At 64.9% G+C, this 55,490-nt stretch carries 59 protein-coding genes, 1 rRNA gene and 1 other RNA gene (1 of these 61 running past the window's edge); 19 read left to right on the forward strand and 42 right to left on the reverse strand.

Going from position 1 to position 55,490, the window contains the following annotated elements; genetic code table 11:
- Positions 1-59 (reverse strand): 16S ribosomal RNA (locus NQ036_RS03325); the annotation flags it as partial.
- Positions 60-468: 409 nt separating this feature from the next.
- Between NQ036_RS03325 and mmuM the strand changes: the two genes are divergently transcribed.
- Entirely contained in the window at positions 469-1,443 is a 975-nt protein-coding gene (gene mmuM, locus NQ036_RS03330; protein WP_257057105.1) for a homocysteine S-methyltransferase, read from the forward strand.
- On the opposite strand, the gene NQ036_RS03335 is transcribed toward mmuM, so the two are convergent.
- Positions 1,404-2,180: an SOS response-associated peptidase gene (locus tag NQ036_RS03335; RefSeq protein WP_257057106.1), complete on the reverse strand. Its 777-nt coding sequence runs from the start codon at positions 2,178-2,180 to the stop codon at positions 1,404-1,406. The two genes, mmuM and NQ036_RS03335, sit on opposite strands and share 40 nt — an antisense overlap.
- A 131-nt stretch (positions 2,181-2,311) precedes the next feature.
- On the opposite strand from NQ036_RS03335, the gene NQ036_RS03340 reads away from it, so the two are divergent.
- The 5 genes from NQ036_RS03340 (at position 2,312) to NQ036_RS03360 (ending at position 7,060) form a co-directional block, all read left to right on the forward strand.
- Positions 2,312-2,812 carry a MarR family winged helix-turn-helix transcriptional regulator gene (locus tag NQ036_RS03340; RefSeq protein WP_257057108.1) on the forward strand — a complete coding sequence of 167 codons (501 nt, stop codon included), beginning with the start codon at positions 2,312-2,314 and terminating at the stop codon, positions 2,810-2,812.
- Between the two features lie 116 nt (positions 2,813-2,928).
- The gene (locus NQ036_RS03345) at positions 2,929-4,095 is read left to right on the forward strand and encodes an acyl-CoA dehydrogenase family protein (protein ID WP_257057109.1); all 1,167 of its coding nucleotides are present in this window, start codon (positions 2,929-2,931) and stop codon (positions 4,093-4,095) included.
- The gene (locus NQ036_RS03350; RefSeq protein ID WP_257057110.1) at positions 4,095-5,147 is read left to right on the forward strand and encodes an enoyl-CoA hydratase/isomerase family protein; all 1,053 of its coding nucleotides are present in this window, start codon (positions 4,095-4,097) and stop codon (positions 5,145-5,147) included. The genes NQ036_RS03345 and NQ036_RS03350 overlap by 1 nt, the downstream gene beginning before the upstream one ends.
- On the forward strand, positions 5,144-5,920 hold the full coding sequence (locus NQ036_RS03355; protein WP_257057112.1) for an enoyl-CoA hydratase: 777 nt from the start codon (positions 5,144-5,146) through the stop codon (positions 5,918-5,920). The genes NQ036_RS03350 and NQ036_RS03355 overlap by 4 nt, the downstream gene beginning before the upstream one ends.
- Before the next feature lie 156 nt (positions 5,921-6,076).
- Entirely contained in the window at positions 6,077-7,060 is a 984-nt protein-coding gene (locus NQ036_RS03360) for a nitronate monooxygenase family protein (protein ID WP_257057114.1), read from the forward strand.
- Between the two features lie 37 nt (positions 7,061-7,097).
- On the opposite strand, the gene NQ036_RS03365 is transcribed toward NQ036_RS03360, so the two are convergent.
- On the reverse strand, positions 7,098-7,976 hold the full coding sequence (locus tag NQ036_RS03365) for a serine hydrolase (RefSeq protein ID WP_257057116.1): 879 nt from the start codon (positions 7,974-7,976) through the stop codon (positions 7,098-7,100).
- A 76-nt stretch (positions 7,977-8,052) separates the two neighbouring features.
- On the opposite strand from NQ036_RS03365, the gene NQ036_RS03370 reads away from it, so the two are divergent.
- Positions 8,053-8,634: a GNAT family N-acetyltransferase gene (locus tag NQ036_RS03370; RefSeq protein ID WP_257057117.1), complete on the forward strand. Its 582-nt coding sequence runs from the start codon at positions 8,053-8,055 to the stop codon at positions 8,632-8,634.
- 20 nt (positions 8,635-8,654) lie between these two features.
- Here NQ036_RS03370 and NQ036_RS03375 read toward each other — a convergent pair whose 3' ends face one another.
- Positions 8,655-9,248 (reverse strand): TetR/AcrR family transcriptional regulator C-terminal domain-containing protein, encoded by a 594-nt coding sequence (locus NQ036_RS03375; RefSeq protein ID WP_257057118.1) that lies wholly within the window; start codon positions 9,246-9,248, stop codon positions 8,655-8,657.
- Between the two features lie 68 nt (positions 9,249-9,316).
- On the opposite strand from NQ036_RS03375, the gene tet reads away from it, so the two are divergent.
- From tet to NQ036_RS03390, 3 genes are read left to right on the forward strand one after another with little or no spacing between them, the layout of a single operon-like run.
- On the forward strand, positions 9,317-10,468 hold the full coding sequence (gene tet, locus NQ036_RS03380; RefSeq protein ID WP_306439922.1) for a Tet(A)/Tet(B)/Tet(C) family tetracycline efflux MFS transporter: 1,152 nt from the start codon (positions 9,317-9,319) through the stop codon (positions 10,466-10,468).
- 34 nt (positions 10,469-10,502) lie between these two features.
- Positions 10,503-11,393 carry a hypothetical protein gene (locus NQ036_RS03385; RefSeq protein ID WP_257057119.1) on the forward strand — a complete coding sequence of 297 codons (891 nt, stop codon included), beginning with the start codon at positions 10,503-10,505 and terminating at the stop codon, positions 11,391-11,393.
- A gap of 20 nt (positions 11,394-11,413) precedes the next feature.
- Positions 11,414-11,935 carry a hypothetical protein gene (locus tag NQ036_RS03390; protein WP_257057121.1) on the forward strand — a complete coding sequence of 174 codons (522 nt, stop codon included), beginning with the start codon at positions 11,414-11,416 and terminating at the stop codon, positions 11,933-11,935.
- A 6-nt stretch (positions 11,936-11,941) separates the two neighbouring features.
- Here the strand turns inward: NQ036_RS03390 and NQ036_RS03395 are convergent, their stop codons facing one another.
- The 10 genes from NQ036_RS03395 to NQ036_RS03440 all read right to left on the reverse strand — a co-directional run bounded on the left by NQ036_RS03395 (position 11,942) and on the right by NQ036_RS03440 (position 22,651).
- Complete coding sequence (locus tag NQ036_RS03395; protein WP_257057122.1) at positions 11,942-12,862, reverse strand: hypothetical protein; 921 nt, start codon at positions 12,860-12,862, stop codon at positions 11,942-11,944.
- A gap of 285 nt (positions 12,863-13,147) precedes the next feature.
- Positions 13,148-14,128 carry a class 1b ribonucleoside-diphosphate reductase subunit beta gene (gene nrdF, locus NQ036_RS03400; RefSeq protein ID WP_257047109.1) on the reverse strand — a complete coding sequence of 327 codons (981 nt, stop codon included), beginning with the start codon at positions 14,126-14,128 and terminating at the stop codon, positions 13,148-13,150.
- Positions 14,129-14,174: 46 nt separating this feature from the next.
- Positions 14,175-16,337 carry a class 1b ribonucleoside-diphosphate reductase subunit alpha gene (nrdE, locus tag NQ036_RS03405; protein WP_257057123.1) on the reverse strand — a complete coding sequence of 721 codons (2,163 nt, stop codon included), beginning with the start codon at positions 16,335-16,337 and terminating at the stop codon, positions 14,175-14,177.
- A complete protein-coding gene (gene nrdI / locus NQ036_RS03410) occupies positions 16,307-16,723 on the reverse strand; it encodes a class Ib ribonucleoside-diphosphate reductase assembly flavoprotein NrdI (RefSeq protein WP_257047107.1) in 417 nt (138 codons plus the stop codon). Before nrdI ends, nrdE begins: the two co-directional genes overlap by 31 nt.
- Before the next feature lies 1 nt (position 16,724).
- Positions 16,725-16,973 (reverse strand): glutaredoxin-like protein NrdH, encoded by a 249-nt coding sequence (gene nrdH / locus NQ036_RS03415; RefSeq protein WP_257047133.1) that lies wholly within the window; start codon positions 16,971-16,973, stop codon positions 16,725-16,727.
- 462 nt (positions 16,974-17,435) lie between these two features.
- Positions 17,436-18,215, reverse strand: coding sequence for a type 1 glutamine amidotransferase (locus tag NQ036_RS03420; protein WP_257057124.1), 780 nt, complete (start codon positions 18,213-18,215; stop codon positions 17,436-17,438).
- Positions 18,208-19,251: a dipeptidase gene (locus tag NQ036_RS03425; protein WP_257057125.1), complete on the reverse strand. Its 1,044-nt coding sequence runs from the start codon at positions 19,249-19,251 to the stop codon at positions 18,208-18,210. Before NQ036_RS03425 ends, NQ036_RS03420 begins: the two co-directional genes overlap by 8 nt.
- Positions 19,252-19,354: 103 nt before the next feature.
- A complete protein-coding gene (locus tag NQ036_RS03430; protein WP_257057126.1) occupies positions 19,355-21,004 on the reverse strand; it encodes a glycoside hydrolase family 3 N-terminal domain-containing protein in 1,650 nt (549 codons plus the stop codon).
- A complete protein-coding gene (locus tag NQ036_RS03435; protein WP_306439918.1) occupies positions 20,977-22,029 on the reverse strand; it encodes an arsenic resistance protein in 1,053 nt (350 codons plus the stop codon). The genes NQ036_RS03430 and NQ036_RS03435 overlap by 28 nt, the downstream gene beginning before the upstream one ends.
- On the reverse strand, positions 22,022-22,651 hold the full coding sequence (locus tag NQ036_RS03440) for an FMN-dependent NADH-azoreductase (protein WP_257047103.1): 630 nt from the start codon (positions 22,649-22,651) through the stop codon (positions 22,022-22,024). The genes NQ036_RS03435 and NQ036_RS03440 overlap by 8 nt, the downstream gene beginning before the upstream one ends.
- Before the next feature lie 139 nt (positions 22,652-22,790).
- On the opposite strand from NQ036_RS03440, the gene NQ036_RS03445 reads away from it, so the two are divergent.
- Entirely contained in the window at positions 22,791-23,543 is a 753-nt protein-coding gene (locus tag NQ036_RS03445) for a hypothetical protein (RefSeq protein WP_257057127.1), read from the forward strand.
- Positions 23,544-23,935: 392 nt separating this feature from the next.
- On the opposite strand, the gene NQ036_RS03450 is transcribed toward NQ036_RS03445, so the two are convergent.
- The 3 genes from NQ036_RS03450 to NQ036_RS03460 all read right to left on the reverse strand — a co-directional run bounded on the left by NQ036_RS03450 (position 23,936) and on the right by NQ036_RS03460 (position 25,455).
- Positions 23,936-24,817: a recombinase family protein gene (locus NQ036_RS03450; protein ID WP_257057128.1), complete on the reverse strand. Its 882-nt coding sequence runs from the start codon at positions 24,815-24,817 to the stop codon at positions 23,936-23,938.
- A gap of 78 nt (positions 24,818-24,895) precedes the next feature.
- Positions 24,896-25,225 (reverse strand): hypothetical protein, encoded by a 330-nt coding sequence (locus NQ036_RS03455; RefSeq protein WP_257057129.1) that lies wholly within the window; start codon positions 25,223-25,225, stop codon positions 24,896-24,898.
- A gap of 53 nt (positions 25,226-25,278) precedes the next feature.
- The gene (locus NQ036_RS03460) at positions 25,279-25,455 is read right to left on the reverse strand and encodes a helix-turn-helix domain-containing protein (protein ID WP_257057130.1); all 177 of its coding nucleotides are present in this window, start codon (positions 25,453-25,455) and stop codon (positions 25,279-25,281) included.
- Between the two features lie 324 nt (positions 25,456-25,779).
- Between NQ036_RS03460 and NQ036_RS03465 the strand changes: the two genes are divergently transcribed.
- Both NQ036_RS03465 and NQ036_RS03470 read left to right on the forward strand, forming a co-directional pair.
- On the forward strand, positions 25,780-26,058 hold the full coding sequence (locus NQ036_RS03465; RefSeq protein ID WP_257057131.1) for a hypothetical protein: 279 nt from the start codon (positions 25,780-25,782) through the stop codon (positions 26,056-26,058).
- A 167-nt stretch (positions 26,059-26,225) separates the two neighbouring features.
- Positions 26,226-26,555, forward strand: coding sequence for a hypothetical protein (locus NQ036_RS03470; RefSeq protein WP_257057132.1), 330 nt, complete (start codon positions 26,226-26,228; stop codon positions 26,553-26,555).
- On the opposite strand, the gene NQ036_RS03475 is transcribed toward NQ036_RS03470, so the two are convergent.
- From NQ036_RS03475 to NQ036_RS03500, 6 genes are all read right to left on the reverse strand, one after another.
- On the reverse strand, positions 26,552-26,896 hold the full coding sequence (locus tag NQ036_RS03475) for a hypothetical protein (protein ID WP_257057133.1): 345 nt from the start codon (positions 26,894-26,896) through the stop codon (positions 26,552-26,554). The genes NQ036_RS03470 and NQ036_RS03475 overlap by 4 nt on opposite strands.
- Entirely contained in the window at positions 26,893-27,045 is a 153-nt protein-coding gene (locus tag NQ036_RS03480; RefSeq protein WP_257057134.1) for a hypothetical protein, read from the reverse strand. The genes NQ036_RS03475 and NQ036_RS03480 overlap by 4 nt, the downstream gene beginning before the upstream one ends.
- Positions 27,046-27,143: 98 nt before the next feature.
- Complete coding sequence (locus NQ036_RS03485) at positions 27,144-27,626, reverse strand: hypothetical protein (RefSeq protein ID WP_257057136.1); 483 nt, start codon at positions 27,624-27,626, stop codon at positions 27,144-27,146.
- Between the two features lie 819 nt (positions 27,627-28,445).
- Positions 28,446-28,721 (reverse strand): hypothetical protein, encoded by a 276-nt coding sequence (locus tag NQ036_RS03490; protein ID WP_257057138.1) that lies wholly within the window; start codon positions 28,719-28,721, stop codon positions 28,446-28,448.
- Positions 28,722-28,937: 216 nt separating this feature from the next.
- Positions 28,938-29,105, reverse strand: a complete 168-nt coding sequence (locus NQ036_RS03495) for a hypothetical protein (protein ID WP_257057139.1) — start codon at positions 29,103-29,105, stop codon at positions 28,938-28,940.
- Between the two features lie 17 nt (positions 29,106-29,122).
- Positions 29,123-29,278 (reverse strand): hypothetical protein, encoded by a 156-nt coding sequence (locus NQ036_RS03500; RefSeq protein WP_257057140.1) that lies wholly within the window; start codon positions 29,276-29,278, stop codon positions 29,123-29,125.
- Positions 29,279-29,502: 224 nt separating this feature from the next.
- Here NQ036_RS03500 and NQ036_RS03505 point away from each other — a divergent pair, with 224 nt between their 5' ends.
- Complete coding sequence (locus NQ036_RS03505; RefSeq protein ID WP_257057141.1) at positions 29,503-33,378, forward strand: tape measure protein; 3,876 nt, start codon at positions 29,503-29,505, stop codon at positions 33,376-33,378.
- A gap of 92 nt (positions 33,379-33,470) precedes the next feature.
- On the opposite strand, the gene NQ036_RS03510 is transcribed toward NQ036_RS03505, so the two are convergent.
- From NQ036_RS03510 to prfB, 9 genes are all read right to left on the reverse strand, one after another.
- Entirely contained in the window at positions 33,471-34,085 is a 615-nt protein-coding gene (locus tag NQ036_RS03510; protein ID WP_257057142.1) for a hypothetical protein, read from the reverse strand.
- A 417-nt stretch (positions 34,086-34,502) separates the two neighbouring features.
- A complete protein-coding gene (locus NQ036_RS03515; protein WP_257057143.1) occupies positions 34,503-35,048 on the reverse strand; it encodes a hypothetical protein in 546 nt (181 codons plus the stop codon).
- Between the two features lie 99 nt (positions 35,049-35,147).
- Entirely contained in the window at positions 35,148-35,813 is a 666-nt protein-coding gene (locus tag NQ036_RS03520) for a hypothetical protein (protein ID WP_257057144.1), read from the reverse strand.
- A gap of 97 nt (positions 35,814-35,910) precedes the next feature.
- Complete coding sequence (locus NQ036_RS03525; protein WP_257057145.1) at positions 35,911-36,384, reverse strand: hypothetical protein; 474 nt, start codon at positions 36,382-36,384, stop codon at positions 35,911-35,913.
- Positions 36,381-36,596: a helix-turn-helix domain-containing protein gene (locus NQ036_RS03530; protein ID WP_257057146.1), complete on the reverse strand. Its 216-nt coding sequence runs from the start codon at positions 36,594-36,596 to the stop codon at positions 36,381-36,383. The genes NQ036_RS03525 and NQ036_RS03530 overlap by 4 nt, the downstream gene beginning before the upstream one ends.
- A gap of 407 nt (positions 36,597-37,003) precedes the next feature.
- Positions 37,004-38,218, reverse strand: coding sequence for a site-specific integrase (locus tag NQ036_RS03535; protein WP_257057148.1), 1,215 nt, complete (start codon positions 38,216-38,218; stop codon positions 37,004-37,006).
- Between the two features lie 239 nt (positions 38,219-38,457).
- Positions 38,458-38,829, reverse strand: a transfer-messenger RNA (tmRNA) gene (ssrA, locus tag NQ036_RS03540).
- Between the two features lie 157 nt (positions 38,830-38,986).
- The gene (gene smpB / locus NQ036_RS03545; RefSeq protein WP_257057150.1) at positions 38,987-39,508 is read right to left on the reverse strand and encodes an SsrA-binding protein SmpB; all 522 of its coding nucleotides are present in this window, start codon (positions 39,506-39,508) and stop codon (positions 38,987-38,989) included.
- A 2-nt stretch (positions 39,509-39,510) separates the two neighbouring features.
- Entirely contained in the window at positions 39,511-40,632 is a 1,122-nt protein-coding gene (gene prfB, locus NQ036_RS03550) for a peptide chain release factor 2 (RefSeq protein ID WP_257047100.1), read from the reverse strand.
- Positions 40,633-40,826: 194 nt separating this feature from the next.
- On the opposite strand from prfB, the gene NQ036_RS03555 reads away from it, so the two are divergent.
- From NQ036_RS03555 to NQ036_RS03575, 5 genes are all read left to right on the forward strand, one after another.
- Positions 40,827-42,056, forward strand: coding sequence for a CpaF family protein (locus NQ036_RS03555; RefSeq protein WP_257057295.1), 1,230 nt, complete (start codon positions 40,827-40,829; stop codon positions 42,054-42,056).
- The gene (locus tag NQ036_RS03560) at positions 42,053-42,925 is read left to right on the forward strand and encodes a type II secretion system F family protein (protein ID WP_257047099.1); all 873 of its coding nucleotides are present in this window, start codon (positions 42,053-42,055) and stop codon (positions 42,923-42,925) included. The genes NQ036_RS03555 and NQ036_RS03560 overlap by 4 nt, the downstream gene beginning before the upstream one ends.
- Before the next feature lie 10 nt (positions 42,926-42,935).
- A complete protein-coding gene (locus NQ036_RS03565) occupies positions 42,936-43,877 on the forward strand; it encodes a type II secretion system F family protein (RefSeq protein WP_257057152.1) in 942 nt (313 codons plus the stop codon).
- Positions 43,878-43,942: 65 nt separating this feature from the next.
- Positions 43,943-44,131, forward strand: a complete 189-nt coding sequence (locus NQ036_RS03570; protein WP_257047097.1) for a hypothetical protein — start codon at positions 43,943-43,945, stop codon at positions 44,129-44,131.
- Between the two features lie 88 nt (positions 44,132-44,219).
- On the forward strand, positions 44,220-44,669 hold the full coding sequence (locus NQ036_RS03575; RefSeq protein WP_257047096.1) for a hypothetical protein: 450 nt from the start codon (positions 44,220-44,222) through the stop codon (positions 44,667-44,669).
- 86 nt (positions 44,670-44,755) lie between these two features.
- Here NQ036_RS03575 and NQ036_RS03580 read toward each other — a convergent pair whose 3' ends face one another.
- The 10 genes from NQ036_RS03580 to NQ036_RS03625 all read right to left on the reverse strand — a co-directional run.
- Positions 44,756-45,034, reverse strand: a complete 279-nt coding sequence (locus NQ036_RS03580) for a hypothetical protein (RefSeq protein WP_257047095.1) — start codon at positions 45,032-45,034, stop codon at positions 44,756-44,758.
- The gene (locus tag NQ036_RS03585; RefSeq protein ID WP_257047094.1) at positions 45,034-45,579 is read right to left on the reverse strand and encodes a hypothetical protein; all 546 of its coding nucleotides are present in this window, start codon (positions 45,577-45,579) and stop codon (positions 45,034-45,036) included. The genes NQ036_RS03580 and NQ036_RS03585 overlap by 1 nt, the downstream gene beginning before the upstream one ends.
- Position 45,580: 1 nt before the next feature.
- A complete protein-coding gene (locus NQ036_RS03590) occupies positions 45,581-46,486 on the reverse strand; it encodes a M15 family metallopeptidase (protein ID WP_257047093.1) in 906 nt (301 codons plus the stop codon).
- A 64-nt stretch (positions 46,487-46,550) separates the two neighbouring features.
- The gene (locus tag NQ036_RS03595; RefSeq protein WP_257047092.1) at positions 46,551-47,225 is read right to left on the reverse strand and encodes a collagen-like protein; all 675 of its coding nucleotides are present in this window, start codon (positions 47,223-47,225) and stop codon (positions 46,551-46,553) included.
- Positions 47,222-47,437 carry a hypothetical protein gene (locus NQ036_RS03600; protein WP_257047091.1) on the reverse strand — a complete coding sequence of 72 codons (216 nt, stop codon included), beginning with the start codon at positions 47,435-47,437 and terminating at the stop codon, positions 47,222-47,224. The genes NQ036_RS03595 and NQ036_RS03600 overlap by 4 nt, the downstream gene beginning before the upstream one ends.
- 69 nt (positions 47,438-47,506) lie before the next feature.
- Positions 47,507-48,571, reverse strand: coding sequence for a hypothetical protein (locus NQ036_RS03605; RefSeq protein WP_257057155.1), 1,065 nt, complete (start codon positions 48,569-48,571; stop codon positions 47,507-47,509).
- A gap of 81 nt (positions 48,572-48,652) precedes the next feature.
- Positions 48,653-49,759: a siphovirus ReqiPepy6 Gp37-like family protein gene (locus NQ036_RS03610; RefSeq protein ID WP_257057296.1), complete on the reverse strand. Its 1,107-nt coding sequence runs from the start codon at positions 49,757-49,759 to the stop codon at positions 48,653-48,655.
- Positions 49,759-51,246, reverse strand: a complete 1,488-nt coding sequence (locus tag NQ036_RS03615) for a hypothetical protein (RefSeq protein ID WP_257047088.1) — start codon at positions 51,244-51,246, stop codon at positions 49,759-49,761. The genes NQ036_RS03610 and NQ036_RS03615 overlap by 1 nt, the downstream gene beginning before the upstream one ends.
- A gap of 16 nt (positions 51,247-51,262) precedes the next feature.
- Positions 51,263-55,255, reverse strand: a complete 3,993-nt coding sequence (locus NQ036_RS03620; RefSeq protein ID WP_257047086.1) for a tape measure protein — start codon at positions 55,253-55,255, stop codon at positions 51,263-51,265.
- A 24-nt stretch (positions 55,256-55,279) separates the two neighbouring features.
- On the reverse strand, positions 55,280-55,490 hold the 3' portion of the coding sequence (locus NQ036_RS03625; RefSeq protein ID WP_257047085.1) for a DUF5361 domain-containing protein. Its footprint extends 71 nt past the window's final position; 211 of the gene's 282 nt are visible here — the last part of the coding sequence; its start codon lies beyond the right edge, outside the window; it ends in the stop codon at positions 55,280-55,282.

The raw sequence follows: 55,490 nt of genomic DNA on the forward strand, positions 1-55,490 counted from the left end.
TGCATGTGTTAAGCACGCCGCCAGCGTTCGTCCTGAGCCAGGATCAAACTCTCCACAAAAAAATTTGCTTAAAAGCGATCCCGACCGAAAAGAACAGACTGACGAGAAAAAGAACAACACCCACCATAAAGAAAGGCATTGTTCTTCGTATCATCCATCATTATTATTTTCAGCCAGAAAATATGTACTACTTAGTTCTGGCATCACGAAAAAAACTATTCAAGTACGCTATTGAGTTCTCAAACAACAGGCACACACCCACACTGGCCAACCCCGACAACCACCCGTGAAACACAGGCAATCACAAGAGGAGTCACCGCGAAGGGATGCTCGATTATGTTCACTGCCGCCGGGATTTCCGGCCCCGCGAACCCGCTGGGCTGTCCTGGCGACAAGAGAAAACATTACACGACCCGCAACCCGGCCGCAAACCGGCTAAGCATGACGCTGCTCACATACTCTGTCCTTATGCCGAAGACCCACCTCAATCCCCCGACACCACTGCGAGAAGCCCTCGCCACCGCTTCGCGCCCGCTTGTCCTCGACGGAGCATCGGGGACCTATCTACAGGACCTGGGGGTCGATGTCTCCAGCGATCTGTGGTCGGCAGCCGTCCTGGACACTGATCCAGAGTTGATCGCCACTATGCACCGCGACTACCTGCGGGCCGGCGCCCGGATCGTGGAGTCTTTGGCCTACCAGGCCTCGGTCCCGGCGTTCGTGAGGGCCGGCTACACCACTTCGCGCGCCGAGGAACTCATGGCCACCTCCTGGCATCTGGCTCAGAACTCGACCCAGGACTATACGCGCAGCACCGGCATCCAGACCTTGGCGGCTTCCGCACTGGGGCCCTATGGCGTCCATCTGGCTGATGGTTCGGAATACACCGGCGCATATTCCATCGCCCGGGAAGCGCTCCACGCATACCATCGGGATCGCGTCGGCCTCCTATACGAAGCCGGCTGCAGACTGTTCGCCTGGGAGACCATCCCCCGTTATGACGAGGCCCTCGTCATAGGCGATGTCATGTCCAACTACCCGGCAGCCGAATGGTGGCTCAGCTGCAGTGGTGGGCCCAACCTGCCCGATGGCGGGAGCCTGGCCTCGCTCACCGGTCGGCTGCTCCACGCCGCCAACCCGCCGGTGGCCGTGGGAGTCAACTGTTGCAGTGCAGCGGTCGTGGCACCGGCCCTGGCCACTGTTCACACCACAGGGCTACCCGGCATCTGCTACCCCAACTCGGGCCATGTCTATTCCGCCGCAACCCAGACGTGGAGTGGCGATGGCTCCGACGATGTCGATCTGGCCGTCCATGCCAGGGCCTGGACGGAGGCGGGAGCCCGCATCATCGGCGGCTGCTGCCGCACCACTCCCGAGGACATCCGGGCGCTGGCGACGGCGATTCAGACCGGTTCCGGCAGCGGTGCGGTCAACGACTCGTAGTCATTGCGAACATTGCCGACGGCCGGATCCACCCGATACCGCAGGATCCGCTCCGGATCGAAACCGTCCATCAACCCTGCGAGCACACCGGGAAGCTCGGCCGCTGAGAGGCTGGGATCGGTCCAGGTGTCCACCTGTCCCCGATCCACCATAATGGGCATACGATCGTGAACATCTGCCAGATGGCCGCGGGCCGGGCAGGTGATGATGCTCGTCGAGACGAGCCAATCCCCGTACACGGCAGGGTCGCCCCGATCCACGGTGTCACTCTCCGTCAGCCGCTTGAACTCGTAGAGACCCGCCATGAACAGCCAGCCGTCGTCGGCTGCATGCATCAACCACGGCTGCTTGCCCGCCAGGGCCTTGCCCACAGGGGCTTCAGCGCCTCCCCGATCTGCGAGAGCCTGCCATTCGTAATAGCCGTTGACGGCGACCACACAGCGCCGGGCGGCAAAGGCCGCGCGGAACATCGGCTTGCTCGCCACGGTCTCCACCCGGGCGTTGAAGGCGCGGAAGCCGATTTTGACGTCCTTGGCCCAGCCGGGCACCAGACCCCAGCGGGCCGAGCGGATCTGGGTGGACAGTTCACCGTCCTCATTCGGTCGGCTGACGATGATCGGCAGGACGGCGCCGGGCGGAACGTTGTACCGCGGGCCGAAGGCATAGGCCTCGTAGACCGCGCCGAGGTCGGCTGCGAGGTCCGCCGGGTCCACCTGCATGTTCAAACGTCCGCACATGCTCCAATCGTGCCACGCCCACCGCAGCCCGTCACTCCACGGCATACAGAACATACAGATCCGTCCCGCACCCGGGTTCTCACCGACCGGCACCGTCGGATCCAATACTCGGATTTAATACACTGAGGCCCATGGCAGAGGATATGGATCCGATTGCGGAATCCCGCAGGCAATGGCTGACCCACGGCTGGGACGAGGCCGCAGACGGAATGACGCTGGTCATTTCCATCATGCGCGTACAGCAACTGTTCCAGGCCCGCATCGATGCTGTTCTCAAACCCCTGCGGCTGACCTTCGCCAGGTTCGAAGTGCTGGCCCTGTTGTCGTTTACACGCAGGGGCAGCCTGCCGATGAACAAAATCACCCAGCGCCTACAGGTCCATGCCACCTCGACGACGAATTCGGTGGACCGTCTGGAGGCCGCCGCCCTGGCCCGCCGGCAGCCGCATCCCACGGATGGACGCACCACGCTAGTCGAGATCACCCCGGCCGGACGCGAACTGGTCGCCCGTGCCGCCGCTGTGCTGAACGCCGAGGTCTTCGCGCACCCGGGTGCCGCACCGCAGGACATCACCACCCTGCTCGATTCGCTCGCGCTCCTGCGCTCCGGGCTCGAGGCCGACCGCGCCTGAGGTCAAGCCCCGACCGGCACGCGCTCGTGCAACCTGTTACTTGGACGTCCTAGTGTTCTGTTAGTCTGTAGTCCAGACCACAGCGGTGTGGTCGGCCAGATGATCGGAGGACCTCCATGGCACACAGCAGCGCGGCATCCCGCCCGTTCGGTTTGGACGAGGACCAACTCGAGCTCGCGGCGATGTGCCGTCAATTCGCAGACGAACAGCTCGCGCCCCATGCACTGGACTGGGACGCCGCCCACCACTTCCCCATCGACGCCATCAAGGCCACGGCGGACCTGGGCATGGGCGGGATCTACGCGGACGAGGAATACGGTGGCTCGGGCCTGGGCCGGATGGACGCGGTCGTCGTATTCGAAGCCCTGTCGACCGCTGACCCGGCGGTCGCCTCGTACATCTCCATCCACAATATGGCCACCTGGATGGTCTCCCGCTACGGTTCCCCCGAACAGAAGGAGAAGTGGCTGACGCGCCTGACATCCTTCGAAGCGCTGGCCAGCTACTGCCTGACCGAACCGAATGCGGGCTCGGACGCCGCCGCGATCGCCTCGACCGCCCGGCGCGACGGTGAGTACTACGTGCTCAACGGCACCAAGCAGTTCATCTCCGGGGCGGGCGAGACCGATGTCTACCTCCTCATGGCGCGCACCGGACAGGCCGGGGCACGCGGCATCTCCAGCTTCCTGATCGACCGCGACACCCCCGGGCTGTCCTTCGGCGCCAATGAGAAGAAGATGGGCTGGCGGGCCCAACCGACCCGCCAGGTCTACCTGGAGAACGTGCGCGTACCGGTGGCCAATCGGCTGGGCGAGGAGGGCCAGGGCTTCAAGATCGCGATGAGCGGGTTGGACGGCGGCCGGCTCAACATCGGCGCGTGCTCCCTGGGCGGAGCGCAGGCCGCGCTCGAACAGGCTGTGGCATATTTGGGCGAGCGCCAGGCCTTCGGACAGGATCTGACGCAGTTCCAGGCCCTGCGCTTCGAGGTCGCCCAGCTGCAGGCCGACCTCGAGGCCGCCAGGTCCCTGCTGTGGCGGGCTGCCAGGGCCTATGACGCAGGGGATCCCGACACCTCCCTGCTGTCGGCCATGGCCAAGCTCAAGGCGACGGATACGGGCTTCGACGTGGCCAACCGGGCGCTGCAGCTGTTGGGCGGTTACGGGTACCTCCAGGAGTACGGGATCGAGAAGATCGTCCGCGATCTGAGAGTGCACCAGATCCTCGAGGGCACCAATGAAATCATGAAGGTGATCATTTCCCGCAAGAGCACAGGAGTAGGTTGATGAGCAACGAAGCCACAACACCGGTCGATCCCACCGTCATCACAACGGTACGGGGCAGACTGGGCCACATCGAACTCAATCGTCCGCGCGCGATCAACGCGCTGAACGAGGAGATGGTCCACCTGGTGGACGAGGCCCTGCGCGCCTGGGCGACCGATGCCGCAATCGATGCCGTGCTGATCACCGGCGCGGGCGAACGCGGACTGTGCGCCGGTGGCGACATCAAGGCCGTCCACGCGGCCATCACGCAGGGCACGAGCGGCGCACTGGACTTCTTCTCCAAGGAGTACCGGATGAACGACCTGATCGCGACCTATCCCAAGCCCTTCATCGCGATCATGGACGGCATCACGATGGGCGGCGGCGTGGGCATCTCGGCCCACGGCAGTGTGCGCATCGTCAGCGATTCGACGAAGATCGCGATGCCGGAGACGGGCATCGGGCTGTTCCCCGATGTGGGCGCGACCTACCTGCTGGCCCGCATGCCCCACCGCGTGGGCCTCTACATGGGCCTGTCGAGCGAGTCGATCGGCGCCGCCGACGCCGTGGCCTACGGCCTGGCCGACTACTATGTGCCGGCCGACCGCCTGGCCGAACTCCAGCAGGCCCTGGCCGCAGACCCCTCCGAGGCGACGGTGCGCCGTTTCGCCGCCGAACCGGGCGCCCCTACCCTGGCCGGCGACCTCGAATGGATCGAGTCCGCGTTCGCGCACGATACCGCCGCCGAGGTCGTGGCCGCCCTGCGCGCCCGCCCCGAGCCCCGCGCACAGGAGGCGGCCGAGGCGATCGCAGCAAAGTCCCCGCGTTCGGTCGAATTGACCCTGCGGATGATCCGGAGTGCTGCCGACATGGACCTGCGCGATGTGCTGGAGCGCGATCTGCGGGTCGCGCTGAACCTGGGCGAGCACCCCGACCTGGTCGAGGGCATCCGCGCGCAGGTCATCGACAAGGACCGCAACCCCTCCTGGAACCCCGCGACCCTGGAGGCCGTGGATCCCGCCGAGATCGAATCCATCCTGACCGACGAACACGAACAGAAGGTCTTCGCATGAGCAGCTATGAAACCATCCTGACCGAATCGGGCGACGGCATCGCGACCATCACGCTGAACCGTCCGGAGGCGCTCAACGCGCTGAACAACCAGATCCTGACCGAGGTCACCTCGGCCGCTGCGGCCTTCGACGCCGATCCGGAGGTCTCAGCGATCATCATCACCGGCGCGGGCCGCGCCTTCGCAGCCGGTGCGGACATCAAGGAGATGGCGGACCTGGGCTTCTCCAAGGCGTTCGTCAACGACTGGTTCGCCGGCTGGCAGCGCCTGACCGATGTGCGCAAGCCCGTGATCGCCGCGGTCAACGGGTTCGCCCTGGGCGGCGGGTGCGAGCTGGCGATGATGTGCGACATCCTCATCGCCAGCACCAAGGCGAAGTTCGGCCAGCCGGAGATCAACCTGGGCGTACTGCCGGGGATGGGCGGCTCGCAGCGCCTGACCCGCGCGATCGGCAAGGCCAAGGCGATGGACCTGTGCCTGACCGGGCGGATGATCGACGCGGCCGAGGCCGAGCGCTCCGGCCTGGCGGCCCGGGTGACGGAACCCGATGACCTGCTGGCGACGGCCAGGGAGGTCGCCGCGACAATCGCCGCCAAGTCGCAGATCGCCTCGGCGATGGTCAAGGAGGCCGTCAACGTGGCCTTCGAGACCAGCCTGCAGGTGGGCCTGGACTATGAACGCCGGCTGTTCCACTCCTCGCTGGCCACGGCTGACCAGACCGAGGGCATGGCCGCGTTCGTCGAGAAGCGCGAAGCGCACTTCACGAACAACTGACACGGTTCCGTTTCGGCGGACCGGCTGGGGCGGGTCCGGATGCGCATCCGGACCCGCCCTTCCTTCACACGAAAAACAGTCAGACTGGACTGTAAACCCATACGGTGCACTACAGTAGGACTGAACGAACGATCATGCAGCCCAAAGGAGACGCTCATGGCCCTACCCGAAATCCTCGACGGCAGACTTTCCCTCCCAGTGATCTGCTCCCCCATGTTCATCGCCTCAGGACCCGAACTGGTCAAGGCCCAGTGCCAGGCCGGACTCGTCGGCTCCTTCCCCACCCTCAATGCCCGCCCGCAGGAGGCCCTGGCCGACTGGCTCGACGACATCTCGGAGTCGAATGCCGCATACGCCGCGACCAATCCGGGAGCTCCCGTGGCACCCTTCGCCACGAACCTCATCGTGCACAGGACCAATAACCGGCTCGAACACGACCTGGGCGTCGTCGTCGACCACAAGGTGCCGATCGTCATCACCTCCCTGGGTGCCAGGGAGGACGTCAACGCGGCCGTCCACTCCTATGGCGGCATCGTCCTGCACGACGTCATCAACAACCGCTTCGCCCACAAGGCCGTCGAGAAGGGCGCCGACGGCCTCATCGCCGTGGCCGCCGGCGCCGGCGGCCACGCGGGCGCCCAGTCCCCCTTCGCCCTGCTGCAGGAGATCCGCAGCTGGTTCGACGGGACCATCGCCCTGTCCGGCGCGATCGGCCACGGCCGCTCCATCCTGGCAGCCCTGGCCGCCGGCGCGGACGCCGCCTATATGGGCTCGGCATTCCTCTCCACCCCCGAGGCGAACGTCGTCGAGGGCTACCGCGACATGGTCGTGTCCTCGGGTGCCGAGGACATCGTCTACTCCAATCTGTTCACCGGGGTGCACGGGAACTACCTGCGCGGGTCGATCAGCCAGGCGGGTCTGAACCCGGACGACCTGCCGCAGTCCGATCCCACCAAGATGACGTTTGCCACCGGGGCCGATGGCAAGACCGCACCCAAGGCCTGGAAGGAGATCTGGGGCTCGGGACAGGGCATCGGCGCGATCACCGAATCGCGTCCGGTGGCCGAACTGGCAGCCGAGCTGAGCGGTCAGTTCGCAGCCGCCCGCGCCGAGCTGGAGACGAAGCTTAACCGCTGGTGAGGCTCCGAGCTCGTTCCACGGGGCCGGGGCCCTGGCCTCAGCCGAGGACCAGGGCCCTTATGACCTCTCCCAGGGACCGCATATAGTCCTCGACCCCGACGCGGTGATCGACCGCTGAGGCATGCCAGTTCGCCCCCACCGCATAGCTCACGGTGCGGGCCGGTCCCACCACCAGGCCGACGTCGACCCTGATCTGGGAGTCGCTGCCCGTCTTGTGGCGGACCAGCAGGGAGCCGTCCGCCTCGAAATGGGCCAAGGGGTCGATGTGGAATCCCCCGGCGACCATCGACACGTCCGTATCGGCCGCCAGATAGTGCAGGACGCGCGCGGACACCTCCGGGGCGACCACAGTGCCTTCCCGCAGCAGCCGCATGAGCCGTGAGAGTTCCCCCGCGGCGCCATAGGACGGGGTCCACGGCAGCTCGGGGGTCCTGGCGTCGCGGATGAAGTCCAACAGCGAGGTCTGTTCCAGTCCCAGCGCCGGCGCCACCGCCCGCACCGCTTCGAGTCCGCAGCGGGCCAGCAGCCCATTGGTCGCCAGATTGTCACTCACCGCACCCACCAGCAGGCAGGCGTCGTCGAGCGTGATCGCCCGGTCGCGGAACAGGTAGAGCAGGCCGGAATCCGCGACCTCGTGTTCGGCGGGCACGTGGAGTCGGTCGGCGGGGTCCAGGCGGCCGTCATGGAACCGGGTGCAGACCTCGATGAGCAGGAAGATCTTGCCCACGCTGGCGGTGCGCAGTGTCCGGTGCTGGTCGTGGGCGAACAGATTGCGGTCCGGCTGCGGGCGAGCGGGTGAAGGCCGGTCGGGTGCGGGCCGATCGGGTGTGGTCCGATCTGCGATCTGGTCGATGCTGATGGACCACTCCAGACCCGAAGCGGCCGGTGGGATGGGGAAGATCGGATGCGAGGGCATATCTGCATGCTATTCGGTTCGCCGCAGCCGCGTCGTGGCCATCCGCGACACTGCGAGGGTGGGTAGGGTAAAGACCATGACACGCCCGGTCATCACCACCCAACGGCTCGAACTGCGGCCGATGACGCCGGCACACCTGCCCTTGCACCGGCAGCTGGACACGGATCCCAAGGTGATGCGGTTTCTGCTGGGCCGTGCGCGGAGCCTTGCGGAGACCGATGAGTTCTGGACGCCGAGGTGCGCCGACACCAGCGCGGATGCCGTAGGCCTCGGCTGGTGGGTCGGGTATGCAGGCGACCGGTTCGTCGGCTGGTGGGACTTGGGCCGCAGCGACTCCGAACCCGGCACGATGCTGGAACCCGAGGCGGTATTGCAACCCGACGAGGCCGAGATCGGCTGGCGAGTGCTGCGCTCGCAATGGGGCCAGGGGTATGCGCCGGAGGGGGCTAGAGCGCTCCTGCAGTACGCCTTCGAAACAGTCGGGCTGCAACGCGTGTGGGCCGAGACGATGGCGGTCAACACCCCGTCGCGGCGGGTCATGGAGAAGATCGGGATGCGCCACATCAAGACCGAGGTCCGGCACTGGGACGATCCGCTACCGGGGGCAGAACTGGGCGAGGTCGTGTATGAGGTCACCCGGGGCGAGCGGGAACCATAGGCGCAACAACGCCGAGGTCTTTACGCGGCACGGGGGCTCGCCTGTAGGTGTGCAGAGATGCCGGCGATCAGAGCGCTCAGACCGAATTCGAACCGCCTATCGTTTTCCGGGTCCCGGTCTCTACGACGGCTATCAGCCTGTTCTTCCAGTACGACTCCGACGGTGTATCGGCTGATCGCGACGAGCGCACTGACTGCGGTCCCCTCGTCGAAGCCCTGCGATACCAGAAGTGCAACCTGCCGGCCCGGCGCATCGTCCGAGGATTCATCGATTGTGTCGCCAGGTCGCCGATGGTGTTCCGCATGCAGCCGTGCGCCATCACGCACCGCGTGCAGTGCGCTTCGGAAGCTCCGCGCATTGCGTTGCAGGAAGGCATCCCATTTCTCCCCTGGTTCCGGAAGCGAACCGTGGTGCTCACGTGCGAGTACGTCCTCGGCGAGCGCTGCAAGGAGCTCTCCCTTGGTGCGGAAGTGCCAGTAGAGTGCGGGCTGCTGCACTTGCAGGTGGCCGGCCAGGGCGCGGGTCGTGAAACCGTCGAGGCCCTTCTCATCGAGCACCAGTTGGGCCCCGTGCAGCACCGCTGTGCTGTCCAAGCGTGTCCGACGTTGTGTCATGTTTGCACTTTATCATTAATAAATTTATCTTAGATAAGGTGACTCATAGCCGATCCCATCGGGGAACCCTGACGACTGTACTCACCACCGCGACTCTGGATGCAGCAGGCGTGGGCCTAGTCATGCCGATCCTTCCCACCCTCTTGGCCCGGATCGGCACGGCCGACGCTGCGGTGCCGTTGCACGTTGGATTACTGACCGCGCTCTATGCCGTCATGCAGTTCATCTGTGCTCCCCTACTAGGCAGACTCTCGGATCGTTACGGACGACGGCCAGTCCTCCTGATCTCACTGGCGGGCGCGACCATCGACTACCTCGTCCTCGCGCTGGCTTCCAGCCTCTGGATTCTCTACCCGGCCCGCGCGATCGCCGGAATCACCGGTGCCACGAATGCAGTCACCGCCACGGTGATCACCGACATCACGCCCACCCATGAACGCGCGAAGCGCTATGGCTGGCTTGGCGCCTGTTACGGCGGGGGCATGATCGCCGGTCCCGCAATCGGCGGTTTCTTCGGCGCGCTCTCACCCCATCTGCCCTTCCTCATCGCAGCGATCCTGACCACCGTCAATCTGCTCCTGAGCCTGACCCTCCTGCAGGAGACACGGCCACAGCCCGGCGACGAAACACAAAACTTTACACCCGCAGCCTCCACACTCACAGCAATACCCGGCATGGCGCTCCTACTCACGGCCTTCGGACTGGTGCAGTTCATCGGTCAGGCCCCAGGATCCACCTGGGTACTGTTCACCCAGCACCGCCTCGCCTGGAATCCCGGCGCGGTCGGCATCTCTTTGTCGGTGTTCGGACTGATACAGGTCATCGTGCAGGCTATGTTGACCGGACCCATCGTCAAGCGAGTCGGTGAAGTGAAAGCCGTCCTCCTCGGAATCGTCACCGATGCCGCAGGCCTGATCGGACTTGTATTCGTAGTCGACGATTGGGCGATGGTACCGATCCTCATGGCCCTTGGCCTGGGCAGCATCACCGTTCCGGCGTTGCAGACGCTGCTCTCCCAGCGCGCCCCAGGACATCGTCAAGGGCGCTTGCAGGGAACCCTGGCGGGGCTCAACAGCCTCTCCTCGATCGTCGGTCCGCTTATCTTCACCAGCATCTTCGCTCTCACCCGCACAGGAGCAGACGGCGGCCTCTGGCTCTGCGCAGTCGTATTTTACCTTCCGTGCACAATCCTCTTCCTGTGCGCTGCGAGGCGGCAGTGAGCACGATCGGGCGAACACCCGGGAGAATGGAGTGATGACCAGACGTACAGTGCCCCTCAACACAGTTCAGCTAGAAGTGCTGAGGTGGGTGAAAAACGGCTGTCCAGGCGATACCTACAACAATAGGTCGCATCGTGTTTCGGCACGTGCTCTACACAACCGGGGTCTGATCGAAGTGCATGGCTCCGGAGCGAACTGGTCGGCCAGGCTAACCGATGACGGCCGCTACTACCTTGAACATGGTCTTTATCCGGACCAGACCTCAGACAACGCAGCCGACACCCCTCAGCAGGCTCCAGCCGCGGAGCCCCAAAGCCTGGAGCCGTCCCCTACACCTCAAGGACCGCCGCCGCGAAAGACCAGAAAGGGCACACCCCGAGCGAAGCAACCGAACAAGACCGAGCAGTTCATGCTCGCGCTCAACGCGGCCGAGGAACATCGGCTTGTTACTGAAAGGAGCGAAGAGGCCCGCTACAGACGTCTCATCACGTTGGCCAAGCACCGAGGTCTGATCCCGGACGGCATGCAGATCACGCTCTCCTGGCCTTCCCCCAATCAGTTGGCCGTGACTCTTGAGCCCCTCCCAGAGTGGCAGACCAGAGTACTTGAGGCCATCACAGTGCCCAGCAGCCTTCACACTCCGAGCGATGTCACTACCACGCTTTCCGAGAGTGACACGTTCCAGGTCGCTGGAGGTCCACGTAAACGCGCGCTGCGTCTGACTGAGGCTTTGGTCATTGCGGCGAGGGAGAGGGATATGTCCGTCAAGGCTGTCCTGAATCAGCCGAGAAATCCGAACAATACCTACCACGATTCGCCACGACGGGACGAGATCGGGTTTTCTATCGACCGTGATAGCTTTAGGCTTTGGTTCACGCAGGAGACGCTCAAAGAGCCCCACGAACCGACGCAGAGAGAGAGATAGTGCGGGTACAGAAAGGGTTCTTGTTCCCCGACTACGATGACGTCCCCGCTGAACAGCTTGGCCTCGTGCTCAGCGGTGACGGTGGGACATTCTGGGCCAGTAGCTGGCGCGACACGGAAGACCACGCGCTGGAAGATGACCTGGCACAAATATTGGAAGAGATCCGCCTGCGCCACGAACGCCAGACCAAGAATCGCAAAGCCGAGCAAGAACGTGCACTCGTTCGCCGTCAGCAGGAGGACGAGGATCGGGTCGTAGCAACAGAGCAGTACCGGGCACAGTTCGTGGTGAATACTATGAAGAGCCAAGCGAAGAAATGGGAAGAAGCAGGCCTCTTACGTCGATACGCGGCGGCAATTCGCGAGGCTGCAGCGCCTTTTGAAGGCCAGCAGCGAGAAGAAGCACTGGCGTGGGCGGAGCAAGTCGAGGCTGAGGCATCCCGGATCGACCCGCTCCCACGCGCAGCGAAGGTCCCAGAGATTCCCGGGCCTTCGTACAGTGACCTTTCACCGTTTATGAAGTCCAGATCGCTCTATAGCTAGTAGCGTTCAGTAACCCCAGCGTCGTGGTCTCGTGACGTACTGAACCGGGATCTCGGAGGGTTTGAGCGGGCGATCAACGACGGGCCGGTAGTTTGCGGGCGTGATTCGTTCTTCCTCATAGGCGCGTATGAGGTAGTCAGTTGCCTGGGAGTGTCCGAGTCGTTTGAGTTCCTCGAAGATGCGGCTGATGAGTTCGTTCAGGCGCCGGTTCTCCGCCTCGGCAGCGCCAAGGCGTTCTTGCAACGTTGCCGCGCGCTGACCGCACCAAGAGCGGAGCAACTCATGAACGGGCCGGCTGTGCTCCAGGTACCACTGGTACTCCCACTCCGGTGACGTCGTGTAGGCGTGCTTGTCGTAGCTGACAGCAGCACATCCGTTTGCGCTCTTCTCCCGGCAATCTTTCTCGTCCTCCAGCACCCAGTCGAGGATAGGCATCGGGTTTATCCGGCAAGCGCACTCAGCGATCGCGAGCGTTCCGTCGGCCGAGAGCATAACGTCTCCGTCCAGATCGAAGCCCTCGTTCTGAGCGAGCAAATCGTCAACCGTGATCCCTATCAGCTCGTGCAACGCGTCCCGCTGGTGAATACGGGTGGCGTACCGGACAGGCGACCACTCGCATTCCGCGACTTCTTCGGGGATCAGAAGGTCGAAAACTTGATCAGCTGCCGCCTGCTCAGAGTCGGTGAGCTCCCCATGGTCGATACGTTCCCAGTTCGCCATGAGTTCGTCATAAGCCGCGACGTCGGACCAGTCGCCGCGGAGGCGGCCACCGGGCACGTTCTCTTGGGTGCCAGCTTTATCGTTGTCAAGGAATTCGACTACATAGCGAGGCGTCCTCTTGCGCGTATCGATTTCAATGACCTTGACGTGCTCCGAGGCGGAGTAGTCACGCAGGCGATAGATTAGCTCATCTCCGACATCTGGCACGGCCACTCCTCGCTCTCGACCCTCTCCATTGTCTTGCACCTCGAAAGTCGGCTATCTGCCCACTCAAACTAGAATCCACGTAACAACAGTTCCACCGTTTTCTTGACAGTCCCTGGGCAAGGTGCGTTTGCGCCCCCGACGTGCCCCACTGAACGGCTACTTGTAGTCATCACTGTCCTCCTCTGGCTGTTGAGAGAAGGCACGAAAAGAGGCCCGGACCGCACAGATTCCTGCGGGTCCGGGCCTCCGACCAGCCCTGAAGGGCTTCGGGCTAGATCCGGGACTCTAGAAGTCCCAGTCCTCGTCTTCGGTGTTGACGGCCTTGCCGATGACGTAGCTGGAGCCGGAACCAGAGAAGAAGTCGTGGTTCTCATCCGCGTTGGGGCTCAGCGCCGACAGGATCGCCGGGTTCACATCGGTCACCGCCGCCGGGAACATGGCCTCGTAGCCCAGGTTCATCAGCGCCTTGTTCGCGTTGTAGTGCAGGAACTTCTTGACGTCCTCGCTCAGGCCCACGCCGTCGTACAGGTCGTGGGTGTACTGGACCTCGTTCTCGTACAGCTCGAACAGCAGGTTGAACGTGTAGTCCTTCAGTTCCTGCTTGCGCGCCTCCGACTCCAGTTCCAGGCCCCGCTGGTACTTGTAGCCGATGTAGTAGCCGTGCACGGCCTCGTCGCGGATGATCAGGCGGATCAGATCCGCCGTGTTCGTCAGCTTCGCGTGGCTCGACCAGTACATGGGCAGGTAGAAGCCGGAGTAGAACAGGAAGGACTCCAACAGGGTCGAGGCGACCTTGCGCTTGAGCGGATCGTCGCCCCGGTAGTAGTCCAGCACGATCTTCGCCTTGCGCTGCAGGTTCTGGTTCTCCGTCGACCAGCGGAAGGCCTCGTCGATCTGCTTCGTGTTCGACAGGGTGGAGAAGATCGAGGAGTACGACTTCGCGTGCACGCTCTCCATGAACGCGATGTTCGTGTAGACGGCCTCCTCGTGCGGGGTCAGGGCGTCGGGGATCAGAGAGACCGCGCCCACGGTGCCCTGGATCGTGTCCAGCAACGTCAGGCCGGTGAAGACGCGCATCGTCAGCGTCTTCTCATCTTCCGTCAGCGTCGCCCAGGACTGCACGTCATTGCTCAGCGGCACCTTCTCCGGCAGCCAGAAGTTGGCCGTCAGCCGATCCCACACCTCGGAGTCGACATCGTCCTGGATCCGGTTCCAGTTGATCGCGTCGACGTGCGACACGAGAGTGAGCTTCTCGCCCGAAATCATTTATCCACCCAGTTATTCGTAACAGACAGTTGTGTGATGTGTACGGTCACAGCATGCAGGATACGCAGCCATCGACCTCCGTGCCGGCCAGGGCCAGCTGGCGGATGCGGATGTAGTAGATCGTCTTGATGCCCTTGCGCCACGCGTAGATCTGCGCCTTGTTGATGTCACGGGTTGTGGCGGTGTCCTTGAAGAACAGCGTCAGCGACAGGCCCTGGTCGACGTGCTGCGTCGCCTCGGCGTAGGTGTCGATGATCTTCTCGTAGCCGATCTCGTAAGCGTCCTGGTAGTACTCCAGGTTGTCGTTGTCCATGAACGGCGCGGGGTAGTACACGCGGCCGATCTTGCCCTCCTTGCGGATCTCGATCCGGCTGGCGACCGGGTGGATCGAGGAGGTGGAGTTGTTGATGTAGGAGATCGAGCCCGTCGGCGGCACAGCCTGCAGGTTCTGGTTGTAGATGCCGTGTTCGGCGACCTGCGCCTTGAGTTCGCGCCAGTCGTCCTGGGTCGGGATGTGGATCCCGGCCTCGGCGAAGATGCCGGCGACCTTGTCGGTGCGCGGCTCCCACACCCCGTCGATGTACTTGTCGAAGTATTCCCCGCTGGCGTACTTCGAGCGCTCGAAGCCGTCGAAGGTCCGGCCGCGTTCCTTCGCGATCTCCATGGACGCCCGCACCGCGTGGAAGGCCACGGTGTAGAAGTACATGTTCGTGAAGTCCAGGCCCTCATCGGAGCCGTAGTGGATCCGTTCGCGGGCCAGGTAGCCGTGCAGGTTCATCTGCCCCAGGCCGATCGCGTGCGACATGTCGTTGCCGCGTTCGATCGACGGCACCGAGGTGATGTGCGAGGCTTCGGAGACCGCGGTGAGTCCGCGGATCGCCGTTTCGACGGTCCGTCCGAAGTCATCGGAGTCCATCGTCAGGGCGATGTTGAGCGAACCCAGGTTGCAGGAGATGTCCTTGCCGATCTGGGCGTAGCTCAGGTCGTCGTTGTAGGTGCTGGGATCGGAGACCTGCAGGATCTCCGAGCACAGGTTCGACATGGTGATCTTGCCGTCGATCGGATTGGCCCGGTTCACGGTGTCCTCGAACATGATGTACGGGTAGCCGGACTCGAACTGGATCTCCGCCAGAGTCTGGAAGAATTCGCGCGCGTTGATCTTCTTCTTGTGGATCGCCGCGTTGTCGACCATCTTGTAGTACTCGTCGGTCACGCAGACTTCCGTGAACGGCTTGCCGTAGACCTGCTGCACGTCGTACGGGCTGAACAGGTACATGTCCTCATTGCGCTTGGCCAGCTGGAAGGTGATGTCGGGGATGACCACGCCCAGGCTCAGTGTCTTGATCCGGATCTTCTCATCCGCGTTCTCCCGCTTGGTGTCGAGGAACTTGTAGATGTCCGGGTGGTGCGCGTTGAGGTACACGGCACCTGCGCCCTGCCTGGCGCCCAGCTGGTTGGCGTAGGAGAACGAGTCCTCCAGCAGCTTCATGATCGGGATGACGCCGGAGGACTGGTTCTCGATCTTCTTGATCGGGGCACCGGATTCGCGGATGTTCGTCAGGCTGAAGGCCACGCCGCCACCGCGCTTGGACAGCTGCAGGGCGGAGTTGATCGAGCGGCCGATCGACTCCATATTGTCCTCGATGCGCAGCAGGAAGCAGGAGACGAGTTCGCCGCGCTGCTTCTTGCCCGCGTTGAGGAAGGTCGGGGTGGCCGGCTGGAAGCGCCCGGAGATGATCTCCTCGACCAGCTGGCTTGCCAGCACCTCGTCGCCGGCGGCCAGGAACAGCGCGACCATGACCACGCGGTCCTCGAAGCGCTCCAGGTAGCGCTTGCCGTCGAAGGTCTTCAGCGTATAGGAGGTGTAGAACTTGAAGGCGCCCAGGAAGGTCTGGAAGCGGAACTTCTTCTTGTACGCCTGCTTGGACAGCCGGGAGATGAACTCGAAGGAGTACTGGTCGAGCACTTCGCGCTCGTAGTAGTCGTGTTCGACCAGGTACTTCAGCTTCTCCTCGAGGTCGTGGAAGAAGACGGTGTTGTTGTTGACGTGCTGCAGGAAGTACTGGCGGGCAGCCTGCTTATCGCGTTCGAACTGGATCCGTCCGTCGGCGTCGTAGAGGTTGAGCATGGCATTGAGCGCATGGTAGTCGAGATCCGTGTCCTCGCGGATGACGGCCTCTAGATCTCGCTTCTCTGCTGTCGTTGACACAGTTCTTCCAACCCTTCGTCGACTTTAGCCACGTCCTCCGGGGTGCCCAGGAGTTCGAACCGGTAGAGCACGGGGACGTTGCACTTGGCTGCCACCAGGTCGGCGGCGCGGCAATAATTCTGGCCGAAATTCGTGTTCCCAGCCCCGATCACACCGAGCAGATTGGTGCGATTGGCCTTCGCGGTGGCGAGGAACTTCTTGACCTGTTTCGGAACGGATCCCCGGTTGGGCCCGGCCCCGTAGGTCGGGGTGATGAGCACGTACGGTTCGTCGATCTCCGGCATCTCATCACGCGTCAGCAAGGGCAAACGCTGCGTGGGGTGCCGGAGTTTGCGGGCGAACTTGTGCGTGTACTCGGAGCTACTGGAGTAGTAGACGACGAGCATCTCAGGCCACGCTGGGCGCTTCCGTCTCGGACGCCAGGGCCGAGATCTTATCGGGACGGAAGCCCGACCAGTGATCGTCGTCGGTGACGACGACTGGTGCCTGCATGTAGCCCATGGCCTTGACGATGTCCAGGGCCTGCGCATCCTGGCTCAGGTCGACCGAACGGTATTCGATTCCACGCGCATCCAGCGCCCGGTACGTCGCATTGCACTGGACGCAGGACGGCTTGGTGTAGACGGTGACCATAATCGGGTTTCCTCCAACATTCGGGCGTGTATCTGCAGGTCACAGGATCCGCGTCCCCGCAAGTTCCCAGCCCCTGGGATAACGGAGCCGGTGCGGAATTCGGGTAGTAGGGGCTTCACCCCGACAACCACTAGATCTTGTGTTCAAGAGAAGACGATACCCCTACATAGGCCGATTTTCCAGTGCGATTTCAACCGGCCAGGCCCTATCACACCACCCCCTGTGCATAGCTGTGCACAGGGGGTGGACAGCAGGATTCACAGGGTGGCTTGAGCCCTCCCCCGCGTCCCAGAAGCCGCCTTCCGCGGTTTCTCGCGGATCGCTCAACACACGTCTTCCGGTACCGATTCGCGGGAATGAATCACATATCGAACGAATGCGGAGTTTTCCACAGGATGCGTACACCGTTCCGGGTCCACGTCGCTCTTCTCACAGCGTCTGAATTTGCATTCAGAGCGGGCTGGGTTATGGCTCCGACTGCGCGCCTTCGGTACCCCGCCTGGCCCGCGCCCGAGCCTCGGCCAGCGCTGTGAAGGCCAGCACCAGGGTGCGTGCGGCCGCTTCGGTGGCAGGCTGCTCCACCTGGGCCCTGGCGATGAGTGCGTCCTTGTCGAAGCCCAAGGCCGCCAGGGACTCGGCATTCCACCGCCCCATCGCGTCCGGGCCCTCGTGTTCCGGATGGAACTGCACACCCCATGCCCTCTCGCCGATGCGGAAGGCCTGAAAGTCCAGCACCGCACTGCCGGCGAGCACCACCGCGTCCTGCGGCAGGGAGGTGATCCGGTCGACATGACTCTCGATGAACCGGGTGGTGCGCGGCAGGTCCCGAAACAGCGGGTCGGATGCTGCGGCCTCGGTCATGGTGATGGGCGTGGAGCCCTTCTCCGGAGCACCGGTGGCAGCTGCGACCCTGCCGCCTGCGACCTGGGCCAGCAACTGGCAGCCCAGGCAGATGCCCAGCAACGGGATGCCGTCGGCCAGGCAGCGGTCCACCAGGCCGGCCTCGTGGACCAGCCAGGGTGCGCGAGCCGTGTCATCGGGCATGAAACCGCCGCCCAGGGCGATCATGCCGTCGTAGGCGTCCAGTTCGTCCACCGCGGGAAGAGTTCCGTGCGCGCCGAAGCGCACATCGAACTCGACCCCGGCGGCCACCAGCCAGCCGGCCAGGTGCCCGGGACCCGACTCGGGGTCGTTGACCACGACGAGCAGGCGCGCAGCCGGGCTCGGAACCGGGGAATCAGGCATCCGCGGCCTCGTCCCGGGCCCCGAACTCGGCCAGATACGCCGGATCGTGGGCTTCGAGGACGCGCAGCAGGTTCAGTCCGCCGATCCCGTCGAGTTCGGCCTCGCTCCAGCCCCGCGAGCGCAGCTCGGTGAACAGGGCCTGGTACTTCCCCGCGTTCTCCAAGCCGGTGGGCATGGAGTCGGTGCCGCACAGATCGGCGCCGAGTGCCAGGTACTGCGCGCCGATCCGGTTGCGCACCCAGTCGCAGTGGTCTGCGACCTGGGCGACGGTCACCTCGGGTTCGGGCCCGGTGGAGCCGCCCTGTGCCCAGGCGTGGCGTTCGGCGGACACGAAGGCCGGCACGAAGGTGATGCCCAGGACCCCGCCGTTGGCCGGCAGGCGGTCGATGACGTCGGTGGGGACGTTGCGCGGGTGCGGGTTGATGTCCGCGACGCAGGAGTGGGTGAAGACCACGGGCAGCTGCGTCTGATCGAGCACCTGGTGCATGACGTCGGCGGAGACGTGGGACAGGTCGGGGATCATCCCGATCCGGTCCATCTCCGCCACGACCTGCTTGCCGAACTCGCTGAGTCCGTGGTGGATGGGTTCGTCGGTGGCCGAATCGGCCCAGCTGTGGGTGGTCGACCAGGCCAGGGTCATATAGCGCACACCCAGGCGGGCGTAGGCGCGCAGCACGCCCAGGGATTCGTCGATCTGCTGTCCGCCCTCGGCACCCATCAGCGAGGCGGTGCGGCCGCTGCCCCAGACCGCGCGGATGTCAGCGGCGGTGGGTGTGTAGACCAGCCGGTCGGGGTGGGCGGCGATGATCCGGTGGACCATGTCGATCTGTTCGAGCGTGGCGGTCACGGCGGCGGGCCCGGAGATCGCGGAGTCGACGTAGACCGACCAGAATTGGGCGGCCACTTCGCCTTCGCGCAGCTGGTCCAGGGTGGTCATCGGCACGGCCTGCGGGTCGTTGACCGGGGCGATATCGCTATCGCATTCCTCCCGCAGATACCAGGCCAGATCGTTGTGTCCGTCGAATACCAGGGTCATGGGTCTCCTGTCAGAGGGTCTATCGGTGCAGAGGGTCTATCGGCGCGGGCGCGGCTCGCGGTGCCGGACGGCCGCGAGGCGGCCAGGACACCGGGAGTCCAGCCTAGTCCCTGGCGCATTTCGGCTGTGTTCCGGGCCACGCGGCGGGTACCCGGCCGGTGGCCTCGAGCTCTCCGGCCAGGTACTTCGCGACGGCCGCCATGGCGTGTGGGTTGTCCGAATACGTGGCCAGCACGGTGCGTGCCCCGGCCGGGGCCTTCTTCCACGGCGCACCGGTGTTGACGACCACCCGCGCCGAGGTCCCCGTCCCCAGGGCAACGCTCGTCGTGCCGGACCCGGCGGATTCGCGCACGCTCAGGCCTACGGCCCTGGCGGCCCTGGTCAGGGCTTTGCGCGCGGGTTCCTCTCCCCCGACGATGTGGATCGCCTTGGCGGGCTTCGCCACGGTGCACGCACCCTTGAGGACGCTCAGGGATTTCTCCGACAGTCCTGTCAGCGCGGTGTCCGCCGCTTTGGTCGCGGCCCTGGCATCGCCGTGGTCGGGTGCCTGGGCGGCGGCACGGTCCTGCCACAGCTGCATGGCGACGACCCGCCCGGCGGCTTCGGTGATGCGTTTCTTCGAGATGTCACCGGAGTCGATCGCCTGGGTCAGGGCCTTGATCGCCGCGGTCGTGTCGGCCGGCATGAGCGCCAGGTCGGCACCTGCGCGGATGGCCTTGACGGTCTCCTGTCCCGCCGGCTCCTTGATCGCGCCCATGTTCAGGGCATCGGTCACCGCGACCCCGTCGAAGCCCTGGGCGCGCAGGGCCTTGTACACGGCGGGGCTAAGCGAGGCGGGCACGTCCGTGTTGCCCGGCAGGCCGATGTGGCCGACCATCGTCATCGGCACGCCCGCTTCATCGGCCGCGGTGAAGGGCACCAGGTCCAGCTTCTTCATCTGCTTGATGGATTTCTTCGACACGGGCAGTTCCGAGTGGGAGTCGACGGTCAGGGCGCCGTGGCCCGGGAAGTGCTTGGCGCTCGAGGCCACGCCCGCGGTGTTGTAGCCGGTGATCGCGGCTGCCACCGTCTTTCCCACCGCCTTCGGGTCGTCGCCGGCCGAGCGGATGTTGATCGTGGGGTCCGCCGCGCCGATCGTGACGTCCGCGTCGGGGGCGAAGTCGGCGGTGAAGCCGAGTTCGCGCAGTTCGCCACCCTGGCCGGAGTAGGCCGCCGTGATGGTCTTCGCGTCCCGCGCGGCCCCTGCGGCCATGAGCGGCGGGTAGCCGGTCGCGGCGTCCTTCAGCCGGGCGACCGGACCGCCCTCCTGATCGACGCCGATGAATACCGGCCAGGCGCGGTCTCCGCGGGCCTCGCCGATCGTTCTCGTGGTCGTGCGCACGGCATCCGCAGTGGGGGTCTGGGGCAGGTTGTAGCCCATCACGATGGCCCCGGCCAGGTGGTTCTTCTCCACCAGATCCTGCGCGGTCTGCGGATCGGTGCCGTCGTATTGGGCGATGACGACGGAGCCGGCGAGCTCTGCCGTGTCCATGTCCGCGACGATCTGTTGGGCCCGGTTCCGGTCCTTCGCGGATACTCCGGCGGCGGCCGGCGCCCCGGGCTTGGCCGAGGCGGCGGTTTCCGCCCCTCCGCCGGCCCGTGTGGACTGCTGTGCAGGGGCCGAGGTCTCAGCCGGTTGGGGTGCACCACCCGAGCCGGAGCACCCAGCAAGGGCCAGAAGGGATGTCAGGGCGAGGATCGCGGTCTTTCGCATCCCTTAATGCTAACGATCTTCGGTACGGCCCACACCAGGGTGACCATGACGAACAGCTCCACCAGCGTCTGAGTAACCACGACGACCGGTGTCAGGGCGTGGCCGGTGGCCAGCGCCAGTGGCAGCACGACCAGGGAGTTCCGCGTCACTCCACTGAACAGCAGGGCCCGCCGGGCGGGCACATCGATCCGGTCCCCGTCGGGCAGGCCCACGGCCCAGCCCAGTGCGGTCATGCAGACTGCGAAGAGGACGAAGACCAGCGCGGCTGTGGCCAGCGCCCGCAGATGGGCCACCACCCCGCTGATCTGCGAGGCGACCACCAGGGCGAGCACCACCATCATGATGGGCACCATGAGACCGGACATGGCACCGTGCAGGTAGCGCGCCCAGCGGAGGCGGCGCTCCAGGGCCTGGACTGTTAGGGCCGCCACCAGGGGAAGCAGGATCAAGGTGACGAAGGCCTCGACGAAGGGAGCCGGGTGCAGGCCGGCCAGGGCCGAGGGGCCGGCGAAGAGCCACAGGTAACCCGGCAACAGCAGCGCCTGGGCGCACATGAGCAGAGGGGTGGCGGCCAGCAGCCGATCGGCTGCGCCCCCTGCCAGCCCGGTGAACACGATGACGTAGTCCACGCAGGGGCACAGCAGGACCAGGAGCACTCCCAGCAGCAGGGCCGCGTCGCCGGCGACGAATCGGGACAGGCAGAAGACGATCACGGGTGCGGCCAGGAAGTTCAGCAGCCCCAGGCGCAGCAGGAAGCGCCAATCGCGCAGGGCGCCGGCCAGTCGGGCGAACGGCACGCCCCGGAAGGTCGAGAAGAGCAATAAGCCCAGGGTGGGGTTCACTCCCGCGGCCAGGCCCGCCGCTGCCGGCCACGGGAGTGCCAGGCCGAGGCCGGCGCCGAACGCCAGGGCCGCCAGGTACAGCGACACCTGCCGGCGTTCGGCCCAGGCCACGAGTCCTCCACGGCGCGTGGACGCACCGGGACCCGCCGTGGACCCAGCCGGGGCCGAGGCCTCGTCAGCCAAGGGTGCGGGCGAGCTCTTCCGCCCGGCTCCGCGCCCGCACCGTCGCCGCCGCGCGCAGTTCACCGGCCAGGGCCGGATCGAGTTCGGGCAGCAGGTCCGCCAGGGTGCGGTCGACCGCGATCGATTCCACCGCCATGCCCATGGCCCCGCCCAGCAGGACGTCGAAAACGGGCAGGATGTGATCGTGGGACGCGAGGAACGCAGGGTCGTCGTAGGCGGCGCCCCGGGTGGTGATGACGATGACGGGCTTGCCGGCCAAGGGGCCCTCGGTAGCGACATCGGCAGTGGTGCGGCCGGGCACGTGCAGGTAGTCCAACCAGGCCTTCAGGGGCGAGGGCAGGGAGTAGTTGTACATGGGGGCGCCGATGACCACCGCGTCAGCCGCCTCCAGTTCCGCGATGAGCTCGTCCTGCAGGGCCGCGGCGGGGTCGTCGGCGGCGATACCGGGGCGGTGGGCGAAGTGGAGCGCGAATTCCGGCAGGTGCGGCAGATTCTGGGCGGCCACATCGCGGTGGACCACGGAACCGCCTGCGGCCTGCCAGGATGCGGCGAAGGCCCCGGTGAGTTCACGGGAGACGGAATCGGGGTTGATGGACGAATCGATACGCAGAAGTTTCGGCATGTGATCAAGCCTACGACGGATGGGCCCGAGTTCTGACACCGCTGCGAATCCGACAGTGCCGACCAGTGCAAACGTCACCGGCCGGCACTGTCGAGAGAGAACACTCTGCAGTTGTAGGAATCATGACAGGCTGGTATCCATGGGAACCGAACGCAGCTCAGCAGTGAAGTACGTCTCCGGTAGCGGTTCGCTCGGCGACCTCCCGTACGGGCGTCTCGAACGACTGATGGCGAAGGACCATTCCGACCTCAAGGGCGAACTCACCCGCGAGGGCATATGGAACATGGTGACCCTGATCTGCTGTGCGGCGGTCATCGGGGTGGTGCAGACCTGGGGACCCATGATGATCACCCCGGGACGTGCTCCGAGCGACAACGTTCCGATGAACAGCGGCCTCAGCGAAGTGCTCATGCCGCTGAGCCTGCTCCTCGGTGGAATCGGTCTGCTGATGATCGGCGTGACTTGGTGGAAGCAGGGCCGGCTGCGCAGGTACGAATTCGCTGTAGCGGCTCTTGTCTCCATCGTCTGCTGCGGTGCGACGGCCAGGTGGGCCCGCATGTCCGATGACGTCTCCCCGTTCGCATTCGTCGTGACCTGGATCGACATCGCGCTGGCCGGAATCGTACTGGTTCTCCTGGTCTTCGCCTCGCGCCGAGGGAACGCCCGGGTCGCCGGCTTCGAGCAACTTGGAGAGAAGATCCGCGCCCTGCCGGAGGTGCAGCAGGAGGCGATCCTCGCATCGCGGGACGAAGTGTTCGCCTGTGTGCTGAACCGGGATCCGGGGATGCGGGGAGAAATAGAGCAGGCCCGCAGACTACCGGTGGGCGATCTTTCGAAGGCCGAGCGGTTCTATGTGAAGAAGCACGGCTGGCCAACCGCAAGAGACTCGTGATCTCTCTTCACAGCTTGACTGCGGGCGATGATGGAACGGGTCGTCGGGTTTCATCACGACCGTGACCACCGCACGACCATTCCGCGTCATCTGAACGAACATCATGTCGTTCTCTGCTGGGGGAAGTTCTTGGGGAAAACCCTTATGAAACAAGCAAAGGCCCCGGAGGCGATGCGCCTCCGGGGCCTATCTGGTGGAGATGGGGGGACTCTGTGAGTCAGGCTTATCACCTGGGCAAACAGTCCCCCACGGCCCGTAAATGTCTCTGTGGCGTCTAAGTAGACAAACATAGAACAACAATGAGCCTAGCGCGGGTGGGCCGGTATCTCCACCACTCCCCCGCCCGGACGGCGAGCGCAGGGCTTCGCCGGTGCCCGGGACGGGGTGGGTGTTCAGGGCCGTCCGTCGCCTCGGATGGTGCGGGCCATGCTGCCGCCGTCGAGGGCGTAGACGGCGCTCGCGGTCCAGGGGCGACCCTTGACTGTGGGGGTGCGGTCGGCGTTGAGGTGGGCGGCGATCTTGGCGAACGATTGGCCGTTGGTGCGGGCTGTGACGATGCGGGCCACGATGTCGGGGGTGTAGGCCGGGGTGGTGGGCCAGCCGGTGGGGTCGGGGTCGGCTGGTGGGCGGTGTTGCGCGGCTTCGGACTTCAGCAGGCGGGCGACGGTGCCGTAATTCCAGGGGCGGCCCTTGACGGTGGGGATGCCCTCGGTGTTGAGGGTGTCAGCGATGGCTTGCAGGGTGGCCCCGTGTTCGCGCAGCTGGACAACGCGGGCGATGAGGGTGTCCGGGTACTGCTGGGGGCGTCCTAGTTTGTGGCCCTGGGCCTTCTTCGCCTGTAGGGCCGCGCGGGTGCGGACGCCGATCATGCGGCGTTCGTACTGGGATGCGGCGAGGATGCACCCGGCGACCATTTCCCCGGCGGGGCTGGTCATGTCCAAGCCCAGGTCCAGGGCGACAAGCTGCCAGCCTCGGCGGCGGGCCCGGTCGATCACCTGTCCGCCTTGGACGATGGATCGGCTGAGCCGGTCGAGCTTGGCGACGATGAGCACGTCCGCGGTGGTGGATTCCACGGTTGCGAGGGCGCGGGTGAGGCCCGGGCGGTCCAGGGTGGCCGATGATGCGCCGCCGGGTTCGGTGACGACTTCGACTAGCTCCCAGCCTTCGCGGGTGGTCTTGTCGGTGATGGCTGCCTGCTGGGCTTCGAGTCCAAGCCCTGAGGTGGCTTGTTCGTTCGTTGAGACGCGGGTGTAGCCGATTGCCCGGATGGTCATGGGTTGGTCCTTCTGCTCAGGTTGTGTGGCGGCCGCGGGCCTGTCGGGGTGGGTCCGCGGCCGCCGGGCGGGGTGGGGTCAGTGGGCGAACACGCCGGACTGCTCCAGCTGTTTCGCGTAGGCGTCGAGGGTGGCACGCAGCCCGTTGAACGCGGCTTGGTCCAGGTAGAACACGGCAGGGCTTTCGGAGTCTTTCATTTCTAGGGTGATGAACGGGGCCGGGGCTTCGGGGTTGCTGATGAACTGTGATGTGAACAGCGTGATGGACAGGTTAGTTGCGCTGGAGCTGCCGCCTGCATGGTTCGGGACCGTGGCCGCGGTGTCGAGTCCGTACCATTCGGATAATCCGGGCTCAGTCTGGCAGGTGTAGGTGTCGGTGGCCCATGCGGGGGTGTGTGTCGTGGTCATGATGGGTTGCTCCTTCGGTCGGGGTGGTCGGTTCGGTGAGGTGTCGGGGCTGGTCAGGCGTTGCCGTTGACCCAGGCTTCGAGGTCTGAGCGCCACACCCGCCATTGGCCCCCGACTCCGGTGGGTTGACGGGCGGCGATCACCTGCTGTTGGAACAGGCGTTGCAATGAGCGCTCAGAGAATTTCGTGTAGGGGGATGCCTCTTTGGTGGTCAGTAGTTCATCTGTCATAACCCCAGATTAGCTAATATGACCGTTTTAGTTAACCGATTCGGGGTGATCCGCCATGACTCCCAGCTGATTCCTAACCCGCAGGTCACACTCCACCCACCCGCACAGACCCGACTACCCGCCGGGCTGGGGATGGTACGCGCTCGCAGGACGGGGCCCTGCCAGGGTAGCTGCCAGCGAGGTTACCGGCGTCCATAAGCTGGCTGACCTGGGCAAACCCGGGGCCGGGTGTGGGCCGGACGGCGAGCGCAGCAGCTCCCCAGGATCAGGCGGGCAGTAGAGTCGAACGGCGGGGAGACCGATAAGCGCTCAAGGAGGTGGCCGGTGAACGAAACTGCCCTACTGCAGGACGCTCTACAGTTCGCGGCTGAGGCCGGACTGCAGGCGAGCATGTCGGCCGGGGCTGCTGTCATGGCGGGTGAGTTCGATGACGCACTGCTGTCGGTGGCCCACCAGATTGCGACCCAGGCCGGTCGTCCAATACCGCGTGAGCTTTCGGCCCGGCTTATCGCCTGGGCGCGGGACCTTGACGAACCGAAGGGGGTTATCAATGCTGTCATGGCTGAGGTGGTCAGCGCTGCAGCGTCGTCTCACGATGCGTGACAGCCGGGGTTGGTATTCTCGGTGGTGTCGGCAATGTTCCTTTCGGCGGGGTCTCTTCTTCGTCCCGTGGTGTTGCTGGTGTTGGTGTAGTGAGCGGTCTCGTCCCGGGTTGGTGGTTCTCCCCAGGGCGGGGCCGCTCCTCGCATTCACAAGGGGCGTGATGAGGTGTGGACTTCGACCGGATATTTCAGGCATTGCGCCGGGCGGTAGCCGCGCATGAGACTACGGGGGCGGCGGGCCCGGTCGGCGGGTACATGTGGCCGTTGATGGCCGATGAGCACGGGATCATGGTCACCACCTCGGACAGGCAGGGCCGTCCGGTGGGGCCCGCCTATTGGGTGCCCGATGATGAGTCAGACGACGTGCTCAGCTTCGCACGTGCCGCGCTGGGGAGGCCGTCTCCGCGGGCGTGGGTGTGGACGATGGCCACGGCTCCATCCCGGGTGAGCCTGCTAGGCCGGTTCCCCGACCTGTCGGGCAAGCGGCGGCGGCGCTAATCCGTGACGACGATGCCGGTGTCCTCGGACCACTTCACGGGCGATTCCCACGGCCACCATTGCCTCGCGGCCGGATCGTTGAGGTTGGGGCCCGGACAGCTGGACACGGTGTAGACGGGGCTGCCGTCCTTGGGCACGCAGTAGGTGTAGCCACCGTCGGGCACGTCGAGGTCTGCCAGCCGGGCGACGGGCGGGAACACGGCTACCGGGGGCAGGGGCATGAACTGCCAGGCCGTGGCCGTTTCCCCGGTCAGGGCAACCGCGCCCGGCTGGTCCCAGGTCCGGGCGAGGGCGGCCATGACGGCGGCGGCGTCCACAGCAGTCACCCCCGCGGTGGTCATTGCAGGACTTCCCGCAGGGCTTCAACGGCCCCGGCCAGATGCGCCCGATGCACGTTGTCCGCCTCCAGCTCCCCTGAGTCAATGGCCGCAATCGTCGCCTCAAGGGTGGCGATGGCCTCGGCAATCTGCCGTCTCGTCTTCATAGTCATCCATCCTCTCAAACCCGCCGGGCACCCTACCGGCGAGCGCAGGGGCTCCGCCGGTGCCCCAGAAGTCGGGCCGCGGGGGCCCGGCTGCGCTCGCAGTCCTAGTCCTCGTCCTCGTCGTCAAACGCGCCTGCAGGTGGCGACTGGCGGCCGGGCCTCATCCCGCCGTCTTCTTCACTGTCGATGCCGAACGATGCAAGCAGGCTTTCAGATGCACTGGGCGCGGGATAGGGTTCCCGCTGTGCCGCAGTGCGGAAGTACGTTCCATCCCCATACAGGGCCAGCTGGCGGCGCATGAGGGCGTCGCACATCTTGGCGGCGTCCACGTCGCCAGCGGCGGCCATGCCCAGCATTCCGCCGGGGTTGTCACTGCCCCCGGTGAGGATCATTTCTATGCGGGCTGCGGTGAGGTCTTTCACCTCGGACTTCATGACGACGTTGGACCGCTCGAAATGCCGTTCGGCGGCCTTGTACGCGGCCGAACGGTCGTTGTAGCCCAGTGCCTCGGCGATCTGGGTATAGGTGCGGCCCTGAATGCGCAGGGCGGCGGCCTCGGCGTCTCGTTCCCGGTCGGGGTGTCCCATGAGTGTCCTTCCACGCGCGGATATTGTTTCCCCACTATGCGTTTCCCGTTGCCCTCCCACGGGGATTCCACGCGTTTCCGTCAAGGTCGGCTTCGGGGTCGGGGTCAAGGTCGGCTTCGGGGTCGGATTTCCCGATGGGTGCGGATTTCCGTTGCGACGTTCGTGGGGCCCACCTTCACGAGATCCCGTGATGTTTCCGCCCGGGGGTGTTCTCGGGGCGAGTGATGGTGCGGCCGTGGGTCCGTCTGGCATGGCACTTGCCATAGCTGACGTCATGGCAGGTGCCATTCCGGGCGGGGCCGGGGCTCTTCGCGTGCCGTGGGGAATGCCCGGGAGTGCCTGCCGTCTGCTCGGGCCCGGGTGCCGGGGTGGGCTTGCACGCCGGTCATAGGGGCGCGTGAGCCGCGTTTTGGCCCGATTCCAGCCGTTCCGGGCGCTGCTGCGGGGTACAGCTGCCCCTAACGGGGTCCGCGTGCATGGCATGGTCGGGCGCGCTGGGGGCATTGGTGACCGGCCCCTTTTCGGTGGCAACACCGAAAACCCTGGTGCCCGTTCGTAGTCGGAGCTGTGACCCCGACGGCGAGCGCGGGGGCTTCGCCGGTGCTCGGCCCCTGCCGGTGGGCGATTCATGGGCGGCCATGCACCGGGGCCGGGCTGTCATTGCTCTAGGCGGGCCCGTGGGCGTGCGTCAGTGGCCTATCAGACCTCCAGATGGGCGCGGGCCTGTCCCTCTTCCTGCCGGGCCCGCCTAGCCGCGATACCGGGCGGGGCTGGGGAGGGTACGCGCTCGCAGTCCAGCCGGTAGAGCGATGTCCGGGGCTACAGGCCGGGGTCGTCTTCCGGGCGGGTCAGCAATCCGCCGTCGTACAGCCCGGCCAGCACCTCGGCCACCGGTTCGGGGCTGTCCAGGGCCCGGCGCACGGCCGCGGAAACCGTCTCGGCGTCGTAGACGGACAGGGCGGGGCCTCCCAGGCACAGGGACCCCCGGCCACCGCACACGGGACATTGCAGGTTGAGCAGCTGGTGGTCACTGGTCGCGCAGCGCGGGCACAGCATCCACGTGAGGAACACGGGCCGCGGTCGGGGATGCGTCATGGGCTCCATCCTGCACCGGCCGCCTTTACTCTGACTTCGGGGGCCGCCCGCCGTGGCCCGGCCGCCCGGCATTCCACCGGTCGATGGTCTCCGGGAGCCACCCCCGCGCCCGCCCGATCTTCGCATCCGGCTCCGGAAGGGTGTTGCGGGGGAGGCTGGAGGCGGCGGACAAGCCTAGGCGCTTGGCGACCTCTTCAGCGCTGAGGAATACCTGCATCATCGGTGGTCCTTGCGTTCCGCGTTGGCTGCGCGGATCGACGCTATGGCCGTGACGATGGCCCCCGCGGCAAAGACGACCTTGAGGGCCGTGTGGTCCGCGGTTGTGCAGGCGATTGCCAGGGTGCAGGTGATTGCGGCTAGTGCTGCTGGTTTCAGGCTGTTCATTGCTCGCTCCTTCAGGGTCACTTCTTCGGCACCAGAATGAGCGCGGCAACGTCCGTTGCGATGACCAGGCCCATGAGTGAGATCAACCAGTCAGGCCCGCCTTGCACTGCGGTCAGAACAGCGGCTATGCCAGCAATGGGAATGCCAGTGGCGATGATGAGGCGACGGTTCACGGCTGGTCTCCTTCAGTCGGTGGTTCTCCCCTCCATCATCCCAGACCAGCCGGGCTTGTGCGCCGGTATCTCAGTTGGTCGGGCGCGCTGGTCTCAGGCGCATTGCTGCGAGCGCTCGCAGCAATGACCGGTAACGGGAATTTCCCACCACGGCGAGGCCAAAGCGAGTCCACTGGATTGGGAGACGTAGAGACCACGAACGATAGACAGATGGGGGTGTGGCGGTGGCTGAAACAGTCCAGTTCACAATTGACCTGCGCGATCAGATGAGCGCGAAAATCCGTCAGGTTACGAGCGCACTGGATGGAGCCACCGCCGCCACGGAGGACGTTGCGAAGGCGTCCGATGAAAAGAATTTCGGGTTTGACGGGGCTGCGAAGTCTGCGGGGAACTTCCAGGCCGCCCTAGACCGGGTGAATGGGGCCGGAAGGATGTCAGGGGCTACCGCGGGGGCGTTGTCCACAGCGATTGATCGGGTGGGTAGCAGCGGGCGAACTGCAGCAGCCGGGACCGGGGCCATGCAACAGGCTGTGGACCGTGCGGGCTCCACCGCTTCTACGGCCAAGGGCAAGCTCAGCACGATGTTCGATGGTGTGAAGTCGGGTGCGAAGTCCGCGCGGGGTGCGTTCGCGTCCACGATGCGCGCGATGGGAAAAAGTGCGACCACGCAGGCGTCGAAGATCAAGACGAGCCTGAAGGACGCCCTGAACATCGGTTCTGTAGCCGGTGTCGCCTCCAGCCTCACCGGTTCCCTGACTTCCTCCGTCGGCGGCTTGGCCAAGGAAGCTATGGGTGCATCCGATGCAACGTTCAAATTCCAGAAGACAATGAGCTTCGCCGGGCTGAAGACGGACGCAATCGACAAGGCCCGGAAGACCGCTCAGGTGTACGCGGACGAGACCGTGTACGACCTGCCCACGATCCAGAACATGATTGCTCAGCTGTCCTCCAACGGTGTCGCAGACTATGAGGGCCTGACGAAGGCCGCTGGCAACCTGAACGCCGTCGCGGGCGGCAACGCGGACACGTTCAAGTCAGTGGCAATGGTGATGACGCAGACCGCGGGCGCGGGGAAGCTGACGACGGAGAACTGGAATCAGATGTCCGACGCTATCCCGGGCGCGGCTGGGCCGCTGATGGAGGCGCTGAAGAAGTCGGGGGCCTACACGGGGAACTTCCGTGAGGCGATGGAGAAAGGCAAGATTTCATCCACTGAGTTCAACAAGGCCCTGACCACGCTGGGTACGAAGCCGGTAGCGGTAGAGGCCGCGAAGTCAACGGAGACGTTCGAGGGCGCTGTGGGCAACATGCAAGCCTCCGCCGTCGGCGGGTTCACGGACATGATTGACAAGCTGAAGCCGCAGCTGACCCAGGTGATTACGACCATTGGCAACGGCATCCAGCAGGCATTCACAGTCGTCACGCCGATCCTGGATAAGGTCATCGGTTCATTCCAGACTTGGGGGCCGATCCTCGGCACTGTCGTAGGGGCCGTAGTCGCGTACAAGACGGCCATGCTCGGAGTAGCCGCGGTAACTGGCACATGGAACGCGATCATGAAGATAGCGAAGGGCATACAGATAGCGTGGACGGGCGTTCAGTGGGCGCTGAACGCGGCAATGAACGCAAACCCGGTCGGGTTGATCATCATCGCCATTGCGGCGCTGGTTGGCGCGTTCGTCCTCATGTACAACAAGGTCGGATGGTTCCGCGATTTCATCAACGGAGTCTGGTCCGGGATCAAGAATGCGGCGGCCGCGGTCGTCGGCTGGTTCCAGACCAGCGTTGTCCCGGTATTTCAGGCGGTCTGGGATGGGATCGTTGCGGCGGCGTCTTGGGCGTACAACAACATTCTGAAGCCGATTTTCAATGCTCTGCAGATTGCTTTCCTGGTTGTGGCAACCGCAATCGGCCTGTATTGGAAGGTCGTATTGAAGCCGGTCTTCACGGCGATATCCACGGTGGCGCAATGGCTATGGAACACCGTCCTGAAGCCCGTTTTCGGATGGATTCAGAACGGCTGGAACTTCCTCGTGAACGGCATCAAACTGCTATGGGAGTCTGTCCTCCGCCCGGCGCTCAACGCTGTCGGCACGTTTGCCATGTGGCTGTGGACCAATGCGATCAAGCCTGCTTGGAACGGCATCAAGGCCGGGTGGACGTGGATGGTCAACGGCATCAAGGCGGCCTGGAACAACCTGCTGAAGCCCGCCCTGTCCGCGGTCGGCACCGCCGTGAAGTTCCTGAAAGACAGCGTGTGGACGCCAACCGTCAACGGGATCAGGAAAGCCTGGGACCTCATGGCGGGCGGAATCCGCACGGTCAAGACCAACATCATTGATCCCGTCTTCGAGGGGATCAAGAAGGCCGTCCACGCGGTGAAGCGGGCGTTCGAGATTGCGAAAGACGGCATTGCGACGGCCTGGGGCAAGCTGAAGGAGATCACCCGGAAGCCCGTCGAGTTCATCGTCAACACGGTCTACACGAACGGTATCCGGAAGGTCTGGAATGGCATCGCGGGCGCGGTGGGCATGAAAGACAAGCAGCTGCCTGAAGTGAAGTTCGCTGACGGTGGCGTTATGCCCGGGTACACGCCCGGGAAGGACGTGCACCACTTCTACTCCCCCACCGCGGGCGGCCTGCACCTGTCCGGCGGCGAGGCGATCATGCGGCCGGAGTTCACCCGCGCAGTCGGCGGTCCGGTCGGTATCGCGCAAATGAACATGGCGGCCAGGCAGGGCGGGAGCCGCGGCCTGGCGAACTATCTGAAGTTCGGAGGGGAGTCCTCCAGCGCGTTTGCGGATGGTGGCGTGTGGGCGGCGGCCGGGAAGAACGGCGGCGCACTGCCGTCGGCTGTGTCCCGCGCGCAGGCGTGGGCGCGGTCCCAGGTCGGTAAGCCGTACATCTGGGGCGGTACGGGCCCGGCCGGGTATGACTGCTCCGGGTTCATGTCCGCGATCACGAACGTGCTCACCGGCCGGTCTCCGTACGGTCGCCTGTTCGCTACGGGGTCGTTCAGCCGCGGCCGGGGCGCGGCCGGTTTCCAGCCGGGCTTGCAGGGGTCTGCGTTCTCCATTGGCGTGTCTCCCAACACCGGGTCGGGTATCGGTCACACGGCGGGCACGCTGGGCGGCATGAACGTGGAGTCGTATGGCCACCACGGCCCGGCCACTGGCAGCGGGGCCCGCGGTGCCGACGACGGGCTGTTCCCGTGGAAGTTCCACCTGCCCACCGTGGGCGGGCAGTTCGTGTCCGGTGGCGGCCGGACTGGAGGCGGCGGCGGAGGTTCCCTCATCAACCTGGCCCCGCTGACGAACCTGATCAAGAAGCTGGCGAAGATCCCGAAAGCGGGCGGCTGGTCGGACATGATCAGTGGCGCGGTGAAGGGCATGATCAACAAGCTGGTGTCCGTGGCCACGCCGTTCGGTGGTGGTGGCGCTATCGCTGAGACGGCTTCCAAGTGGGTGTCTGCGGGTAAGGCTATGGCGGTACGCGCCAAGGGCATCGCGTGGGCGCTCTCGCAGGGTTGGGGCCCGGCTGAGGTCAAGGACATGGACTGGATTATCCAGCGGGAGTCCGGGTGGAATAACAAGTCCACGGGTGGCACGTCGTCCGCGACGGGCCTGCCGCAGTTCCTCACGATGCAGTGTGATGAGCAGGGGTTCGCGGCCCCGCTGTCGCAGTACAGCATGGAGTTCCAGCTCCAGGCGATGAAGCGGTATGTGGACGGCCGTTTCGGGAACTTCGCGTCTGCCAAGAAGTTCTGGCAGTCGCACCACTGGTACGACCAGGGCGGCGTGATTCCGACGAGCCTGGGCGTGTACGACAACGGCGGGCCCCTCCCGGCTGGCGGTGCCGCGGTGAACCTGTCGTCGTCGTCGGAGTACGTGCTGACGGGCCCGCAGTCGGACCTCCTCACGGCTGGGCTACGGCAGATGCAGGCGGCCCCCGCCGGGGCTGGCGGAACAACGTTGACTATCGAAACCCTCAACGTCACCGTGGGCGACGTGTACGGCGTAGACGACCTGCACACCCAGATTGAAGACGGTCTAGAAGAGTCCCTTGAACGGATTCTGAGGGAATGGGAAGAACGCCGCTAACACGACGCACACCGCGAGCGCAGGGCGTCTGGTGATAGGCAACAGGCCCCGTCCGGAACTGATCCGGGCGGGGCCCTTCTACGCGTCTATGGTCAGCTGTTGAACAGGGCGTGAGGCCGTTCGCTCATGCTGTCGGCGCTGGTGTTGATGTCCAAGACCACAGGCTTCGCCTTGTCCAGATCGGGGGCGCAGAAGCCGATAATGCGGCTGGTCTTAGCCCCCGGCTTGATCGTCGGAAGGTCTTGGAATGCTTTCAGGTCGGCCTTGCCGTTGTCGTCCTTGTAGTCGTAGGCGTATGACCCGGACAGGGTGTCGCCGTTCGTGTCCGTGTACGCCATTTCCGCGATGGCTTCATCTTCCGGCTTGAAATCGGTTTGGCTGCCGTTCTGGAAGGCGACCTTGTACAGGTACACGGCATCACCGGCATGGCAGCTGCCTGACGTTCCCTGTTCGGACAGCTTGGCTGTGCCCGCTTCGGTTGCGGTCACGGCGAGTCCATCGGGAAGGGTGGCTGTCTGGCCAAGCTTCATGAGGCCGGGGTCTCCGTCGCCTTCGGGGTCAGCCGCGGTGGCTTCGGCCTGTTCGGCGGTGTGGGCGGCTTCGGGGGCGGCGGCGTCACCGGTCGATGGCCCTGCGCTGCTGCTGCAGGCGGTCAGGGTGAGGGCCAGAGCTGCCAGGGCGGGGACGGCCACGGACGTGAGCTTCATGGGGGTGGTTCTCCTTCAATGGTGCGGGTCAGGGCTGGGGTGCCCCGGAACGGTTATACCCGAACCGCGCGGCCCGGCTGGTCGCCGTCTCATTTCTCCGGCTTCCGGCATCTCACCACGGTTGCGGCCGCGTCTGCGCAACGCGTCTAGGACGGGCCAGAATCCCGCCGATGGCCGATCACCCATCCACCAGCCGATTAGGCCGCCTGTACGCGCACCAGACACCCGGACGGGGCACCCGCGCGGGAGGCGAGCGCTCGCAGTCCACCCCAGAGACGACGATGGGCCCGGTCCCGGTGGCTATTCCACCTTGAACCGAACCCGCGGGCCTACCTGCCCAAGATTCTCGTTACCGCCCTGTCCGCCGGATCAGCCACCGTGCCAGGCACGCCACCAACTCGGCCAGCACCGGCCGCTTCACTCCAGTGTTCCCGGCGTGGCTGCGGTCGTGTCGTCGGGCCTGCTGGACTCGGCCAGCTCCAGGGCGACCAGTGCCGCCCGGGCCCGCTCCTCGGACGCATACCCGCGTGCCACGGTCTCCGTCGTGTAGTCGGTGCCCTCCTCGTCGGTGCTTTCAGCCCGCCACCGGACCACGCACCACTCAGTTGCGCTCCACATGGTCACGAACAGTTTGCCGTCCGTGATCTGCTCCTCTTCTGACTCCGCGGCCGGGGTGGGGCCGGTCAGCCGGGGTGCCCATTCCTCGGCCCGCAGCATGTCCCGTTCCCGCGATACCGCCGTGACGCCCAACCCGTCGAGCTGGTCAGCCACCGCGACCACCTGGTCAGCGAACGCCCGGAACGACGACGGCGTGAACACGGCCGTCCAGTCGTCGAACTGCCCATTGTCGAACTGCACACCCGTCACGGACACGAACGCCTGCGTGCCCTCAGCGCCGGGTTCCCCGTCGTGCCAGACCGTCACCTCGGATTGGACACACCCGTGGTTCACGGACGCGTTCACCGGGTGCATATCCACACTCGCAATTTCTTCCACCAGCGCCGGCCGATCTGCCGCCATTTCATTCACCTGGTCCTCTTTCATAGTCAACTCACATTCCTTTCATCGTTCACTGTCGTACATTGCCGCGTGATATTCCCACGACCACGACGGACCACTATCAATCGCCGGGGCCGCAATCTCCGCTCCTTCCGCTTCGCCGGGCGAACCGCTCAACCCCTCCTCATAGACCGCCACCTGAGCCACGATGTCCTCCAGCGACGGACCAGCAGCCGGGGCCGCCGATTCGTCACGCGCGCATTCATAGCTAGATTCATTCACCGCTGAGTTGGTAGGTGCCAGCCCTTCATTCACTTCATTAGTGGTATGTCGTACATACCCCGGTCGTGTATGTACGTCATACCCTGGTTCAGGGGGTACCGCGGTATGACGTACTACCCCGGTTGCCTCACTCTCAACCGCGGTATGACGTGGCACCTTGGTTGATGCAAGGAACTCGGCCCGCCGCCTCTGCTCGGACGGTGAAAGCTGATTCCACTCGAACCCGTCCGGCAACGGCTGGGCTGTCGTTCCCGGGTGAACTTCATACACATTGTTCACGTTCTTCTTACCGGAATTGTGCTCATGGACAGTCACCAATCTCTGCTCATCTAGCCGCTTGATGGATCGGCTGATCTTACTTTTCGAGTGGGGCGAAATTCCCACATCCTCGGTCAGCAGAATCAATGACGGCCAGCACGTATTACCTTTGTTCTCATTGGCACGCATGGCTAGGGCCCGTAAGACTTTCCGGTCTATCCGCCGATTACCTTTCCAGCCGTACAGGCGAACCTTGTTCGCCCACTCCAGGTTCCCCAGGCCCACATCATGCCGCCGGGGTGACGGCCGGAGCCGCGGGGCCTTCGCCGCTGAGGTCCAGGGCCTTCAGCTTCTCCGTGCCCCGCAGCAGCTCGATCAGCTTCATGCGGCCGTCTGGAATTCGGTGCTTGATCACCTTTTCCGTCTTCACCACAAGGCCTTCACCCATCAGGTGACGGGTGAGACTGCCGTAGTGGTTCGGCACCTCCAGGCCACCGAACGATGCACAGATTGATCGGGCGGTGAAGTCCTCTCCCCTGAGGGTGAGGCGCTGGGCTTCACGCTTCGCAAGGTGCAGCTCCCTCGGGTCGAGGTGGCTTCCTGCCGCCTTCACGGGGGCGTCGAACAGGCTGCCCGGCTGGCCCGCTTCAGCTGCCTTGGCCGCGGCCTCGGGGGTGAGGTCGAGCGGTGGGCGCGGGGTCGGGGTCTGGTCGGCGTGAGTGTCGGTGCTGTTGGTGTTGTCGTCCGTCATGCCGATCACGCCCAATCCTTCGCGCTGGGCATGTAGTCGGTCAGCAGGCGGTCAATCTCAGTGCGGGGAACGCGGATTGCGCGCTTGCCGATGCGTACTGCGCGGATGTGGCCCTCATGGATGAGTTCCCTACAGGTGTAGGCGCTGAGTCCGAGTATTTCGGCGGCGTCGTTGACACTCAGGGCTTCGGGCTTGGTTGTCTCGTCGGTCTTTGAGACCATGTTGGTGACCTCCTAAGGGTCGTCTGCCCGGCCACCAGGGCCTCACTCCGCCAAGATTGATAACCCTGGTGACCGGGTGCTTTCGCTTACAGCACCCATCTTGAGGCAAAAACAGCAGCGATAGCAAGTAGACACTTGCCAAATGCGTTTAGTTATAGTATAACAAACCGCACGCCTACTCTGACCTGGGCAAATGCTTCCCTACAGGTGTATTTCAGGCGCTGAAAGTGGAGATTCTTAAACGCAAAACACGTGCATCTAAGCAATTTCACACACATTTGACATAAAACTCCATGCCTTACCACTTTTGGCTCATACTCCCCCATCACGGCACGTTCCCAGCGCTCGCAGGCACGCCAGCGGCCCCCGTCCACGATGGGAGCGGGGGCCGCTACACGGGGGCAGGTCTAGGCCGCGGGCTTCAGCGGCGTCACGGTCGCCTTCCGACCAATCACAGCATCCTCGTTGAGCTTCGCTGTAACCGACTGGTCGCGGTGCTTCGTCGCGTGTTGGTAGATCATTGCCACCTCAGCTGACTTGTGCCCTCCCCGGTCCATGAGTTCCACCAGGGTCGCGCCCGCTTCGGCATACCACGTCAGACCGGAATGCCGCAGGCTGTGCGGCGTGAACTGCGGATCTAGTCCGTCCACCTTGTCGCGGACCTTGCGGATGGCGTTGTTGAGGGTGTTCTCCCCCTGATAGGCCGCCCGGTTTCGGATGCTGGGGAACACCAGGCCCTCACGAACTGCAATGGTCTTATACACGGGGGACAATCCACTATGGACTTCCATATGTCGCCGCAATATCGGGATGAGGTTTGCCGGGATTGTGATGTTCCGGCGGCTACCGGCCTTCGGCGCTTTTTCCTCCGCAGGTTCGCCCGCGATCTTCTCCACCTGCCGCACGATGGCCACGGTGCCCGCGTTGAGGTCGATGTCCTTACGGCGCAGGGCGCGCAGCTCCCCTAGGCGCATTTGGCAGTACGCGCCCATGTAGATCATGGCCTCAAGGTGCGGTGGCACCAGCCCGGCCAGCTCCGCCACCTGCCCCTTGGTCGCAACGATGAGATCCTTGGTCGTGCGCGCATCCGTCGCTGCTGGCACCTGTACAGGGTTGCCGTCGATCAGCTGGCGTTCCACCGCTGTCTTCATCATGCTCTGAAACGCGATGTAGGACTTCCGCGCGACGGACCAACTCGCTGAGGTCACTAGGGCGGCGTGCCAGTCCAGAACCTTCACCCGGGTGATGCCCGCCAACGGCATGTCCCCAAAGGTGGGCTTGACGTGCAGCGTCAGCGATGACTCATAGGTGGCGATCGTCTTTTTCGCCAGCCGCTCGGCCGCCCGCTGGTATTTCAGGTAGTCGTCCAGCCATTGCCCGAACGTGTAGGCGGCCGTCTTCGCTTCCGCCTCAGCTGCCAAGCGTTCCCGCTCCAGCTGAGCCTTGGACTTCCATTCCCCGCGGTCGATCTTCGTCTCTTCGCCCGCAAGCCACAGGTCAACGGATTTGCGTGTGGCGAACGACCGTTGAACCTTCTTCCCGTCGGGGCCGGTGTAGCGTCCTGCCCATTTCCCGCCCTTGACCTTCGGCGCTACGACGGTGCCGAATCTGCTTCGTGACATGTTGGTGGTTTTCCTCTTCTTTGTTGCGGTGTCCTGCGGGGCTGGGTGTCCCGCAGGTGTCCCAGAGATGTCTACGCAGACATTCTTAGGGCCATTTAGAGCAACATTAAGGACGTTTCGGCTCCTCGGGTGGGAGGCTGGCAAAACCAACTTCCCTCCCTCCTAACCAGGTGTTTTCCCAGGTCAGGACGGCAAAAGGCCCGGTGACTCACTGCTGTGAGCCGCCGGGCCTTTCCATTCCGTGGAGATGGGGGGAATCGAACCCCCGTCCGCAAGCAAGTTGCCGAGTCTTCTCCGGGCGCAGTCCGTGACTGTGTTTCTTAGGTCCTGGTTCTCACACGAACATGTGAACCAACGAACGGAGTCGAGTAAAAGTCCCGAGAACACCCTCGACATGTGTTCTCAGCAGTGGCTCCCTAAACGACGCCAGCTACCGGGGCGGAAGCAAACCCGGACTGACGGAGTCGCTCGCTAGCTCAGGCTGCGAGGGCGAACTCGGTGCGGTTGTTAGACTTAGCACCTATTGTTTGCGAAGGACATTAACGAGATGACTTCGCGTTCTCGGCCCGCTTCTCTCGACGCGTTGTCCCACGTCGAAACCGATCATCCCCATATTCAGTTACCAAACCGTGTACCGACCGACCTTCCGATCATTCGGCACACCGGTGGAACACCGTACACCGGCTCACTATTCCCCGCCGCGTTCCCGCACACGAAATAGAAAACCGACGAAGCTCAACGATACCCCAGGAACAGGGGCCGCGCCAGTCAGCGGTTCTTGCCGCGGTTCTTCCGCAGGGCATCCGACATGGCACGGCGGGCCTCCAGGTTGTCCTGGCGCTCCTTGATCGCCTGCCGCTTGTCCCAGTCCTTCTTACCCTTGGCGATCGCGATCTCGACCTTGACCCGTGAACCCAGGAAGTAGATCTCCAAGGGCACCAGGGTGCGCCCGGACTCGCCCAACTTCTGCTCGATCTTGAGGATCTCGTCGCGGTGCAGCAGCATCTTGCGGCGCCTGCGCGCAGAGTGGTTCGTCCAGGATCCCTGCAGATACTCCGGGATGTACGCCTGTTCGAGCCACGCCTCGTCCTGGAAGATCAGTCCGAAGGCGTCGGTCAGTGAGGCGCGGCCCTCACGCAGGGATTTGACCTCGGTGCCCGTGAGCACCAGGCCCGCTTCGAAGGTCTCTTCGATGTGGTAGTCGTAGCGGGCGCGCCGATTGCGCGCCACCACTTTCTTCTCCGGTGCGGGCCGCTCATCGGCGACCGGCCCCGCATGCTTCTTAGCCATTCTCAAGCCTCTTGGGCTGCTTCCTTTTCCTGTTCTTTGCGCCACCGGATGCCGGCCTCGATGAACCCATCGATGTCACCGTCGAACACACCCTGCGGGTTGTTGACCTCGTAGCCGGTCCGCAGGTCCTTGACCATCTGGTAGGGGTGCGTGACGTACGAGCGCATCTGGTCGCCCCAGCTGGCCTTGATGTCGCCGGCCAGGCTCTTCTTCTCCCGTTCCTCTTCCTCCCGCTTGAGCAGCAGCAGGCGGGACTGCAGGACGCGCATGGCGGCGGCGCGGTTCTGAATCTGTGATTTCTCGTTCTGCATCGAGACCACGGTGCCGGTCGGGATGTGCGTGATGCGCACAGCGGAGTCGGTCGTGTTGACCGACTGGCCGCCGGGGCCCGAGGACCGGAAGACGTCGATGCGCAAGTCGTTCTCGTCGATGTCGACGTGGTCGGTCGTCTCGATCAGGGGCACGACCTCGACGGCTGCGAACGAGGTCTGGCGCCGGCCCTGGTTGTCGAACGGGCTGATGCGCACCAGCCGGTGCGTACCGGCCTCCACACTGAGCTTGCCGTAGGCGTACGGGGCGTTGAACTGCACGGTGGCGCTCTTGATCCCCGCACCCTCGGCATAGGAGGTATCGAGTTCCTGCACGCCGATGTCGTGCTGCTCCGCCCAGCGGATGTACATCCGCGTGAGCATCTGCGCCCAGTCCGTCGCATCGTCACCACCGGCGCCCGAGCGCACGGTCATCACGGCTGCGCGCTCATCGTATTCGCCGTTGAGCAACGTGGAGATCTCCAACTGCCCCAAGTCCTCGCGGAGCTTGTCGATCTCGGCCTCCGCCTCGGCCAGAGCGTCCGGATCGTTCTCCTCCTCGCCCATCTCCACGAGGAGTTCGACGTCCTCGATCCGGGAGTCGAACTTCTCCAACCGCTCCAGGGTCGACTGACGGTGCGAGAGCTTCGAAGTGACGGCCTGGGCCTCATCCGGGTGATCCCACAGGTCCGGAGCAGCAGCCTGTTCCGTGAGCTCGGCGACCTCGCTGCGCAGCAGGTCGACATCGGAGACCTCGCGAATCGAGGAGAACGTCTGTTGCAGGGCGGCGATTTCAGCCGCAAAGTCCATGGCCATAATGCCTCAATCCTAATGGACGCCCGGTCGACACGACAGGCACCCCCTGGAACTCGCCACACTCCACCATGAGCAAGTCCCACGCGAAGTCGGAAATATTTCACAAGAAACTCTTGCAAACAGTCCAAAACGCTCTATAAGGTCAGTAACAGATAGACGTGACTCACAACACTCATCAGCGTAGCGAGGTCCCCTTGGAGCCCATCGATATCATCTCCGGCGAGGTGCGCAATCGTATCCGCGAGCGCGGCATCGACCCGCGGCTGGACTCCGGGCTGACCCGTGAACTCATCGCCGAGACCATTGCCGACTACGATGAGCGTACCCTCTCCGGGAGCCTGCCGATCGTCGCCGACAAAGACGAGCTGGGGCGTTTGATCGCCGACGATGTCGTGGGTTTCGGCCCCTTGCAGAAGTACCTGGACGATCCCGAAGTCGAAGAGATCTGGCTCAATGGCCCGCACGCCGTCTACGTCAGCCGGTCCGGGGTCAGCGAATTGACCACGACGGTCTTCACGGAGGCCCAGGTCGATGATCTGATCGAGCGGATGCTGCGCACCACCGGACGCCGGGTCGACCTGAGCAGCCCCTTCGTCGACGCCAGTCTGCCCGATGGCTCCCGCCTCCACGTGGTCCTGCCCGATATCACCCGCAGGTACCCGGCCGTGAACATCCGTAAATTCGTCACCCGCCCGCACGGCCTCGACGCCCTGGTGGCCGCAGGCTCCCTGACCCCTGCTGCGGCGCACTTCCTACACGCGGCGGTGACCTGCGGGGCGAATATCATGATCAGCGGCGCGACCCAGGCCGGCAAGACCACAATGTTGGCCGCTTTGACCGGCTCGATCCCCAGTCGCGAGAGAGTCATCACCTGTGAGGAAGTGTTTGAATTATCTGTGCGGGCCCGCGACTGGGTGGCCCTGCAGTGCCGCCAGCCGTCTTTGGAGGGCACCGGCGAGGTCACCCTGCGCACCCTGGTCAAGGAGGCCCTGCGCATGCGGCCCTCACGGATCATCGTGGGCGAGGTCCGCGAAGCCGAGGCCTTCGACATGCTGATCGGTATGAATTCCGGCCTGCCGGCCATGTCGAGCATCCACGCCAACTCCGCCCGCTCCGCCGTGACGAAACTGTGCACGCTGCCGCTGTTGGCCTCGTCGAACGTCGACGCGGGGTTCGTCGTGCCCACAGTCGCCGGCTGCGTGGACATCATCGTGCACCTGCGGATGAACGCGCAGGGCCACCGGACTGTCGAGGAGATCGCTGCGGTACCCGGCGGGGTCGAAGGCGATGTCGTCGAGTTGGAGACCCTGTTCACCCGTGACCGGGCCGGCCGGCTGCTGCGCGGTTCCGGCTTCTCACATCTGGGCGACCGGTTCGCCGGCTCGGGTTTCGACCTGCACGACATTCTGGAGCAGGCGGCATGAGCTCATCGACACAGGCCGTTCTGGCGGGTCTGGGACTGGGCATCGGCCTCTTCCTGATCTGGTGGTCCATGTGGCGGATCGAACGCCCACTGCGCACTCCCACACGCTTCACCACGGAGACCCGCGATATGCTCACCGCCGCGGGCCTTCCGCGCACCTCGGTCGCCCAGTTGCTGGGCCTGTGTGCCCTATCCGGCCTCCTGGTGGGTGCCGTGGGACTGCTGTTCACCTCGGTCGTGAGCATCAGCGCCTGTTTCGCATTGTTCGCAACCACCGGCCCCTACTTCTTCGTTCGGGCACGGGCCCGCCGCACCCAGGTTCAGCGCCGCGGGTTGTGGCCGGAGGCGATCGACCACCTGAACTCCGGGATCAGGGCGGGCCTGTCCCTGCCCGAGGCCGTGTGCGGCCTGGCCGAACGCGGACCGGACCAGCTGCGGGGCCTGTTCGCCGTCTTCGCATCCGAATACCGGGCGACGGGATCGTTCGGCGCCGCCCTCGACGCATTCAAGGCAGCCGCCGCCGACCCTGTGGCCGACCGGATCGTCGCAGCCCTGCGCATCACCCGGGAGGTCGGCGGCACAGATCTTGGCACGATGCTGAAAACCCTGGGGAGCTTTCTGCGCGAGGACGCGCGCACCAGGGCGGAACTGATCGCCCGCCAGTCCTGGACCGTCAACGGCGCCCGGCTGGCAGTCGCCGCGCCCTGGATCGTCCTGGCCCTGCTCGCCACGCGCACGGAGACGACTACCGCCTACGACAGCGTGCAGGGATCCCTGCTACTGGGCGGCGGGCTGGTCGTCTCGCTGGCGGCCTACTCGGCGATGAAGCGAATCGGCAGGCTGCCGGAGGAACCCCGGGTGCTGCGATGAGGAGGCCATCATGCTGACCTGGACCCATCCTGCGGTGGTGATCGGCACAGGCCTGGCGCTGGGAGCCTCCCTGACTTTCCTGGTCTGCGCGTTGCCGCTGTTCCGCAGACCGACCCTGGCCGACCGGATTGCCCCCTATCTGCGCTCGAACACCGCCCTGGGCCCGCACGTCTACGCCCCGGCAGCGCCCACGGCCGGCGGTATGGGCGGCCTCCTGCGCGGCCTGATCACCGATTCGGCGCGGTGGGCGGCGCGCCGCCTGACCACCGATACCTCGATCCAGACCCGCCTGGCCCGACTGGGGCCGGGGGCCACGGTGGAGGGCTTCCGCGCCCGCCAGATCCTGTGCATCGTCGCGGGTCTGCTCGCAGGTGCCGTGCTCGCCGGCCTCGTCTCCTTCAGCCGCGGCTTCCATCCGCTGCTCGCCCTGGCCCTCATCGTGCTCGGCGGGGCCGCGGGCCATCTGGGCAACGACTGGTGGCTGACCCAGCGCGTCAAGCGCCGTGAGGAGCGGATCCTTGCGGAGTTCCCCACAATCGCGGAGCTGCTGTCCCTGTCGATTATGGCCGGTGAGGGCACCGTCGACGCCCTGCAGCGCGTATGCCGCACCGCCTCAGGGGAGCTCTCCGGCGAACTCGCTGGTGCGCTCGCCGCCGCCCGCACCGGCACCGGCCTGGTCGAGGCACTGGACACGATGGCCCGCCGCACGGGGATTCCCAGTCTGGTGCAGTTCGTCGACGGCATCGCCATCGCGATCGCCCGCGGCACTCCCCTGGCCGAGGTCCTGCGCGCCCAGGCGGCCGACGTCCGTGAGGAGGGCCGCAGGTCGCTGATGGAGCTCTCCGGCAAGAAGGAGGTCGGCATGCTGGTTCCCGTCGTCATGTTCGTCCTGCCGGTGACCGTCGTCTTCGCCGTCTACCCGTCCCTGGCCGTACTGAATCTGGGAGGTTGAGTCCGGCCACCCCCGTCTTCCCACCCATTCCACCCGCGCACCATCGAAGTCCCGAAGGAGACCCCATGTCCCACCTCACCCTGCTCTGGCTGCGTCTAGCGGCCCTCCTGCACTCTCTGTCCTCCCGCTTGTCCGCCGGTTCTTCCGCGGATTCCGCCCGTCCAGGGGTGCGCAGGGCACTGGCCTCCGACCGGGGCGATGTCCCGGGCTGGGTGCTGATAACGGTCATGACGGTCTCACGAGTCACCCCGTGATCGAGGTGTGAGCTACTACATCAGTCGCACAGTGGACTCTCAGTCTATGATCAGAGAGATACCCCTCCCTTTTCGAGAAAGACCACAGATGTCGTTCCCTGTAAAACTGGCTGCTGTTGCGGCCTCTGCCACTCTTTTGCTCACCGCATGCTCGTCCTCTCCTGCGGCTGACGCTGGCTCGTCCAATGCCGGAGTAACCGCCGAGGCAGCAGTCGCGCCAGACCTCACCGGCGCGTGGGAACAGAAGGACGTAGACCAGTCCGGCTACCAGGAAGCCACGATCACCAAGAAAACGATCACGATCTACTGGATCAGCGACGACCAAAAAACCAAGAGCCTGTACTGGGCCGGGTCCTTCACAGCGCCCAAGACTGCCGGGGACTACACCTGGGTCTCGAAGAACGACAAGGACAAGACGGCTAAGTCTCTCCTGGCGTCCGACGACAAGACGAAGGAATTCACGTACAAGGACGACATCATCAGCTACAAGGCGTCGGCCATGGGTAGCGAAATGACGATCGAGCTGAAGAAGAAATAGCCGCTGCAACGACGAAAGTGCCCCACCCTCATCGAGAGGGTGGGGCACTTTCGGTTGGAACATATCGCGGACAAACCCGTGACAGGTCATCCGGCGTTCTGTTTCTTGTACTGCAGGTGGGGGTCGTCGGCGGCGGGTTCGCCGATGGGCACGTGGACGCACAGGGGGCAGCCTTCTACGCCCTCGGCCGTGAACTCCTCTGCGAACACGTCCGGGTACTGAGTCGCGAGGTCCTCCGTCGCCCGCTTGAGTTCCCGGGCCACGGCTTTGCGGTTCGTGCGGATCAGCTGCTGCCGCTCGACCTCCAAGCGGGCCAGCTCGAGTTGAGTGTCGTCCATGTCGGTGAAGTCTGGTCCTTCTGCCATCAGTGCCTCGGCTCGTAGTCAGCAGGGGCAGGGGTGGTGTCCGTGTCATCTACCACCTCGGCCTCGTCCCCGTCGCCGTCCGAGTCGTCCCCGATCTCGACCGGGTCAGGATCCTCGGCGCCGGCCTCATCAACCAGCTCGAAGTCGTCATAGTCCACAGCCTCGGCACCATCATCAGCAGTGAGCTGGTCGGGGTCGATGTGGACGTAGTCGGCGTGGTCGTCGGCCGGCACCTGGTTCGGTGCCGCGCCCAGGCCGATCGTGCGCAGCAGCGCTTCGACCTGCGGGATCGCCATGATGCGGGCGACCAGGGCGGAGATGAGGGACGCGGCGACGGCGACACCGGACAGGGCCGCATAGACCCATGCCGGCAGGGTGACATCATGGCGGGCGAACTCGTCAATGATCGCCTGCACGACCGGGGGCGCTGCGATCAGGGCCAGGGCTAGCGTCGGGATGAGCGTCTGAATGAACGTGCGCAGCGTCGCCTTACCGGGGTGCTCCGTCTGGGAGGCCTGCGCGTTCGGGGTGATGACGAGCTTCATGTCAGTTTCCAATCGTGTCGTGGCCGGCGTAGGTGATGGTGATCGGGTGCTTGGTGGGGTTCTCGATCTCCATGTGCAGGCGCGGCTTCTCGTCCCCGTGGGGCCCGTACCCGCACTTCCCATCGACGAATGCGCCGTCCTTGCGGACGTAGGTGCCGTTGCCCGTGCCGTGGAGCTCGTGGAAGACGCCGCGGGACCGGATGGTGGACCTCTTCTTCTTCGCGTTGTAGTCCACGATGACGCGGCGGATGTTGACCTTCTCGTGGGCGAGCAGGCCGGTGGCGCCGAGCGTGTACCCGGTGACGAGGCACTGGCCCTTCTTGGTCGATCCCATCGTGTAGTCGCCGTTGGCGTTGGTGCGGATGCGCACGGTTTTGCCGGCTGGGATGGTCTGGTGCTTGGAGTGGCTGCCGGAGTGGATGCGGTCCATGTCGGTTCCCTTCTCGGCGGGCACGCTGGTCCCGCCCTTGGTGATTTTCTGTGCGAGGGCCTTGACGGCGGCGGTGCCCTTGTTGATCTCAAAATGCATCTCGTCCTTGCGGCCGCGATAGTTGCCGCCCCACCGGATTACGCCGTCACAGCCTGCGAGGATCTTCGCGATCGCCTTGCGCTGGGCCTTCGAGAACGTTCCAACGTCGCCGAGCCAGTGATCAGACGAGTTCAGGTCGATTGCGGTGCCGGACGCGTGATTCGACAGGGTGGTGGAGCTGCCGCGAATCTTGCGCTCCGCATACCCGTAGCACTCCCTCGGGTTGAGAGGCTCGACCGTGGCATGGAACCGCTGCGCCACGTGCATGAGCACGATGGACACGTCACCCTTGCGGACCGGGAACCGAGCGCCGGCGACCGTGCTCGTCTTGATGAGGCTGCGGTCGTTGGCGATATAGCCGTTCTGGCTGGTACTCATTCGTGCCTCCTTGTGGGCATGAAAAAGGACCGCCGGAGCGGTCCTGACATCGATGAAACCCGAGCTACCCCGCAGGCGTGGGCTCAGGATTCGGTTCTGGGGTGGGGACACGGCAGGGCCCGTCAACCGTGGTCGTGGTGTCGTCGGTGTAGGTGACGTGCCAGTCGTTACCCGAACTGCACGTGATCGTCTTGATGCCACGGCCAGGCTTCCCGTCATCACCAGCCGGGCCCACCGGGCCACGCTCCCCCGGCTTCCCGTCCTCCCCAGGCGCCCCGGGCTTGCCGGCGGGGCCCGGGACAGTGGAATCCTGGCCCGCTTGACCGTCCTTGCCCGGTTGCCCGGCAGGGCCGGGGATGATTGAACCCTGCCCGGGCTTCCCCGCCCGGCCTGCAGGCCCTGCAGGGCCTGGGCTGCCGTCGGTACCGTCACGGCCGGGCGCACCACGGGGCCCGGGCGGGCCGGCCAGGGCGCCGGCGTCGACGTCCTGGGCCTTGGCCTGTGTGTCGTTGGCCTGCTGGCAGATCGAGCGGCCGCCGACGAGAATGTCGCCCTGCGCGCAAGCCCGCTGCACCTCCGTGGCGAGCTGCTCCGCGTTGGACGCCTGCTGGGCCGCCTCGTGGCGAGCCTCCCACTGATTGAACGCCAGCAAAGCCACACCAGCCAGAGCGAGGGTGATCGCCAGCCAGAGCTTCCACTGGGCAGGCAGGTGCCGGCGGTGGCGTGCATGTCTACTCATGGCCGCTCCCGAAGCTGGTTGCGCAGGTGCTCGTTATCGTCATTGAGCTGGCGGATCCGCTCAATGAGCTCGTCGCGCTCCTTGCGCAGCGAGTCGTTGTCGGCACGCTGTTCGTCACGCAGCTCCCGATCCGTCTTGCGGAAGTACAGGAAGACCCAGACGACCCCGCCGACCAGACCTGCTGGCCCGCCGAGGGACTTGAGGAGTTGCATGATGTCATCCACACGCGCGGCTCCTTTCCGTGTCCTCTCAGATACAAGGGCCGATGTCTTCAGCCGAGGTCATGATTCTGAACTCTTGTGGTCGAAGCTGATCCCGGCTAGGTCCACCCACGTCATGATGTTGTTGCTGACGAATAGTCGGCATGATCCGTCAGCGTTGACGTGGAGTGCACCGAAAGGGACCGTCGCTTGGGAGAATCCCCCAGTGACGATGAACCGCTCTTCCGCCGCCGGCGCCATGTCATCGGGCAGCTGCAGGATATTGAAACCGTACCCGCCGTCCACGTTGGGGTTGAACGTTGTAGCGTCTGCGCGAGTGACTCGGCCGCGCAGGTAGACGCGCCCGTTTTCCGTCTTGTAGGCCGCCCGGTGCCCGTGCCCAGGCCATTTATAGGAGGCGGTGTCGGCTCGTTCATGCCAAGTACCGCCGACGCGCTTCCATGTTTCCGGTGCACCGGTTTCTTCCGATGATCCCCAGGCCCGGTATTCGCGTTCGGGTGGCTCATTGGTGACGAAGGCCCGTGTGCCCCATAGGACAGTGGAGGGGTCGGGGAGGTCCACGAAGTGGTCCACGGTGATGGTCGGGGCGATCTTCGGGCGGACTCGCTGCGGGGTGGTGGCGGCGAGGAGTTGGTTGGGGTTGCGGGGGACGCGCCAGAGGGTGATGTGGATTTTGCCCTGTGTGGTCGGTGGTGTGCCCGCGTACACCTGGAGGGTGATGGGCCCGGCGGGGTTGGTTGCCTGCTGCGGATCGTAGGTGAGACAGACATAGTAAGTGGTGGCTTTGGTGACGGGAGGGAGGCTGATCGTCTTGTCAGCTGTGAGACGGTGGAAGAACCCGCCTATGACCGCTTTGGCGTCCTCCGCAGTTTTCGACACGGTGATCTGTGCAGTGTCGGTGGCGTTGTCGAGGTTGCGCAACCAGTAGGGCTGCCCACCCTGGTCCAAGACACCATTACCCTGGGCCATCATCATCTGCCGGTACTCGGCATCCGTAATGTCCTGCCCCACCACCGGGAAGCTGTATTCGGTGCCTGCTGGAGGCTTCGGCTGCGGCGTGACGAGGGTTTCCAGATCTGTCAGGCGGTCATCCTGGACGAGGTCATATGCTGTCGGATCAGCCATCAGGGGTCCCTTCCATCAAACAGCCCCGCGAGCGCCACATGGTGTGGTGCTGGCGGGGCTGGGGGTGTCGTGTGTGGTGTGTTAGACGGTTTGGAGTCGTCGGAGGTCGGTGCGGAGTTTGTGGACTCGTTTGACCCAGGCGGGGGCGTCGAGGTCTTCTTGGGTGGGCCCGATCTGGAGCTTCACTTGGCGGCCTTTTTCGTCCCAGGTGATGTCGGCGGTTTGGACGATGTCTTGGATTTGGACGCCGGTGGCGAGGGTGACGGTGACGGTGTCGCCGAGGTCGAAATCGCGGGCGAAGCGTTTTCCGATGGTGTCGGTGGTTTCCAGGGTGATGGAGGCTTTCTCCTGGCCTTCGGTGAGGGTGTCGGTGCCAGCTTTTTCGAGCTCGTCGGCATCGTCAGTGTCACGGCGGTCTTGGAATTGGAGGACGTTGACGCCCCACTCGTTCGGGTTGCCGGTGTGGAGTTTCATCGTGCGGGCGGCACCGACGCCTTGGCCGGCGACGAGGACGCGGGTGACTGTGGGTGCTTCGAGTTCGTACGTGTACCCGGTGAGTCCGGCGGAGGCTTCGGAGAGGCGGACGGAGCGGGTGAGGTTGCGGGTGGCGATCGCGCCGGCGTGGATCTGGCTGCCCTCCATCCAGGTGGTCAGGCGGAGGGTGCCGAGGATCGCGCGGGTTTCGTCGAGGAGGTTCTGGAAGCGGGAGTCGACGAGGGTTTGGGCGCCGTCGGGGCCGCGGGTGATGGTGATGGGGCGGCGGTTCTCGTCCCGGGCGGTCTGGCCTATGTGGGTGCGGAGCATGTCGTAGATGACCTGCCCGGCCGTGCCCTTGACCTTGTAGTTGGCGGTGTCGGTCTGCTGGTCGACGGGGCGGGAGGGTGTGGGCAGGGTGATCATGTCGCGGACCCAGCGCAGGTGCGATTGGCCGGAGATGACCAGGTCGTGGACGCCGTTCTGACTGGTCACGGAGATCTTGTCGGGCTGGCCGGTGAGCAGTTGGGTGCTGTCGTCTTCGAGTGCGATGTGCCAGCCGGTGGTGAACCGGGCTGCGATCGGGTTCTCAGTGTGGACGTTCAGGGAGAACGTGCTCACGTTGGAGTTGCGCAGGACAGCGGAGCCGCCGAGGACGGGCAGGATGCCGCGCGGGGTCAGTCCCGGGTCGTACATGCGCACCTGCATGGTCATCACATGCCTGCCTTCCATGTCTCCTGATAGGTGATCTCCACGGTCGAGGCGGCAGTGGCGTCGACCATGGCGATCGAGAACTCCACCTGGCCGGGGTTCATGACGAGGATGGAGGGTTCCCCGGTGACGCGGTCCCAGATGTCCTGGCCCTGCGAGGTGACGTCGTAGGATCCCGGGCGGGAGTCGATGATGATCGGATCGGTGATGTCACCGGCGATCAAGATCTGCTCGCCGGTGGCCTGGTTCGTGATCGTCACGTCCCGGCCCGGCCCGGTGACCGTGGCGACGCCATAGGCGGGCAGGTCGCCGGCGACGGTCATCCGGTAGGTTCCCTGGACGGTGGAGCCGGACAGGCGGATCGGGAAGAACGGCAGGGCACCTGTCTGGGACTTCGCCTCTTCCTGCGCAGTCGAGCCCGGCCCGGAGACCCACGTGTACGCCCTGCCCGGGGCGGTCGTGTCGCCGTCGAAGAATGCGCCGGCGCGGCCGGTGGCCTCTTCGATAACCTCGTCGATCCAGAACGACTCCCCCGCCGGCACGTCCCGCAGCTGCCCGCCGACCGAGCGGAGCGCCTGGACCTGCAAGGCGAGCTGCCCGCCGCCGGGATTCGTGAGTGCGGCGATGTCGAGGCGCTGCCAGTCCGTGGACGCTTTGAACGTCGGGTTCGGGCCGATCGGCCGCCATACAGGCGGCGTGGACGTGCTGAGATGCCAGATCTGCATGCGCAGGTGCGTGATCCCCGCCGACGCTTTGACCTGCAGGCCATATGCGGGGATCCCAAAGCCGGCGAGCCCACCACTGGAGGCCTGGGGCGTGAGGATATGCGGGGTACCGGAACCCTCCGCCGACGTCACCCGGACAGAGCGGGAGCCCGAGACGTGCTCGGCCGAGTCGTAGGCCCACGCCTGAGCATCCGCACCACCGAACGTCCACGGATCGGCAGTCGCATGCTCGAAACCGCCGTTGGGCTGCCGGTTGATTCGCACAGCATCGCCGGAAACACCCGTAATGAACGGCTTCCGCCGGGTTTTGACCTGGAACCGCTCGCCCCGGGCGGCGCCATACCACCACGGGTCCACACACCGGATCGTCAGCGAAAGCTTCTGCCCGTCGTGCGAGTCCTCCCCCGACCCATAGGCGCCCTGCAGACCGTCAGCGTAGTAGCCGTAGCGGGAGCGGACCAAGCCGTCCGGGTGCGTCACCCGGATCTCCACCCGATCATCGAAGAGACGCTCGAGGCGGCGGCGGTGATCCCGGCGCACATAGTAGTCCCGATCCGACAGGAGGAACGGCACGACGACGTCAGCCTCGGCGGTACGCCGATGCCGCAGCACCGACCCACCACCGGGCAGAGCCGCCGTCGTCAACTCCTGCGGCCCCCACCCCAGGCCAGTCGAGCCCTGCATGAGCACGAAGTCCCCGGCCCGCGGGTCGAGAGTCACGGACTCCCCACTGCCATGCAGGGACACGATCGGCTTGGGAATCACGGGTTCGTCCTCTCCTCTAGATGAGCGCCAACGCCTCACGCTTGCGGCGTTCGGTGTCGAGCTTCCGGAACGCGGCATCGAGGTCGACGGCCTGCACCGTGAGGTGCCCGGCGAGCATCGACGTCGACGACTGCGTCCCGGCGCCGGCCAGCAGTTGGTCGGTCACGTCGGCCGGCAGAATGTACTCCGGCCGGCGCGTCTTGTTCGCCACCAGGGACACGCCCGGTTCGAGGACCCCGCCCTGGTCGTAGAGCTTCGGGACGAGGCCACCGTGCCGGTAGTAGTTGTGGCCCTGCCAGAACGCCTTGGCGGCCGTCGGCGTGCCGTACCGGGATTTGATGTACTTCAGACCCCAGCCGGCCTGCCCGGCCGCGGTCTTCTCCACCGGGCCGTGCATGCTGGTCATCTTCTGGAACAGGCCCCGCGCCGAGGTGGTCGGGTTCGCGGAATTCTGATTCCAGGAGGACTCGTGCGAGACCAGCCAGTCGATCGCGTCCCACTGCGCCCCACTGCCCCAGCCATACAGGGCTGCGACAGAGCGGACCTGCGCCTTGGCCGCGCCCGTGGCCAGCGAGTCCACCACCTGACCACCGACGTCGATCAGCGTGGCGGCCTTCTTCTTGATGAACTCGACCGGCCAGGAGATCGCCTTCTTCGCGGCACCCTTCATCAGGTCGGTGAACCCACCGGCCCCGGGCACCTTGTCGATCAGCTTGTTCAGCACAGTGAACGGGTTGAGCATCGACATAATGTCGACGCCTCCCCCACCACCGCCGATGAACTGACCACCGGCCTGCGGCAGATAGAAATGCTGATTGAACAGCCGGTCCGTCGCACCGCGAGCGCCGGATCCTGTGGCGGGGCCGTGGTGGCCGTAGGATTCGACGTTCATGCCGGCGAGGGTGCCGGCGGTGTGGCCTGGGCTGCCCTGGTGCACGCCGATCGAGAATGCGCTCTTGAGGCCGGGTTTGAAGCCGCCGGCGCCGTGGCCGCCTGCGAACGACGACGTGGCAAACAGCCGGTGATACGGGCTGCGGCCGGTCAGGACGTTCGTGATGGCGGACATGAAACCGGAGCAGTCGTAGCCGGCGGGGCCGACGCCGCCCCAAATGTAGGGCTTGCCGACCTGGCTCTTGGCCCACTGCTGGGCCTTGAGGATCATGGGCGAGGAGTCGGTCTTGCCGACCGAACCGCCCTTCTTGAATGCGGAGAGCTTCTCGCCCCCGTATTCGAGGTAGTCGTGCATGCCGCGGAGGCCACGGCGAGCGGCGACCTTCATCATCTGGCGGTAGCCGGCGCCCTTTTCCCCGTTGATCGCGTGGAGCAGGGGGAGGTAGCGGCGGGTGGCGCGCGCGTTGACGACGAACTCACCATCGGAGAGCCACGCCGGGATGGAATCCGAGGTGCCGGACCCCGGGCCCGAGATGTGGCCACCAGTGCGGAAGCCCTTCGGCAGGGAGACGTGTGGGATCTCCTTGACCTTGAAGAACGACGCGATCTTGTTGAAGTTGTCGATGACACCCTTGTTGATGACGGTGTCTACGACGAACTGGACCGGCTTCTTCGCGACGTCCTGGAGCTTGTCCCAGGCCCGCCCGATCGCGTCCTTGCCATGCTTGAACGCGTCCGGCAGGGTCTTCATGATGAACTTCTGCAGGGGTGTGAACACGTAGACCCGGATCTTGGTCCAGACCTTTTCCAGGTTGCCCCGGATCGTGTTCCACACGTGGGTGACGGTGTCGCGGAACCAGGTGAACGCGGGCCCCAGCGTGTTGTGGACGAAGTTCTTCATCGGCGTGAAAATGTACGTTTTGATGAACGTCCACGCCGCCTGGATCGCGGCTTTGATGCCGTTCCAGACCGGCTTTATCACCGAGTTGTAGAACCACGTGAACGCCGGCGCGAGGACGTTCTGGATGAACGCCTTGATCGGCGTGAAGACGTAGTTCTTGATGAAATTCCAGACAGCCTGGATCGCCGCCTTGACCCCATTCCACACGGGCTTGATCACGGAATCACGGAACCAGGTGAACGTCGGCGCCAGGACGTTCTGGATGAACGCCTTGATCGCGACGAGAATGACCTTGATAACTGCCCAGGCCACCTGAATGGCGACCTTGATGCCATTCCACACGGGCAGGATCACGGAGTTGTAGAACCACGTGAACGCCGGCGCCAGGACGTTCTGGATGAACATCTTGATCGCGGCGAAGATGATCTTGATGATGCCCCAGGCCACCTGAATGGCGACCTTGATCAGGTTGAATGCGACCTGGACTACACCCCACAGGAACGTGAAGATCGGCGCCAGGACAGTCTTGATGAACCAGACGACCGCGGTGAAGATCGCCTTGATGATCGTCCACCACACGGTGATGTAGATCTTGATGCCGGTGAATACGGGCTTGATGATGTACGTGTAGAGCCACTGGAAGATCGCGCCGAGCACCGTGATGGTGCCCTGGATAACCGGGGCGACATAGGTGGAGAACCAGCCGACGACCGCGGCCACGGCGGTCTTGATCCCGTCCCACGCGGGCTTCAGCGCATTGTTCCACAGCCACATCGCACCGGTCGCGATACCGTCCCAGACGGCCTGCAGGACTGGGGCGACGTTCGTGGAGAACCAGTCGACGACCGCGGCGACCGCGGTCTTGATCCCGTCCCACGCGGGCTTCAGGGCGTTGTTCCACAGCCACATCGCACCGGCTGCGATACCGTCCCAGACGGCCGCCAGGACCGGCACGACGTACGTCATGAACCAGTCGGCCACGGCCTTCGCCGCGACCTTGATGCCGTTCCAGACCGCGTTGATGAAATCGCGGAACCAGCCGACCTTCTTGTACATCATGACGAACGCGGCGATCAGCAGGACGATGCCCGCGATGATCAGCCCGATCGGGTTCGCCGACATGACCGCGTTCAGGCCGGCCTGGGCTGCTGCGATACCGTTCGTGATCGCGATCCGCGCGGCACCCAGGATGACGTCCTTGGACGACCACAGGTAGGCCGCCCACGACAGGGCGTTCTGGATCTTCTGCACGACGATCCACGCGGCGACCGCGCCCGCGATCCCCAGGATCATCGGCGCCCAATCCTTCAGGATGCCGATCGTGGTCCCACCGACACGGCCGATGGTGTCGAAAATGTCCGGGAGCTTGCCGATCCCGGCAATGATCGCGTCTCCGATGGGCTTCATCATTGGCGCGAGCTTCTCCAGCAGCGGCATGATCTGCTCACCGACTGCGACCTTGATCCGGTCGACGAGGATCTTCCACTGATTGCCGAACGACTGCGCGCCCTCTTCGCCGGCCTTGAGGGTCTTCTCCCACGTGGGCCCCGCGGCATTGGCCATGACGTCGATGACCTGGTCGATCTGCACCTTGCCCTTGGACACGTCCGTCTTGATCTGCTTGGCGGACTTCCCCGAGGCCTCTGCCAGGCCCGCGAAAATCGGGACACCGGCCTCGGAGAGCATGTTGAGCGTGTCCAGCTGCACTTCGCCGCTGTTCACCATTTTCAGCATCGCCGAGGACGCCGAATCCATGCTGTCCGTGTCGCCGCCGGCCGCGGTGATCGCCGTGCCGACGTTCTTCAGGATTCCGACGGCCTTGTCACCTTCGACCCCGGCATAGGCCAGGGACTGGGCGGCACCGGCATAGGCGTCGAACTCCATCGGGCTGGCGGCCGCGACCTTGCGCAGCTTCGCCATCGTCTCCATGGCCTTGTCCGCCGACCCGTACAGGCCACCGAGGACCTTCTCCGCGGTCTGCTGGTTGATCGCAGACTTCACGCCGGAGATCAGCGTCGCACCGATCACGGCGCCGGCCGCGACCGCGCCGGTCTTCGCCGCGCGGCCGGCCCACTTCGCGATCGACGCGCCCATCGACGAGCCGGCCTTCTGCCCTGCGGTGGCGGCCTGCGGGACCACGTCCTTGACGAGCGCCTGACCGAGACCACGAGTGGTGGGGAGGATGCTGACATAGGCGGTCGCCAGTTCGACAGACATGCGGTCTCCCCTTCTACGGTTCGGTCAGGCGGATCGTTTGGAGGCAATCCACGCGTCGATCTCAGTGACGGTCGACGGTGCTTCGACCGTGTACGTCTTCGTCGACTTGTCTACGACACCCGGGCGCGGGATCGGCTTGGGCTTGCGGCCCTTGCCGCCGCCCTGAGCCCAGGCGTCCATGTTGAGGCGGTCGACCATGGCGGCCAGCAGTTGGTTCGTCATGGACCACTCGTGG

The organism is Brevibacterium sp. 91QC2O2 (assembly GCF_024580695.1).
Lineage (GTDB): Bacteria > Actinomycetota > Actinomycetes > Actinomycetales > Brevibacteriaceae > Brevibacterium > Brevibacterium moorei.

Bases quoted from the DNA above. Each gene is read 5' to 3' on its own strand.
- NQ036_RS03585 (WP_257047094.1), bottom strand. From the start codon at position 45,579: ATGAAGCTCGTCATCACCCCGAACGCGCAGGCCTCCCAGACGGAGCAC.
- NQ036_RS03335 (WP_257057106.1), bottom strand. From the start codon at position 2,180: ATGTGCGGACGTTTGAACATGCAGGTGGACCCGGCGGACCTCGCAGCC.
- NQ036_RS03430 (WP_257057126.1), bottom strand. From the start codon at position 21,004: ATGCGAAAGACCGCGATCCTCGCCCTGACATCCCTTCTGGCCCTTGCT.
- NQ036_RS03620 (WP_257047086.1), bottom strand. From the start codon at position 55,255: ATGTCTGTCGAACTGGCGACCGCCTATGTCAGCATCCTCCCCACCACT.
- NQ036_RS03480 (WP_257057134.1), bottom strand. From the start codon at position 27,045: ATGACTATGAAGACGAGACGGCAGATTGCCGAGGCCATCGCCACCCTT.
- NQ036_RS03340 (WP_257057108.1), top strand. From the start codon at position 2,312: ATGGCAGAGGATATGGATCCGATTGCGGAATCCCGCAGGCAATGGCTG.
- NQ036_RS03370 (WP_257057117.1), top strand. From the start codon at position 8,053: ATGACACGCCCGGTCATCACCACCCAACGGCTCGAACTGCGGCCGATG.
- nrdF (WP_257047109.1), bottom strand. From the start codon at position 14,128: ATGATTTCGGGCGAGAAGCTCACTCTCGTGTCGCACGTCGACGCGATC.
- NQ036_RS03560 (WP_257047099.1), top strand. From the start codon at position 42,053: ATGAGCTCATCGACACAGGCCGTTCTGGCGGGTCTGGGACTGGGCATC.
- smpB (WP_257057150.1), bottom strand. From the start codon at position 39,508: ATGGCTAAGAAGCATGCGGGGCCGGTCGCCGATGAGCGGCCCGCACCG.
- NQ036_RS03460 (WP_257057130.1), bottom strand. From the start codon at position 25,455: ATGACAGATGAACTACTGACCACCAAAGAGGCATCCCCCTACACGAAA.
- NQ036_RS03495 (WP_257057139.1), bottom strand. From the start codon at position 29,105: ATGAACAGCCTGAAACCAGCAGCACTAGCCGCAATCACCTGCACCCTG.
- NQ036_RS03565 (WP_257057152.1), top strand. From the start codon at position 42,936: ATGCTGACCTGGACCCATCCTGCGGTGGTGATCGGCACAGGCCTGGCG.
- NQ036_RS03360 (WP_257057114.1), top strand. From the start codon at position 6,077: ATGGCCCTACCCGAAATCCTCGACGGCAGACTTTCCCTCCCAGTGATC.
- NQ036_RS03520 (WP_257057144.1), bottom strand. From the start codon at position 35,813: ATGCGTGCCAATGAGAACAAAGGTAATACGTGCTGGCCGTCATTGATT.
- NQ036_RS03350 (WP_257057110.1), top strand. From the start codon at position 4,095: ATGAGCAACGAAGCCACAACACCGGTCGATCCCACCGTCATCACAACG.
- NQ036_RS03385 (WP_257057119.1), top strand. From the start codon at position 10,503: ATGACCAGACGTACAGTGCCCCTCAACACAGTTCAGCTAGAAGTGCTG.
- NQ036_RS03510 (WP_257057142.1), bottom strand. From the start codon at position 34,085: ATGAAGCTCACGTCCGTGGCCGTCCCCGCCCTGGCAGCTCTGGCCCTC.
- NQ036_RS03355 (WP_257057112.1), top strand. From the start codon at position 5,144: ATGAGCAGCTATGAAACCATCCTGACCGAATCGGGCGACGGCATCGCG.
- NQ036_RS03610 (WP_257057296.1), bottom strand. From the start codon at position 49,759: ATGACCATGCAGGTGCGCATGTACGACCCGGGACTGACCCCGCGCGGC.
- NQ036_RS03425 (WP_257057125.1), bottom strand. From the start codon at position 19,251: ATGACCCTGGTATTCGACGGACACAACGATCTGGCCTGGTATCTGCGG.
- NQ036_RS03420 (WP_257057124.1), bottom strand. From the start codon at position 18,215: ATGCCTGATTCCCCGGTTCCGAGCCCGGCTGCGCGCCTGCTCGTCGTG.
- NQ036_RS03595 (WP_257047092.1), bottom strand. From the start codon at position 47,225: ATGAGTAGACATGCACGCCACCGCCGGCACCTGCCTGCCCAGTGGAAG.
- NQ036_RS03450 (WP_257057128.1), bottom strand. From the start codon at position 24,817: ATGACCATCCGGGCAATCGGCTACACCCGCGTCTCAACGAACGAACAA.
- NQ036_RS03440 (WP_257047103.1), bottom strand. From the start codon at position 22,651: ATGCCGAAACTTCTGCGTATCGATTCGTCCATCAACCCCGATTCCGTC.
- nrdI (WP_257047107.1), bottom strand. From the start codon at position 16,723: ATGCTCGTCGTCTACTACTCCAGTAGCTCCGAGTACACGCACAAGTTC.
- NQ036_RS03375 (WP_257057118.1), bottom strand. From the start codon at position 9,248: ATGACACAACGTCGGACACGCTTGGACAGCACAGCGGTGCTGCACGGG.
- NQ036_RS03455 (WP_257057129.1), bottom strand. From the start codon at position 25,225: ATGACCACGACACACACCCCCGCATGGGCCACCGACACCTACACCTGC.
- NQ036_RS03365 (WP_257057116.1), bottom strand. From the start codon at position 7,976: ATGCCCTCGCATCCGATCTTCCCCATCCCACCGGCCGCTTCGGGTCTG.
- prfB (WP_257047100.1), bottom strand. From the start codon at position 40,632: ATGGCCATGGACTTTGCGGCTGAAATCGCCGCCCTGCAACAGACGTTC.
- NQ036_RS03530 (WP_257057146.1), bottom strand. From the start codon at position 36,596: ATGGTCTCAAAGACCGACGAGACAACCAAGCCCGAAGCCCTGAGTGTC.
- NQ036_RS03445 (WP_257057127.1), top strand. From the start codon at position 22,791: ATGGGAACCGAACGCAGCTCAGCAGTGAAGTACGTCTCCGGTAGCGGT.
- NQ036_RS03580 (WP_257047095.1), bottom strand. From the start codon at position 45,034: ATGGCAGAAGGACCAGACTTCACCGACATGGACGACACTCAACTCGAG.
- NQ036_RS03590 (WP_257047093.1), bottom strand. From the start codon at position 46,486: ATGAGTACCAGCCAGAACGGCTATATCGCCAACGACCGCAGCCTCATC.
- NQ036_RS03475 (WP_257057133.1), bottom strand. From the start codon at position 26,896: ATGACCACCGCGGGGGTGACTGCTGTGGACGCCGCCGCCGTCATGGCC.
- mmuM (WP_257057105.1), top strand. From the start codon at position 469: ATGCCGAAGACCCACCTCAATCCCCCGACACCACTGCGAGAAGCCCTC.
- NQ036_RS03575 (WP_257047096.1), top strand. From the start codon at position 44,220: ATGTCGTTCCCTGTAAAACTGGCTGCTGTTGCGGCCTCTGCCACTCTT.
- NQ036_RS03345 (WP_257057109.1), top strand. From the start codon at position 2,929: ATGGCACACAGCAGCGCGGCATCCCGCCCGTTCGGTTTGGACGAGGAC.
- NQ036_RS03535 (WP_257057148.1), bottom strand. From the start codon at position 38,218: ATGTCACGAAGCAGATTCGGCACCGTCGTAGCGCCGAAGGTCAAGGGC.
- NQ036_RS03490 (WP_257057138.1), bottom strand. From the start codon at position 28,721: ATGACGCATCCCCGACCGCGGCCCGTGTTCCTCACGTGGATGCTGTGC.
- NQ036_RS03570 (WP_257047097.1), top strand. From the start codon at position 43,943: ATGTCCCACCTCACCCTGCTCTGGCTGCGTCTAGCGGCCCTCCTGCAC.
- NQ036_RS03600 (WP_257047091.1), bottom strand. From the start codon at position 47,437: ATGCAACTCCTCAAGTCCCTCGGCGGGCCAGCAGGTCTGGTCGGCGGG.
- NQ036_RS03605 (WP_257057155.1), bottom strand. From the start codon at position 48,571: ATGGCTGATCCGACAGCATATGACCTCGTCCAGGATGACCGCCTGACA.
- NQ036_RS03485 (WP_257057136.1), bottom strand. From the start codon at position 27,626: ATGGGACACCCCGACCGGGAACGAGACGCCGAGGCCGCCGCCCTGCGC.